This is a genomic window from Pseudomonas sp. SCA2728.1_7, assembly GCF_018138145.1.
Lineage (GTDB): Bacteria > Pseudomonadota > Gammaproteobacteria > Pseudomonadales > Pseudomonadaceae > Aquipseudomonas > Aquipseudomonas koreensis_A.
In genome coordinates this window covers 2,401,911-2,459,581 of the sequence record NZ_CP073104.1, presented here as the reverse complement: position 1 = coordinate 2,459,581, position 57,671 = coordinate 2,401,911, and the positions used below count along the sequence as shown (strand labels likewise).

General features: G+C 59.4%; 39 protein-coding genes (2 of these 39 cut by a window edge). 18 read left to right on the top strand and 21 right to left on the bottom strand.

Going from position 1 to position 57,671, the window contains the following annotated elements:
• From KBP52_RS10870 to KBP52_RS10860, 3 genes are all read right to left on the bottom strand, one after another.
• Positions 1-692: the 5' portion of an HlyD family type I secretion periplasmic adaptor subunit gene (locus KBP52_RS10870; RefSeq protein ID WP_137218687.1), read on the bottom strand. It extends 670 nt beyond the left edge of the window; only the first 692 of its 1,362 coding nucleotides appear in the window; the start codon lies at positions 690-692; its stop codon lies off the left edge, out of view.
• Between the two features lie 10 nt (positions 693-702).
• Positions 703-2,862, bottom strand: a complete 2,160-nt coding sequence (locus tag KBP52_RS10865) for a type I secretion system permease/ATPase (protein ID WP_212622730.1) — start codon at positions 2,860-2,862, stop codon at positions 703-705.
• Positions 2,863-3,035: 173 nt separating this feature from the next.
• Positions 3,036-4,394, bottom strand: coding sequence for a TolC family outer membrane protein (locus KBP52_RS10860; RefSeq protein WP_077571597.1), 1,359 nt, complete (start codon positions 4,392-4,394; stop codon positions 3,036-3,038).
• Positions 4,395-4,926: 532 nt separating this feature from the next.
• On the opposite strand from KBP52_RS10860, the gene KBP52_RS10855 reads away from it, so the two are divergent.
• The 4 genes from KBP52_RS10855 to KBP52_RS10840 all read left to right on the top strand — a co-directional run bounded on the left by KBP52_RS10855 (position 4,927) and on the right by KBP52_RS10840 (position 22,121).
• Positions 4,927-15,051: a retention module-containing protein gene (locus tag KBP52_RS10855; RefSeq protein WP_212622729.1), complete on the top strand. Its 10,125-nt coding sequence runs from the start codon at positions 4,927-4,929 to the stop codon at positions 15,049-15,051.
• A gap of 462 nt (positions 15,052-15,513) precedes the next feature.
• Entirely contained in the window at positions 15,514-17,550 is a 2,037-nt protein-coding gene (locus KBP52_RS10850) for a hypothetical protein (protein ID WP_249122269.1), read from the top strand.
• A gap of 130 nt (positions 17,551-17,680) precedes the next feature.
• Entirely contained in the window at positions 17,681-19,612 is a 1,932-nt protein-coding gene (locus tag KBP52_RS10845; protein ID WP_212622728.1) for a hypothetical protein, read from the top strand.
• Positions 19,613-19,835: 223 nt separating this feature from the next.
• A complete protein-coding gene (locus tag KBP52_RS10840; protein WP_212622727.1) occupies positions 19,836-22,121 on the top strand; it encodes an autotransporter outer membrane beta-barrel domain-containing protein in 2,286 nt (761 codons plus the stop codon).
• A 61-nt stretch (positions 22,122-22,182) separates the two neighbouring features.
• On the opposite strand, the gene KBP52_RS30515 is transcribed toward KBP52_RS10840, so the two are convergent.
• The 3 genes from KBP52_RS30515 to KBP52_RS10825 form a co-directional block, all read right to left on the bottom strand.
• Positions 22,183-26,706, bottom strand: coding sequence for an Ig-like domain repeat protein (locus tag KBP52_RS30515; RefSeq protein WP_249122268.1), 4,524 nt, complete (start codon positions 26,704-26,706; stop codon positions 22,183-22,185).
• A gap of 248 nt (positions 26,707-26,954) precedes the next feature.
• Complete coding sequence (locus KBP52_RS10830; RefSeq protein ID WP_212622726.1) at positions 26,955-27,350, bottom strand: YbaN family protein; 396 nt, start codon at positions 27,348-27,350, stop codon at positions 26,955-26,957.
• 10 nt (positions 27,351-27,360) lie between these two features.
• On the bottom strand, positions 27,361-27,948 hold the full coding sequence (locus KBP52_RS10825; protein WP_016984205.1) for a YecA family protein: 588 nt from the start codon (positions 27,946-27,948) through the stop codon (positions 27,361-27,363).
• A 396-nt stretch (positions 27,949-28,344) separates the two neighbouring features.
• Between KBP52_RS10825 and recQ the strand changes: the two genes are divergently transcribed.
• The 3 genes from recQ to KBP52_RS10810 all read left to right on the top strand — a co-directional run bounded on the left by recQ (position 28,345) and on the right by KBP52_RS10810 (position 33,521).
• A complete protein-coding gene (gene recQ, locus KBP52_RS10820) occupies positions 28,345-30,474 on the top strand; it encodes a DNA helicase RecQ (protein WP_160056690.1) in 2,130 nt (709 codons plus the stop codon).
• 706 nt (positions 30,475-31,180) lie between these two features.
• Positions 31,181-31,615: a MarR family transcriptional regulator gene (locus KBP52_RS10815; protein WP_212622725.1), complete on the top strand. Its 435-nt coding sequence runs from the start codon at positions 31,181-31,183 to the stop codon at positions 31,613-31,615.
• A gap of 127 nt (positions 31,616-31,742) precedes the next feature.
• The gene (locus KBP52_RS10810; protein ID WP_212622724.1) at positions 31,743-33,521 is read left to right on the top strand and encodes a FimV/HubP family polar landmark protein; all 1,779 of its coding nucleotides are present in this window, start codon (positions 31,743-31,745) and stop codon (positions 33,519-33,521) included.
• A 119-nt stretch (positions 33,522-33,640) separates the two neighbouring features.
• Here the strand turns inward: KBP52_RS10810 and KBP52_RS10805 are convergent, their stop codons facing one another.
• Complete coding sequence (locus KBP52_RS10805; protein WP_123594734.1) at positions 33,641-35,830, bottom strand: patatin-like phospholipase family protein; 2,190 nt, start codon at positions 35,828-35,830, stop codon at positions 33,641-33,643.
• 71 nt (positions 35,831-35,901) lie between these two features.
• Here KBP52_RS10805 and KBP52_RS10800 point away from each other — a divergent pair, with 71 nt between their 5' ends.
• Positions 35,902-36,189 carry a SelT/SelW/SelH family protein gene (locus tag KBP52_RS10800; protein ID WP_116028916.1) on the top strand — a complete coding sequence of 96 codons (288 nt, stop codon included), beginning with the start codon at positions 35,902-35,904 and terminating at the stop codon, positions 36,187-36,189.
• On the opposite strand, the gene KBP52_RS10795 is transcribed toward KBP52_RS10800, so the two are convergent.
• Both KBP52_RS10795 and KBP52_RS10790 read right to left on the bottom strand, forming a co-directional pair.
• Positions 36,183-37,076 carry a DMT family transporter gene (locus KBP52_RS10795; RefSeq protein WP_137218680.1) on the bottom strand — a complete coding sequence of 298 codons (894 nt, stop codon included), beginning with the start codon at positions 37,074-37,076 and terminating at the stop codon, positions 36,183-36,185. The genes KBP52_RS10800 and KBP52_RS10795 overlap by 7 nt on opposite strands.
• A 149-nt stretch (positions 37,077-37,225) precedes the next feature.
• The gene (locus tag KBP52_RS10790; protein ID WP_077571606.1) at positions 37,226-37,990 is read right to left on the bottom strand and encodes an AraC family transcriptional regulator; all 765 of its coding nucleotides are present in this window, start codon (positions 37,988-37,990) and stop codon (positions 37,226-37,228) included.
• A 136-nt stretch (positions 37,991-38,126) separates the two neighbouring features.
• Here KBP52_RS10790 and KBP52_RS10785 point away from each other — a divergent pair, with 136 nt between their 5' ends.
• Positions 38,127-38,942 (top strand): UDP-2,3-diacylglucosamine diphosphatase, encoded by an 816-nt coding sequence (locus KBP52_RS10785; protein WP_007919701.1) that lies wholly within the window; start codon positions 38,127-38,129, stop codon positions 38,940-38,942.
• A gap of 116 nt (positions 38,943-39,058) precedes the next feature.
• On the opposite strand, the gene KBP52_RS10780 is transcribed toward KBP52_RS10785, so the two are convergent.
• Both KBP52_RS10780 and KBP52_RS10775 read right to left on the bottom strand, forming a co-directional pair.
• Positions 39,059-39,649 carry an HD domain-containing protein gene (locus tag KBP52_RS10780; RefSeq protein ID WP_077571607.1) on the bottom strand — a complete coding sequence of 197 codons (591 nt, stop codon included), beginning with the start codon at positions 39,647-39,649 and terminating at the stop codon, positions 39,059-39,061.
• A gap of 14 nt (positions 39,650-39,663) precedes the next feature.
• A complete protein-coding gene (locus KBP52_RS10775) occupies positions 39,664-39,975 on the bottom strand; it encodes a DUF962 domain-containing protein (protein ID WP_077571608.1) in 312 nt (103 codons plus the stop codon).
• Positions 39,976-40,139: 164 nt separating this feature from the next.
• On the opposite strand from KBP52_RS10775, the gene KBP52_RS10770 reads away from it, so the two are divergent.
• Positions 40,140-41,201: an AraC family transcriptional regulator gene (locus KBP52_RS10770; protein ID WP_212622723.1), complete on the top strand. Its 1,062-nt coding sequence runs from the start codon at positions 40,140-40,142 to the stop codon at positions 41,199-41,201.
• Here KBP52_RS10770 and KBP52_RS10765 read toward each other — a convergent pair.
• Positions 41,158-42,612, bottom strand: coding sequence for a TrkH family potassium uptake protein (locus tag KBP52_RS10765; RefSeq protein ID WP_016984216.1), 1,455 nt, complete (start codon positions 42,610-42,612; stop codon positions 41,158-41,160). The two genes, KBP52_RS10770 and KBP52_RS10765, sit on opposite strands and share 44 nt — an antisense overlap.
• 121 nt (positions 42,613-42,733) lie before the next feature.
• On the opposite strand from KBP52_RS10765, the gene KBP52_RS10760 reads away from it, so the two are divergent.
• Positions 42,734-43,300, top strand: a complete 567-nt coding sequence (locus KBP52_RS10760; protein ID WP_212622722.1) for a nitroreductase family protein — start codon at positions 42,734-42,736, stop codon at positions 43,298-43,300.
• A 312-nt stretch (positions 43,301-43,612) separates the two neighbouring features.
• On the opposite strand, the gene KBP52_RS10755 is transcribed toward KBP52_RS10760, so the two are convergent.
• The 6 genes from KBP52_RS10755 to KBP52_RS10730 form a co-directional block, all read right to left on the bottom strand.
• Positions 43,613-44,953, bottom strand: a complete 1,341-nt coding sequence (locus KBP52_RS10755) for a HAMP domain-containing sensor histidine kinase (RefSeq protein ID WP_212622721.1) — start codon at positions 44,951-44,953, stop codon at positions 43,613-43,615.
• 174 nt (positions 44,954-45,127) lie between these two features.
• On the bottom strand, positions 45,128-45,577 hold the full coding sequence (locus tag KBP52_RS10750; RefSeq protein WP_016987938.1) for an LTXXQ domain-containing protein: 450 nt from the start codon (positions 45,575-45,577) through the stop codon (positions 45,128-45,130).
• 229 nt (positions 45,578-45,806) lie between these two features.
• Positions 45,807-46,484, bottom strand: coding sequence for a response regulator transcription factor (locus tag KBP52_RS10745; RefSeq protein ID WP_016987937.1), 678 nt, complete (start codon positions 46,482-46,484; stop codon positions 45,807-45,809).
• Between the two features lie 7 nt (positions 46,485-46,491).
• Complete coding sequence (locus KBP52_RS10740) at positions 46,492-46,902, bottom strand: translation initiation factor 2 (RefSeq protein ID WP_038363742.1); 411 nt, start codon at positions 46,900-46,902, stop codon at positions 46,492-46,494.
• 110 nt (positions 46,903-47,012) lie between these two features.
• The gene (locus KBP52_RS10735; RefSeq protein ID WP_008021382.1) at positions 47,013-47,312 is read right to left on the bottom strand and encodes a YciI family protein; all 300 of its coding nucleotides are present in this window, start codon (positions 47,310-47,312) and stop codon (positions 47,013-47,015) included.
• Position 47,313: 1 nt separating this feature from the next.
• Entirely contained in the window at positions 47,314-47,913 is a 600-nt protein-coding gene (locus KBP52_RS10730; RefSeq protein WP_007919675.1) for a septation protein A, read from the bottom strand.
• An 87-nt stretch (positions 47,914-48,000) separates the two neighbouring features.
• On the opposite strand from KBP52_RS10730, the gene KBP52_RS10725 reads away from it, so the two are divergent.
• From KBP52_RS10725 to rluB, 6 genes are all read left to right on the top strand, one after another.
• Complete coding sequence (locus KBP52_RS10725) at positions 48,001-48,864, top strand: PHP domain-containing protein (protein ID WP_116028922.1); 864 nt, start codon at positions 48,001-48,003, stop codon at positions 48,862-48,864.
• 13 nt (positions 48,865-48,877) lie between these two features.
• A complete protein-coding gene (locus tag KBP52_RS10720; RefSeq protein WP_034153313.1) occupies positions 48,878-49,507 on the top strand; it encodes an L-threonylcarbamoyladenylate synthase in 630 nt (209 codons plus the stop codon).
• A gap of 123 nt (positions 49,508-49,630) precedes the next feature.
• The gene (locus tag KBP52_RS10715; RefSeq protein ID WP_172828192.1) at positions 49,631-50,329 is read left to right on the top strand and encodes a ScpA family protein; all 699 of its coding nucleotides are present in this window, start codon (positions 49,631-49,633) and stop codon (positions 50,327-50,329) included.
• Positions 50,330-50,340: 11 nt separating this feature from the next.
• Positions 50,341-51,333 (top strand): SMC-Scp complex subunit ScpB, encoded by a 993-nt coding sequence (gene scpB / locus KBP52_RS10710; RefSeq protein WP_212622720.1) that lies wholly within the window; start codon positions 50,341-50,343, stop codon positions 51,331-51,333.
• Positions 51,334-51,476: 143 nt separating this feature from the next.
• Positions 51,477-51,668: a DUF1289 domain-containing protein gene (locus KBP52_RS10705; RefSeq protein WP_212622719.1), complete on the top strand. Its 192-nt coding sequence runs from the start codon at positions 51,477-51,479 to the stop codon at positions 51,666-51,668.
• A gap of 154 nt (positions 51,669-51,822) precedes the next feature.
• Positions 51,823-53,043 (top strand): 23S rRNA pseudouridine(2605) synthase RluB, encoded by a 1,221-nt coding sequence (gene rluB / locus KBP52_RS10700; RefSeq protein WP_038363752.1) that lies wholly within the window; start codon positions 51,823-51,825, stop codon positions 53,041-53,043.
• A gap of 207 nt (positions 53,044-53,250) precedes the next feature.
• On the opposite strand, the gene KBP52_RS10695 is transcribed toward rluB, so the two are convergent.
• Both KBP52_RS10695 and KBP52_RS10690 read right to left on the bottom strand, forming a co-directional pair.
• Positions 53,251-54,216 carry a leucyl aminopeptidase gene (locus KBP52_RS10695; RefSeq protein WP_212622718.1) on the bottom strand — a complete coding sequence of 322 codons (966 nt, stop codon included), beginning with the start codon at positions 54,214-54,216 and terminating at the stop codon, positions 53,251-53,253.
• A gap of 71 nt (positions 54,217-54,287) precedes the next feature.
• Positions 54,288-54,425 (bottom strand): hypothetical protein, encoded by a 138-nt coding sequence (locus KBP52_RS10690; RefSeq protein WP_003222780.1) that lies wholly within the window; start codon positions 54,423-54,425, stop codon positions 54,288-54,290.
• An 893-nt stretch (positions 54,426-55,318) separates the two neighbouring features.
• Between KBP52_RS10690 and KBP52_RS10685 the strand changes: the two genes are divergently transcribed.
• Positions 55,319-56,737, top strand: coding sequence for an amino acid permease (locus KBP52_RS10685; protein ID WP_212622717.1), 1,419 nt, complete (start codon positions 55,319-55,321; stop codon positions 56,735-56,737).
• A gap of 68 nt (positions 56,738-56,805) precedes the next feature.
• Here the strand turns inward: KBP52_RS10685 and KBP52_RS10680 are convergent, their stop codons facing one another.
• Positions 56,806-57,671, bottom strand: the 3' portion of a protein-coding gene (locus KBP52_RS10680) for a serine hydroxymethyltransferase (protein ID WP_212622716.1). 484 nt of this gene lie beyond the right edge of the window; only the last 866 of its 1,350 coding nucleotides appear in the window; the start codon falls outside the window, past its right edge; the stop codon is at positions 56,806-56,808.

Genomic DNA, 57,671 nt, shown 5'->3' with positions numbered 1-57,671 from the left:
CGAAGGATTTCCACCGGGGATACCGCACCGGTTTTCACCAGCGGTTCGGACATGTTCATTTCTTGCTGCAGCAGCGCCAGACTGGAACTGAACTGGCCTTGCTTGGAGCGAAACTCGGCGAGTTCCTGAGTCTTCTGCCGCAGTTGTTCGCTGAGCGTGCGCTGCTCGCTGGCCAGCCGGCGCTGACGTTGCTCGTATAGCGAACGTTCGTCTTCGGCGACTTGCGGCGCTTTGGCGATGACTTCATCGGAGAGCTTGAACGGCCGGCCCTCGGCCTCCGCCGACAGCCGTTCGACCTGCGCCGTCAACGCATAGCGATCCGCCTCGCTCTCGCCCTTGTTCGAGCGAAAGCGTGTGTCATCCAGACGCAGCAGGGTATCGCCCTTGTTCACCATCTGCCCTTCACGAAAGAAAATCTCGGTGACGATGCCGCCCTCAAGGTTCTGGATCACCTGAATCTTGCTCGAAGGAATCGCCTTGCCTTCGCCCATGGTCACTTCTTCGAGCACGGCGAACTTGGCCCAGACCACCGCGCTGATCAGCAGCGCCGCCGCCAGCCATACGGTGATCCGCGACCAGCGCGGCGAATCCTGCAAGGAAGCGCCGGCGGTTTCCGGCATGAATTCGGCTTCGGCGCTTTTGCCGAAACTGTCGAAGTAGCCGCGATCTTTGCTATCGGAGGAAGCAGACATGGGGCAACTCCTAGACCGCCGCCGAGCCGACACGGCCCTTGCGCAGTGCATCGATGACCGCTTCTTTCGGGCCGTCAGCGACGACCCGGCCGTTATCCAGCACCAGCAACCGGTCCACCAGGCTCAGCATCGAGGTGCGGTGGGTGACCAGCAGCAGCGTCTTGCCTTGCACCCAGCCGTGCAGCTTCTGCCGCAGCAAGTCCTCGCTGCTGTTGTCCATGGCGCTGGTGGGTTCGTCGAGCAGCATGATCGGCGGGTCGAGCAATAACGAGCGCGCCAGCAACACCGCCTGACGTTGGCCGCCGGAAAGCAATTGTCCGCGTTCGCCCACGGGCCGGTCGAAACCTTGCGGATGCTGACGAGCGAGTTCGGTAACGCCGGTCAGCTCCGCCACTTCGAGCATGCGTGAGTCGCTGATGTAGCGTGCGCCAAGGGTCAGGTTGTCGCGCAAACTGCCGGCCAGCAGCGGCAAGTCGTGGGCGACATAACCGATCTGCTGGCGCAGGTCGGCGACATCGAGTTGGCGCAGGTCGAGGCCGTCGAGCAACAGCTGGCCTTCCTCGGGTTCATAAAAGCCCATGACCAATCGCGCCAAGGTGCTTTTGCCCGAACCGCTACGACCGATGATGCCGACCCGCTCACCGGGTTTCAGGCTGAAGCTGACATTGCTCAGCGCCGGCGCATTCTGGCCGTTGTAATGAAAGGTCACGCCGCTGACGTCCAGCGCACCTTGCAGTTGAGTGCGCTCCAGCGGCCGCTGTTTGCCGTCACGCTCTTGTGGCAGGGCCATTAGTGCATCGGTGCTTTTCATGGTCAGTTGCGCTTGCTGATAGCGGGTGATCAGCCCTGCAATCTGCCCCAGCGGCGCGAGCACGCGGCTGCCGAGCATGTAACTGGCGACCAGCGCACCGACGCTGAGGTTGCCGGCGATGATGCTGTAAACCCCGGCGACAATCGTCGCCATCCCCGAGAATTGTTGAATGAACAACGTGCCGTTGGTGGCCAGTGCCGACAGGTTGCGTGCGTGGCTGTCGAGGCGGGTGAGGGCGCCGTGGGTGCTTTCCCATTTGTGCTGGCGCTCGCTTTCGGCGCTGCAAGCCTTGAGAGTTTCCAGGCCACCGAGGGTTTCAATCAGCACCGCTTGGCGTTCGGCGCCGAGGCTCAGGCTCTTTTGCACGGTGTCCCGCAGGCGCACCTGAATGATCATCGCGAAGACGATGGTGATCGGAAACGCCAGCAGTGGAATCACCACCAGCCAGCCGCCGAGCAGGCCGATCACCACCAGCATCAGCACCACGAAGGGCAGGTCGATCAGGCTGGTCAGCGTCACTGCCGTGAGAAATTCACGCAAGCCCTGAAAGTCATGAATGCTCTGGGCGAAACCGCCGATGGTCGCTGGCCGCGCCTTCATCGACATGCCGGTGATGCGTTCGAACAAAGTCGCGGAAAGGATCACATCGGTTTTCTTGCCGGCGGTGTCGAGCAGGTGCGCACGCACCACCCGCAAGACCAGTTCGAAACCGGTGCCGATCAACAGTCCGATCGACAGCACCCACAGGGTCGACGTCGCCTGATTCGGCACCACGCGGTCGTAGGTCTGCATGACGAACAACGGCACCATCAGGCCTAAAAGGTTGATCAGGAAACTGGCGAGAATCGCATCGCTATACAACCATTTCGACAGCTTCAGGGTGTCGCGAAACCACGCATGCACCCGTGGCACCAGTGGTGATCGCAGGTCTTCGAGTTCATGGCGCGGACGGGCGAACAAGGCCTGGCCGCTGTAGTGTTCAGTGAGTTCGTCGCGGCTGATCCATTGCTCACCGCCATCGGCTTCGCTGGGCAGGATCAGCGCTTTGCCGTCGTCACCGAAGCGCCGTAAAACAGCAGTGCGACCGTCGTTGAGCAGCAGCAGAATCGGCAGGTTCAGCGGTGAGATGTCTTTCAGCTCACGGCGCAGAACCCGCGCCTGTAACCCGGCGCGGGCAGCGGCGCGCGGCAGCAAGTCGAGGCTCAGGCGTTGTTTGTTCAGCGGCAGCCCGGCACTCAGGCTGGCGCGACTGACCGTTGCGCTATGCAGTTTGCAAAGGATCAACAGACCGTCGAGTAACGGATCATCGAAGCTCAGCCGCGGATCGATCCCGGTGTGGCCGGGTTCCATGCTGGTCATATTGATCGCTCCCGTGAAACGGTGGCACTGGCTACATAAAACTGAACGGAACGCTTGATCGTCTATCACCCCAATCACGTGTAGGAGCTGCCGCAGGCTGCGATCTTTTGATCTTGATCGTAAAAAACAACGTCAAAAGATCGCAGCCTGCGGCAGCTCCTACAGGGAGTTGGTTATTTCAGCTCGGGCAAGCGCGCTTCGTTTTTGACCTCAGTCGCAGCGATCGCATCGGCTGGCAGCACCACCCGTTGTTTGCTCAACAACTGGCCCATGTTCGCCAGCACGCGGTACATCGAATACTCCTCGGTGTAGCGGATTTCGGTGTAGCGACGGTTGGCGTTGTACAGCTCGTTTTCACTGTCGAGCAAGTCGAGCAGGGTCCGTTGGCCGAGGCCGAACTGATCCTGATACGCGGCACGCACGCGTTTGGTGGTTTCGGCGTATTCACGGGCGGTCGGGGTCTGCTTCTTCGCGTTGACCATAGCGTTCCAGGCCAGACGGATGTTCTCGTTGAGCTGGCGCAGGGCGTTGTTGCGGATGTCCATTGCCTGGTTGATCTGGTGCGCATCGGAGGCCAGGCGCGCCTTGTCGCTGCCGCCGCGGAACAGGTTGTAGTTCATCACCACCCCCACACGCCATTCGTTGTCGTGGCCTTCATCGCCCTGCACATTGTTGTTCGCACCGACGGCCGCTTCCGCGTCGAAGCGTGGATAGAACGGCGACTTGGCGACTTCGTACTGGCTCTCGGCCGATTGCACGTCAGCCTGGGCGGACTTCAGATACGGGTTGTTGTCGACCATGCTCTGTTGGGCTTCACGCAATTCGGTCGGCAGTTCGCCGCGGGTCGAGGCCGGGGTTTCCAGCTCATCGGGCATGCGCCCGACCACGCTGTAGAAGTTGGCTTCGGCGTCGGCCAGATCGACTTCGGCGGTGTCGAGGTTGTTTTGCGCCAAGGCCTTACGGGCTACCGATTGGTCGGAGTCAGCGGTGCTGCCGACGCCACGCTCGGTGCGCAGGCCGATCTGGTCGTTGACGCGCAAGTGCGCCTGCAGGTTGTTCTTGGCCAGAGTCACCAGCTCGCGACGTTTGAGCACTTCGAGGTAGACCTCGATGGTGCGCAGGGCCAGATCCTGAGCGGTGCCTTGCGCGTAGTATGCGCGTGAATTGGACACGCCTTTGGTGCGCTCGACTTCGTTGGCGGTGTTGAAGCCGTCGAACAGCATTTGTCGCAGGCGCAGCTCCGACTGGGTGTAATTGAGGATTTCGGTGTGGTGATTACCGAAGGCCCGGGTGTTGGTGTTATCGCTGTAGCCACGGCCATACGCGGCGTTCAAATCGACGGACGGATAGAAGCCGCCCTTGGCCACTTTGACTTGTTCATCAGCGGACAGGCGCGCGTCCACGCGCGAGGCCAGTTCCGGGTGAGTGGCGATGGTGCTTTGAATGGCCTCGGTGAGGTTCATGGCCTGGGCTTGGGAAGTGCAAGCCATGGCCAGCAAAACCGCGCTGCAGAGGGGGGTTAGAACGCGCATGGGTGCATCTCCCTGAGTCCTGATGGTGTGTTACTGTCGCCAAATATTTGACGATATTTTTAGGTGCAAGCGTTTCACTCTTGTAACAACAGAGCTAAGAACATCCTGAAGCGTAGCTAAGAAAAAATTTTCATAAGGCTTATGCCGAAAAAAACTTATGCGCTTTGCAAAAACCGGCACATTGTTCAGCATGAAAGCCTTTGTTTTATGCGCTTTAGGGAGCGCAAAAAGGCTTGAGGAAAGTTCCACTCACTTTGCGACATACGGCGAAGTACTGCTGAAGGGGAGGGACGCGTAGCGGCTGACGAGCGACAGTTTTTTGTCACTCGAGTGATTCACCACCGTTACGTAGCGTTAGTGGGCGTATTGCTTTGATCAGGATGCGGAAGTGCTTGATAGCACTGATGTTTCCGAAAGAAGCTACCTGCGAAACGAACTGTTGAAGGTGCGAGCGTCGCCTCCAACAACCCGATTGAGCCATGGGCTGCTTCGCTTACCAGTGCCGACGGTGGTCGGCAGCGGAGGATTTCACATGGCAACGCTCATCGGTACAGTCACTAAAGTCATTGGCCAGGTTTTCGCTCAGTCAGCCGACGGTACTAAACGCGCACTGGTTGAAGGTGATCGCCTGTATGCCGGCGACCAACTGATCACCGGCGCAGAAGGCGCCGTCGCCGTTCATCTGCAAAACGGCCAGGAACTGACCCTCGGACGCGGCAGCAGCATGACCATGACCGGTGAACTACTGGCGGGTCAGGCGGCGCATGTAAATGCCGCTGAGGCAGTGACTCCGAGCGACGCGCAACTGACCGACGTCGAGCAGATCCAGAAAGCCATCGCCGCCGGTGACGACCCGAGCAAAACCGCTGAAGCCACCGCGGCCGGTCCGAATGCCCCGGGCGGCGCACCGGGAGAGGCGGGCGGCGGCCACAGTTTTGTCCTGCTGACGGAAGTTGGCGGCCGGGTTGATCCGATCATCGGTTTCCCTACTGCCGGATTCGGCGGTATTCCCGAATTCCCTGAAGAACGCCACAACGCGGTGATCGACAACGGCGATGACACCCCGGCTGTCGTGGTGCCGCCACCGGTGAACAATCCGGTGACCCTCACCGGTCTGAATGTGGCGGGCGGTGAACTCAACGTCAATGAAGCCAATCTGCCTGACGGTTCGTCGGCCAACCCCGGTGCACTGACGCAAAGCGGCAGTTTCACCGTGTCGGCACCGGACGGTCTGACCAGCCTGAGCATCGGCGGCATCAACGTTATCGTTGGCGGTGTGCCGATCGGCTTCCCGCAATCGATCACCTCGCAACTGGGCAACACCCTGACCATCACCGGTTACAACCCGGCGACTGGCGTTGTCAGCTACAGCTACACCCTCAACGGCAACGAAAGCCACGCGGCCGGTGACGGCGCCAACAATCTCAGCGAACAGTTCACGGTGATTGCCGGCGACAGCAATGGCGACTCCGCGACCGGCACGCTCGACGTCAACATCACCGACGACGTGCCCAAAGCGTTTGATGACAGCAATGGCACCGCATCGGAAACCCTGCTGACGCTGACCGGCAACGTCCTGACCAATGACGTGCAAGGTGCGGATCGCGTGCCAACCGGTCCGGTAACCCCGGGCACTTTCACTGGTACCTACGGCACCTTGGTGCTGAATGCCGACGGCACGTACACCTACACGCTGAACACCAGCGACGCGGACTTCAAAAACCTCCATGGAGGCGGCAACGGTACCGAGACCTTCGCCTACACGATCACTGATTCGGACGGTGATACCAGCACTGCCAACCTCGTCCTGCAGATCCACAACAACGATGATCCGGTGGTCATCAATGGCCTGAACGTCGAAGGCGGCGAGCTGACGGTTTACGAGAAAAACCTCAGTGACGGCAGTGCGTCGGACTCCACTGCGTTGACCCAAAACGGCACGTTCACCATTACCGCTCTGGACGGCGTCACCACCCTGACCGTCGGCGGCATCGCCGTGGTCACCAATGGTGTAGCCGCAGGCTTTCCGCAATCGGTCACCACGCCATTGGGCAGCACACTGACCATCACCGGTTTCAACGCCACCACCGGCGTGGTCAGCTACAGCTACACCCTGGTCGACAACGAAGCGCACCCCACCGCCAACGGCGCGAACAATCTGCCTGAGCAATTCGCCGTCACCGTGGTCGATGACAACGGCACCACTGCCAACGGCACGCTCGACGTGAACATTACCGACGACGTGCCCAAAGCCGTTGAGGACAGCAATGGCACGGCGTCTGAAACGCAACTGACACTGACCGGCAACGTGCTGACCAACGACGTGCAGGGCGCCGACCGCGTGGTGACCAATGAAAGTGCCGGGCCGATCACCGCCGGCACATTCACCGGGACTTACGGCACCTTGGTGCTGAACGCCAACGGCACCTACACCTACACGCTGAACACCAACGACGCGGACTTCAAAAACCTGCACGGCGGTGGCAACGGCACGGAAACTTTCGCCTACACCATCACCGATTCGGACGGTGATACCAGCACGGCGAATCTGATTCTGCAGATCCATAACAACGACGATCCGGTGATCATCAACGGCCTTGACGTGAATGGCGGCGAACTCACCGTCTACGAGAAAAATCTCACTGACGGCAGCGCACCGGACTCCACCGCACTGACGCAAAGCGGCACGTTCACCATCACTGCGCTGGACGGCGTGACAACCCTGACTGTCGGTGGCATCGCCGTCGTCACTAATGGCGTAGCGGCAGGCTTCCCGCAATCCGTGACCACTCCACTCGGCAGCACACTGACCATCACCGGTTTCAACGCCACCACCGGTGTCGTCAGCTACAGCTACACCCTGGTCGACAACGAAGCGCATCCAACCGCCAACGGCGCGAACAATCTGCCTGAGCAGTTTGCCGTCACCGTGGTCGATGATAACGGCACCACCGCTAACGGCACCCTTGATGTGAACATCGTCGACGACTTGCCCAAAGCCGTGGATGACAGCAATGGCACGGCGTCTGAAACGCAACTGACACTGACCGGCAACGTGCTGACCAACGATGTGCAGGGCGCCGACCGCGTGGTGACCAATGAAAGTGCCGGGCCGATCACCGCCGGCACATTCACCGGGACTTACGGCACTTTAGTGCTCAACGCCAACGGCACTTACACCTACACGCTGAACACCAGCGATGCCGACTTCAAAAACCTCCACGGCGGTGGCAACGGCACGGAAACTTTCGCCTACACCATCACCGATTCCGACGGTGATACCAGCACGGCGAATCTGGTGCTGCAGATCCACAACAACGACGATCCGGTGATCATCAATGGCCTGAACGTCGAAGGCGGCGAGTTGACGGTTTACGAGAAAAACCTCACTGACGGCAGCGCACCGGACGCCACCGCGTTGACCCAAAGCGGCACGTTCACCATCACTGCACTCGATGGCGTCACCACGCTGACTGTCGGTGGCATCGCCGTGGTCACCAACGGCGTGGCAGCAGGTTTCCCGCAATCGGTCACCACGCCGTTGGGCAGTACGCTGACCATCACCGGTTTCAACGCCACCACCGGTGTCGTCAGCTACAGCTACACCCTGGTCGACAACGAAGCGCATCCAACCGCCAACGGCGCGAACAATCTGCCTGAGCAGTTTGCCGTCACCGTGGTCGATGATAACGGCACCACCGCTAACGGCACCCTTGATGTGAACATCGTCGACGACTTGCCCAAAGCCGTGGATGACAGCAATGGCACGGCGTCTGAAACGCAACTGACACTGACCGGCAACGTGCTGACCAACGATGTGCAGGGCGCCGACCGCGTGGTGACCAATGAAAGTGCCGGGCCGATCACCGCCGGCACATTCACCGGGACTTACGGCACTTTAGTGCTCAACGCCAACGGCACTTACACCTACACACTGAACACCAACGACGCCGACTTCAAGAACCTGCACGGCGGCGGCAATGGCACGGAAACCTTCGCCTACACCATCACCGATTCCGACGGTGATACCAGCACGGCGAATCTGGTGCTGCAGATTCACAACAACGACGATCCGGTGATCATCAACGGCCTCGACGTGAATGGCGGCGAACTCACCGTTTACGAAAAAAACCTCAGCGACGGCAGCGCAGCGGATTCCACCGCGCTGACTCAGAGCGGCACGTTTACCATCACCGCACTCGATGGCGTGACGACCCTGACCGTCGGCGGCATCGCCGTCGTCACTAATGGCGTAGCAGCAGGTTTTCCACAATCGGTCACCACTCCATTGGGCAGCACACTGACCATCACCGGTTTCAACGCCACCACGGGCGTGGTCAGCTACAGCTACACCCTGGTCGACAACGAAGCGCATCCAACCGCCAACGGCGCGAACAATCTGCCTGAGCAGTTCGCCGTCACCGTAGTCGATGACAACGGCACCACCGCTAACGGCACCCTCGATGTGAACATCGTCGACGACTTGCCCAAAGCCGTGGATGACAGCAATGGCACGGCGTCTGAAACGCAACTGACACTGACCGGCAACGTGCTGACCAACGACGTGCAGGGCGCCGACCGCGTGGTGACCAATGAAAGTGCCGGGCCGATCACCGCCGGCACATTCACCGGGACTTACGGCACCTTGGTGCTCAACGCCAACGGCACTTACACCTACACGCTGAACACCAACGACGCCGACTTCAAAAACCTGCACGGCGGCGGCAATGGCACGGAAACCTTCGCCTACACCATCACCGATTCCGACGGTGATACCAGCACGGCGAATCTGGTGCTGCAGATTCACAACAACGACGATCCGGTGATCATCAACGGCCTCGACGTGAATGGCGGCGAACTCACCGTTTACGAAAAAAACCTCAGCGACGGCAGCGCAGCGGATTCCACCGCGCTGACTCAGAGCGGCACGTTTACCATCACCGCACTCGATGGCGTGACGACCCTGACCGTCGGCGGCATCGCCGTCGTCACTAATGGCGTAGCAGCAGGTTTTCCACAATCGGTCACCACTCCATTGGGCAGCACACTGACCATCACCGGTTTCAACGCCACCACGGGCGTGGTCAGCTACAGCTACACCCTGGTCGACAACGAAGCGCATCCAACCGCCAACGGCGCGAACAATCTGCCTGAGCAGTTCGCCGTCACCGTAGTCGATGACAACGGCACCACCGCTAACGGCACCCTCGATGTGAACATCGTCGACGACTTGCCCAAAGCCGTGGATGACAGCAATGGCACGGCGTCTGAAACGCAACTGACACTGACCGGCAACGTGCTGACCAACGACGTGCAGGGCGCCGACCGCGTGGTGACCAATGAAAGTGCCGGGCCGATCACCGCCGGCACATTCACCGGGACTTACGGCACCTTGGTGCTCAACGCCAACGGCACTTACACCTACACGCTGAACACCAACGACGCCGACTTCAAAAACCTGCACGGCGGCGGCAATGGCACGGAAACCTTCGCCTACACCATCACCGATTCGGATGGTGATACCAGCACGGCGAATCTGGTTCTGCAGATCCATAACAACGACGATCAGGTCTATCTCAACGGCCTCGACGTCAATGGCGGCGAACTGACGGTCTACGAGAAAAACCTCAGTGACGGCACCAGCCCCGACACCCCGGCGCTGACCCAGAGCGGCACCTTCACCGTCACCGCGCTCGATGGCTTGCAAACCCTGACCGTGGGCGGTATCAGCGTGGTGACTGGTGGCGTGGCCGCAGGCTTCCCGCAATCGATCGTCACGCCACTCGGCAGCACGTTGACCATCACCGGTTACAACCCGGCGACCGGCGTGGTCAGTTACAGCTACACGTTGGTCGACAACGAAACCCATCCAAACGCCGACGGCGCCAACAGCATCACCGAGAACTTCAACGTCGTCGCCACCGACACCGATGGCAGCACCGCCAGCGGCCAGATCAACGTCAACATCGTCGATGATTTGCCGAGCGCCCACCCTGACGCCGCATCGGTGGCGGAGGGCGGCACGGTCAGTGGCAATGTCCTGAACAACGACATCGGTGGCGCTGATGGTCCGGCCGTAACCGGCGCGGTGGTCGGCGTGCGCGCCGGCTCCGATACCTCGACCTCGGCCATCGGCGGCCTCAACAGCAACATCAACGGCACCTACGGCTACCTGACCCTGGACGCCAACGGCAACGCCGTCTACCACAGCAATCCCAACGTCGTGAACGGCCCGGGTGCAGTGGATGTGTTCACCTACACCGTGCGCGATGCCGACGGTGATGAAAGCACCACCACCATCACCATCGATGTCGCCAACAGCAAGCTGTGCGCGACCAGCGACACCGACGTCACCGTCTTCGAGAAAGCCCTCGACCTGACCAAGGACGGCGCGGATCTGGCTCCCGGTACAGTCACTGGCAGCGACCCGACCAACACCGGCGAAACCGCGTCCGGCACGCTGGTCGGCTCGGTCACCGGCGCGGTCGGCGCGATCAGCTATGCACTGGTCGGCAGCGCCACCGGCAACTACGGGCAGATTGTCCTCAACCCCAACGGCACGTACACCTACACGCTGACCTCGCCGGCGAGCACCACGCCGCATGCCGACGACGGCGCCAACACTCTGACCGAAACCTTTACCTATCAGGCCACTGATTCACTGGGCAACATCGTCACCAGCAGCATCGTCGTCAGCATCGTCGATGACGTGCCAAAAGCCGTGAACGACAGCAACGCCAACAGCGGCTCGGAAACCCAGCTGACCCTGACCGGCAACGTGCTGACCAACGATGTGCAAGGCGCTGATGTGGTCGCGACCGGACCGAATGCCGGGCCGATCACCGCCGGCACCTTCACCGGTACTTACGGCACGCTGGTGCTCAACGCCAACGGCACGTACACCTACACGCTGAACCCCAACGATGCCGACTTCAAAAACCTGCACGGCGGCGGTAACGGCACCGAGACGTTCACCTACACCCTGACCGATGCCGACGGCGACACCAGCACCGCCAACCTGGTGCTGAACATCCACAACAACGACGATCCGGTGCTGCTCAACGGTCTCGACGTCAATGGCGGCGAACTCACCGTTTACGAGAAAAACCTCAGCGACGGCACCAGCCCCAACAACCCGGCGCTGACCCAAAGCGGCACCTTCACCGTCACTGCGCTCGATGGTCTGCAAACCCTCACCGTCGGTGGCATTGCCGTGGTCACTAATGGCGTCGCCGCAGGCTTCCCGCAATCGGTGGTTTCGCCGCTGGGCAGCACCTTCACCATCACCGGTTACAACCCGGCAACCGGCGTCGTCAGCTACAGCTACACCCTGGTCGACAACGAAACTCACCCGAACGCCAACGGTGCCAACAGCCTCACCGAGAACTTCAACGTCGTGGCCACGGACACCGATGGCAGCACTGCCAACGGTCAGATCAACGTCAACATCATCGATGACTTGCCGACTGCCAAACCCGACACCGGCTCGGTGGCCGAGGGCGGTACGGTCAACGTCAGCGTCCTGGGCAATGACATCAGCGGTGCCGATGGCGCGGCCACAGTGATCGGCGTGCGCGCCGGCAGCAACACCGGCACTTCAGCCATCGGCGGCCTCAACAGCAACATCAATGGCAACTTCGGTTACCTGACCCTCGACGCGGCGGGCAACGCCGTCTATCACAGCAACCCGAACTCGGTGAGCCCACCGGGCGCCACCGACACTTTCACCTATACGATTCGCGACAGCGACGGTGATGAAAGCACCACGACCATCACCATCAACGTCGCCGACAGCAAACTGCTGGCCTCGGTCGATCAAGACGTCACGGTCTATGAAAAAGCCCTCGACCTGAGCAAGGACGGCGCGGATCTGGCCCCCGGTACGGTCACCGGCAGCGACCCGAGCAACACCGGCGAAACCGCCACCGGCACGCTGGTCGGCGCGGTCACTGGCGGCACAGGCGCGATCACCTACACCCTGGTCGGCAGCGCCACCGGCACCTACGGGCAGATCCAGCTCAACGCCGACGGCACCTACACCTACACGCTGACCTCGGCGCCGAAAACCTCGCCGAGCGCCAACGACGGGGCGAACACTCTGAGCGAAAGCTTCACTTACCAAGCCACTGACGCGCTGGGCAACAGCACTACCAGCACCCTCGTGGTCAACATCGTCGACGACGTGCCAAAAGCGGTGGCGTCGGATCGTTCGGTGGCGGCGGTGGAGATCGATTCCAACATCCTTATCGTCCTCGATATTTCCGGCAGTATGGCCGACGCCTCCGGCGTGCCGGGTCTGTCGCGACTGGCGCTGGCCAAGCAGGCCATCAGCGCCTTGCTCGACAAGTACGATGACCTCGGCGATGTCAAAGTGCAGCTCGTCACCTTCAGCAGCAACGCCACCGACCGGACGACGGTGTGGGTCGATGTGGCCACGGCCAAGACCCTGCTGGCCGGCCTCACCGCAGGCGGTGGCACCAATTACGACGCTGCCGTGGCGACCATGTACAACGCGTTCAACACCTCGGGCAAACTCACCGGGGCGCAGAACGTCGGCTACTTCTTCTCCGACGGCAAACCCAACGAGGGCGATATCGGCACCGCCGATGAAGCAACGTTAAAAGCCTTCCTTGATGCCAACAACATCAAGAATTACGCGATTGGCCTGGGCAGCGGCGTGAGCAACGCCAACCTCGACCCGCTGGCGTATGACGGCATCAGCCACACCAACACCAACGCGGTGGTGGTCACCGATCTCAACCAGCTCAACTCGGTGCTGTCGGGCACCGTGCAGGGCGCGCCGGTCACCGGTTCGTTGCTGGGCGAGGGCGGCACCTTTGGCGCCGATGGCGGTTTCATCAAGTCCATCGTGGTCGACGGCACCACCTACACCTACGATCCAAAAGCCCTCAGCGGCCAAGGCTCGTTGACCCCAAGCGGCGGCGCCAATCACGGCACCTTCAACACCGCCAACAACACCTTGAGCATCGCCACCAATAATGGCGGCACATTGCTGATCAACCTCGACAGCGGCGACTACACCTACACCTCGCAGAAAACCACCGCCGTGGTCATCACCGAGAACATCGGCTTCACCGTCAGCGACAACGACGGCGACCTCGCCAGTTCGACGCTGACCGTGAAAGTGATCCCCAACGCGCCACCCGTGGCAGTCGACGATCACGTCATCACCAACGTGCTGTCGGGCAATATCGTGGTGCCGGGCGAACTGCTGCTGGCCAACGACACCGATCCGAATGGCGATACGCTCAACGCCACACCGACCACCTTCAATACTGGTTGGATAGCGAAGGGCGCGGACTTCACCGGCACCGGCGCGATCACGTTCAACGGCAACAACAACACCGCCGCCAACCAGACCCTGGCCGATGTGCGCAATGCGTTCGCCGCCAACACCGCAGCGATGACCGCCGTGCTGGTGATCAGCGGCTACCTCGGCGCGGTGACCAACGCCAATGCCAATGATGAAGACCTGATCACGGTCAAACTGAAACAGGGCGAAACGCTGAACCTGGATCACAACCTGGCAGCCGGGCACATCACTCTGGAGTACTCGCTCAACGGTGGCGCGTTCGTCGCGATTGCCGATGGCGGCACGATCACTGCCAGCGCCGATGGCACCTACCAGATCCACGTCACCAACATCAGCAACCCCAACGGCGGCGGTAACCCCAACGCGGCAGAAAACTACCAACTGACCATGACGGTCAACTACGCCGGGGCCCACGATGTCACCCCGGATTTCCACGGCACTTACACCGCCAACGACAACCATGGCGGCAGCGACACCGCCAACGTGTCCATCAGCTATCAGGACGGCCACACCCTTACCGGCACCTCGGGGGATGACGTGCTGGTGGCCGGCACTGGCGACAACATCATCAACGCCGGCGACGGCAACGATGTGCTCAGCGCAGGCTCTGGCAATAACGAGCTGCACGGCGGCGCCGGTAACGACTTGCTTTACAGCGGCCCGGGCAATGACCTGCTCGACGGCGGTACTGGCAGCGACACCGCCAGCTACGCCCATGCGACCGCCGGGGTCACGGTCAACCTCGGTCTGCTCGGTGCGCAAAACACGATCGGCGCGGGGACGGACACCCTGACCGGCATCGAAAACCTCGTCGGCTCGAACTTCAACGACACCCTGACCGGCGACAACAATAACAACGTGATCAACGGCGGTCTCGGTAACGACATCCTCAACGGTGGCGGCGGTGATGACCTGCTGATTGGCGGTATGGGCAACAACACTCTGACCGGTGGTTCAGGGGCCGACACCTTCCAGTGGCTCAAGGGCAACAGCGGCCACGACCTGATCACCGACTTCACCCCCGGCACTGACAAACTCGACCTGTCGCAACTGCTGCAGGGCGAGAACGGCACCACGGCGTCGCTGGATGACTACCTGCACTTCACTGTCAGCGGCAGTGGCGCTTCGGTGCTCACCAGCATCGACGTCAGCGCCATGGCCGGCGCAACGCCGAACCAGACGATTGATCTGGCCGGCGTCAATCTGGCCAGCCATTACGGCGTGACGCCGGGGGCGGGCGGGGTGGTGGCTGGCGGGCATGACACGGCGACGATCATCAGCGGCATGTTGAATGATCATTCGTTGAAGGTGGATACGGTGTAAGCGACGCCTGAAACGACAAAACCCGCCGTCCCGTTCAACCGGGGCGGCGGGTTTTGTCTGCCTGAAGGCAGGGCGTTGTTCTTCCGGCGCTTTCGCGAGCAGGCTCACTCCCACATTGGAGCGCGGTTAACCGTGGGAGCGAGCCTGCTCGCGAAGCGCCGGATCTGACTCCGAATAACTCAGCGGTTGATCACACCTGTATCAACCCGGCGGATTCTGGCGTAGCTGTAGGCGATGACGCGAGATCGTGTAGCTCGATTTTTTGCCTGCACGTTTTTGATAAACGCACATGATTAAGCCCCCTGCGTACGAGCATTGATTCCGACGAACGGTAGCAAAACCTGTAATTTCTGACAGTAGGCAGCGCCCGCCTTTGCGCATTAAATCGAACCCATGCAGCGGCGGTATCACCCTGTTGATACCGCACACCAACGTTTGGTTAATTGTCGCGGAGCGTCCTCCATGCAGCCCTCGGAACACACACAAGGCCCGCACAGTGCAAATCCGCAACCATCAGGAGTCACCGCTTTGCCGGTTCCGCAAGTGCCGGTCATTCTCAAGGACGAACACGGTGCAGAAAGTCCCGACGGGCTGTTGCCGCGTACGGAGTTGAACCGTGATCTGCAGTTGATTGTTCCAGCGTGGAGCTTCACAACCGATCCTGTTCTCGGGCCGGATATTGTCAAAGTGGGATTTCGCCCGCTTGGGGATGCCTTTCGCGAAGTCAATGAATTTAAGTTCCCTTTTCCCATCGAACCTGGGGACAAGTATGTATCAGTCCCCAGGAACTATCTGGACAATGGCATCTACGACCTGTCTTACATCCTGATCCAGGGGGGCAACCCTGCTGAGTCCGCTAAAAAACGTATTACCGTGGACAGGGTGGCCCCGGATGATGGTCAGGAACCCGCCTTGCTGGAAATGCTCGATGTCGTCGGCGCTATCACCGACGACTACTTGAAGGAACATGGGCAGGTTCGTTTTCAAGTGCGCAGTTATGTGGGGATAAAAGCCCGGGACAGAGCCATTTATTTCTGGACCGATACGGATAAACCTTCCGATTCGGAAACCGAGATTGATGAACAGGAATTCAGTCAGATAGACATTGACCGTAATGAACTGTTTATCACCATGCGCGAACAGGACATTCGTGATCGGGGTGAAGGGTCCCGCTATATCTATTACCGTCTACGAGACTGGGCGGGCAATAAAGGCCCCAGATCAGAACTGTTGGAATTGTTCGTCGATCTGCTCCCGGCGCCCGGAAATCTCAAACCGCCTCGCGTGCCGTTGTCGGACCGAGGGTTGATTGACCGCCAGCATGCCCGTGAAGGTGCGGTGGCTCAGGGAGCCGTGACGGTAGAAATCGATCGTTATGACAATCCAGGTAGTGACAACGAAATTCTGCTCGACTGGAATGGCACACCGCTAGCGCCGGTGCCGGTTGATCCTTCCCGCTTTCCCGTGGTCGTGCGAGTGCTTTGGTCAGCCCTGACAGCTAAGGGGCTGGGGCCTTTGACGGCGTCGGTGACTTACAAAGTGCGACGTCCTTCAGGCACCACACAACCTTCTCTGGGAACCCGGGTCCCCGTGGATCTGACCCTCGCAGGGCAGGACCACGCCAATGCCCCGGCATTACTCAACCCTGATCTGGCAAAAGTAGAAATATACGGCGTCAATTCGAAACGCCTCAACACGCTGACGTCGGATGATTTTGGCGAGCCTGCCGAAGGGATTCTCGAGCTGTTTGATGGGCCACTTGCCGGGCAGACCATCAGCCTGCTCTGGGGAGCAAACGCCACCCCTGCAGCACAATATATCGTCCAGCCCGGTGATGTAGCCGGTAAGCGCGTGCCGTTCACCATTCCTTGGCCGATCATTGACCAGGACCGGGAGAACCCTGCATTACCGGTCTATTACACGACCAGCAACAACGTCAATCTGCAACAGGCTCTGACAACATCAGTCAATGTATCGATTGTGGTGATCGAAAACCTGAAGGAGCCATCCTTTCCGCATGCGAACAAAAATGGTGTTCTTGACTGTTGTGCATGTCCGCGACTGTGGAAAGGGGTCTGGGTGAAAATCGAGGGGAATGCCGCCTTCGACAAAGATGATGAAGTGACTCTGAATTGGCAAGGATGTAAAGGACTGAATGGTTCTGAACCTATTCCCGGAGTGACAGACAAGTTCCCCACGATATTGAGTGACGCGCAAGCGCGTGATGGTTTTGAAGTGCATGTCGCGGACTTTGAACGTTTGATTGCCCCTATGGTGGATGACGGCTCTGCACTGTGTCATTACACACTTAAGAAAGCCAAGGGCGGCGTGGGCAGTTCAAAAGAGGAATTCGTCATTATTAATAGAACCCTGCCCAGCGGTATTGTCTGCTCCGATAAAGAGGGCGAGGATTACTGCGGTTCGCCCTGCGAGAATTCCGGATGGGGTAAAAAGTTTGCAGAACACTTGTCTGCGAAGTTGCCAGGCTTGTTGAAATAAGCAGTTCCTGAATTTCACGTTTCTCGTGTCTGACTCAAGTAATGCCTTTCAGTGACAAGAAGTTTAACCAGTGCCAAACGTATGCCTGCGTGGTTGCGTATGCGTGGGCGTCCTCTCCAGGAGCGATAAAATGACCGTTTATAAAAAACTCACCTCTGCACAGCAAAGTCGACTGGATTACAAGAGAATCCGCCATGCAGCCCCGCAGATGGATGCAGAGCCCCTTCAAATACACCCTGATAATCCCTTGCTGCCGAATCAAGTCGGTGATGGCAAGAATCAGGTTCCGCTTTCATTACAGGGCTTGGTATTGAAAGTGAATGTGCCTCGGCCTAAACAAGCAGGTGATACGCCCTCCGTGTCGGGGCTTATTGATCTGATGTTCGATGGCAAGAGGTTGCCAGAAACGCGATATAGCTACAGCACGCCTCTTGACCCTGGCATTCTCTTGATCCCTATGACGCTGCCGGCCAACCTGACCGACAAACCGGGTGAACATGAATTGAGCTACTACCTCAATCAAGGCGGGAACATCGCTGTCGTAACACCCGTTGAGATTAATGTTGACAGAACTGCGCCGCTGCCGATAACAGAGGTCATTGTTCCACCCGAAGTAGAGCGTGACGGTATCACTAAAAAATATCTCGACGATAATGGTCATGTGCTGATAACTATTGAGGAATATGCCGGCCACATGCTCGATGATTTTCTTGAATGTTTTATTGGCACTTCCGTGCCTTTGCCGACGCGGATTGGATCCATTACGCGTACGGATCTGGCTACGCCTCTGGAATTTCAACTGACCGCGGCAATGCTGGACGATGAAGAGGGAGAAAGGGCTATTTATTGGCAGGTGACGGATCGCAAGGGCAATAAAAGCCTTCATTCACCTTATAAACGCTTGAAGGTCACGCTGACAGATCCACCAGCAGATTTGCAGCCGCTGGATATTCCCCTGAATATCGACAACCTGATTGATCTGGCGGATGCTCAGGAGCCGATTGGCGTCGGGATTAAAGCTGAATACACCAACTTCATTCAGGGCGATAAGTTGCAAGTCACTTGGGATGGCCGGTTACAGCCGGCTACCACGATTGCCGGGTTTCCTTTTTATGTCGATGTGCCCTTCCGCGATGTCCTCAACGGCAATGCCGGCCTGAAGACTGTTAAAGCCAGTTATCAGATACTGCGCAAGGATGTCGCTCATCCTCTTGTTCCGGTCGAGCTGGACAACATTAGCGTGGATTTGCGCAAGCCAGGCGCGCCAATAGATCCCGACAAGCCAGGCAACCCTAACCCCGATCTGCCAACAGTGTCAGTACAAGGCGACGCTGGCGGGGCTGCCAATCAGTTGAGGGAGGCTGATAACAGCGGCCCGGTAATTGTAACGGCAACGATCTATACCGGGGCCAAGGAGAATGACGAAGTACAACTTTACTGGAAAGGTGAGCCGGTAAGCGAGGCAGACGGCGGGATTGTAAAAATCGGTGCTACGCCTCCAGCCGAATTGGAATGGACTGTTCTATGGAGGGTTTTCGAGGATGCAGGTAACGGTAATCCGATCAAGGCCCATTATGTAATCAGCCACGATGTAAACGATAACGTGGATGTTTCGACGGCGACCGATGTTGACGTACTTATTCGTCCAGATGTCATCCCGGAGGTGAAGTTCCAACACCTCGATGACGACTTCGGCTTGCTGAATTGCTTGTCTTTGCGAAGGGATAGCGTCGCTGGCGTTGTAGTCGAAGTGTTGGTCGCGGGGGGCGAGCCTCAATTGGCAGATCAGGAATTGACGTTCACTTATCAAGGCTACAGTGACAACGGAAGCACAACTAAACCCGGTACCGAAGCCAAAGTTCCCTACACCCCCTCCAGTCAGGAAGCAACCGCCGGGTTCATTGTAAAGATTCCCTATGATCCGGCGATCCTGACCACGGAAAACGCGTGGGGAGGCATACGCTACTCGGCTGTTATTAATGGGCGCGACACATCATCTGCAGAACATGTGGTAAGGGTTTATATGGTTGATCCGGCGGGTGGTTCATGCCCCCTGCCTTAAGAAGGTGCTGAAGTCGCAAGGGAAGGTACTGCATGTACCTTCCTTTTTAAATATGTAACGAGTAGCCAGTGGAAATGGTTACTATTTTTTTAAGGACTTTTACCCTGTGAACTTCAGAAAAATCCTACGTTGGTTCGGTTGTGGCAATCGGTATCGTTCGACGCTGAATTGTCTGGCGGGTAAACAAATTTGCCGGAGTTAATTAATCGAAGGATAGTCAATCATGAAACCTGAAGTCTTTTCATTCTGCAGAATCGCTTCCAGCGGAAGCTTTCGAATGCTGGTAGCGATACCGGCATTTTTTATGTTGGGGTCACCTGCGTTCGCGGTCATCGTCGATAACAGTACGCTGGATGTGGACTCGACAGTGCCGCCCACTGATTACCTGGTGCGCAATAACGGAGTACTGAATCTTGCCCAGGCCATGACTCATACCCTGAATGTGATTTCCGGATCGACGCTGAACATCAATGGCGCCACGGTGAATGCTGAAAGTGGCATTGAGGGGATTTCCATCACGGCCAGTCGAGGCAATCTTGTGCAGGCCGATGTCACCAGCGACTCGATAGCAATGATGGTCAATCGGTCTTTCTCTTCGACGCAAGGGTCGACTGTCACCGCGACTGACAGTCAATTCAGGGGGGGCGAAGCCGGGATACAGATAACCGCGTTAAGCAACCTGACACTGATCGACAGTGAAGTGACGGGACAGGCCGCGGGCAGTGTCGGCCTGAATATGATCGGCGGTGAAGTGCACGCTACAGACGGTACTCGTATCAGCGGCGACCGGGCGGGTGTGCGGATGGTCAATGACTCGTCCGTTTCAGGCAGCAATACGCTGGTACTGGACGGTGCCAGTGTAGAGGGGCGCAATGGGCCGGCGATAGAGGTTGCCGGTGGTGCAAACGTCATCATCGAGGTGCTGAACAACTCCACTTTGCAAGGTAGCGCTAATCAATTGCTGGCGGTTCAAGAGGCTTCGACCGCCGCTGTAAAGGTTGGCAATAGTACGTTGATTGGCAACTTTTCAGTGACGGGTGCCAGCACGGCTGATTTCATTTTCGACCGAGGCCATATGACCGGAGACATGCTGGTTGAGGACGGCTCGACGGCCAACGTCACCCTGCAGAACCAGTCGCAATTCACCGGTCGCCTGGACAAGGTCGCCAGCGTCAACATCAATGACAATTCAAACTGGACCCTGACTGGCGATGACTTCGTTGGCGCAATGCGCCTGGAGGGCGGTCGGGTTATTTTCGGCGCAGCGCAGGCACCCGCGACGTACTTTGAACTGACGGTCGGCTCACTCGCCGGTACCGGTACGTTTGAGATGAAAGGTGATTTTGCCAGCGGGCAGAGGGATTTCCTCAATGTCCTTGGTCAATCAGAGGGGCAGTTCGATCTCGCTGTGCAGGCTTCGGGGCTGGATGCGGCGTCGCCTCAGCAATTGACGCTGGTGCGTACTGGCACAACCGATGGAGCGAATTTTGCGCTGGCCGGCGATCAGAGAGTGGATGTCGGCACATGGTCCTACGGCCTGGCCAGTCGGGAAATCGAGGGAGGCGCGAAGGAGTGGTTTCTCGACCCGACCACCGAAGTCATCAGCCCCGGCGCGCGCTCGGTACTGGCCTTGTTCAACACCGCCCCGACCGTGTGGTACGGCGAGTTGAGTTCGTTGCGCAGCCGCATGGGCGAATTGCGTTTCAACGGTGGCCAGGCCGGCGGCTGGATCCGCACCTACGGTAACAAGTACAACGTTGCCGATGGCTCGGGCGTGGGTTATCAGCAGACGCAACAGGGTTTGTCCCTTGGCGCCGATGCCCGGGTGGGCGAAAGCCAGGTGCTGGTCGGGGTGCTCGCCGGCACGAGCGAGTCCGATCTGGACCTCAATCGCGGTACGTCGGGAACGGTGAAAAGTTACTACGTCGGGCCTTATGTCACCTGGCTCGACAGTGATACCGGTTATTACTTTGACGGCGTGCTCAAGTTCAACCGCTTTCGCAACGAGTCCAAGGTCAACCTGAGCGACGGCAGCCGCACCAAAGGTGATTACGACAACTGGGGTGTAGGCGGTTCCGCCGAGTTCGGTCGGCATATCAAACTGGCGAACGGCTACTTCGTCGAACCGTCCGCGCAACTGTCGGCCGTGCAGATCCAGGGCAAACACTACACGCTGGACAACGACATGGACGCCGACGGTGATCGTATGCGCTCACTGCTCGGCAAGGCCGGTGCGACGTTCGGACGTAACTTCGCTCTCGCCAACGGCGCTGTCGCCCAGCCTTATGTGCGTGCGGCGGTTGCGCATGAGTTCGCGTCGAACAACGAAGTGAAGGTCAACAACAACGTGTTCAATAATGACCTGTCAGGTTCCCGGGCCGAGTTTGGTGCGGGGGTGGCGGTGGCGATGTCCCAGCGGTGGCAGATGCATTTCGACCTGGATTATGCCAAGGGGAAGCATATTGAACAGCCTTACGGGGTGAATCTGGGGTTGCGGTACTTTTGGTAAAAAAGCCATCAGGGTGCTCCCTGATGAATGCGCCTCACGATTTGTGAGGCGCTTTTCATTTCTAAGGGTCAATGCCAACTCCCAGGCCAGATCCGTAGTACTGGACGTGCCCTTCTGCACCATTGACCAGATTTTTTAACCAGTACCGAGCTGGCCAACCACCTGCGGAGTCAGCGGCCCAGTACAAATAGTTCTCCATCGGCCAACGGCCAATCCAGGCGTTATGGATTTCCCGCAACTCACCCATTGACGGCAATCGCTTTCCTCGGGCTGCTGCCCTGTCTCTGATCGTGTTCCAGTTTCCACCGTCCAGTCCCACAAGGAATTTCACCCCTGTGACATGAACGTTGTAGCCCTTGGACTGGCTTGCGTTGTCAGTGACAGTGATCGTTGCGACCCCATTACCTCTGACAGTCACCAACCCTGAACTGACTTCTACTGCAGCGACATTGTTGTTACTCGACGAGTAACGATAGGGGGGGACGCCGCCGTTTGCCGTGTGCTGTACATATGTGCCTGGACCAAAATTTGGATATGCAGCCCAGCTGGTAATGAGGTAACACCTGCCACTCAATGTCACGCTGGCCGTATTGAAATTCAACGGCGGAATCGGCGAGATCACAGTGAAGGTCCGCGTATTTGAATCCTGCCCGGTACTCAACGCTTTTACTCTCAGCGAATGCCCGCCCAAACCCACCGACAAGGTAGTGTTCCAGGCGCTGCCCACGGCAGTCACCGTGTGCCTTGGGCTGTTGTTGTCGTAAATCTGGACCTGACGATTCGGGGTGACCATACCGCGCAGGGTTACCGAAGTGCTTTTGGTTTGCCCGCCATTGCCGATTTCACTGATGCCGTCATGCACAGACGTCAACGTCGGCGCGATGTGCGCGGCGACTTTGAAGTCTCGCGCCGGGCTTTCCACCGGAACCGCGGCATACAAGGCCCGGGCCTTGAGGCTTTGGTCGCCGATCGTCAAACCAGTGACAGACGCCGTCCATTGTTTATCGGCATTGACGTTGACCGGTGAACCGACGGCAGTGCCTTTGTTGTACATCTGGATCTGCTCGCGCGGGGTGGCTTCGCCTTTGACGGTGACCGCGTTGTCATAAGTCGTTTCATTCGGCCCCACCGCGCCGACCGAGTCTGTGACCGTGGTAATCGTCGGTGAAACAAAGGCTGCAACAGAAAAGACTCTGGGCGGGCTGGACTCTGGATTGCTGCCATAGTCGCCCAGCGCGGTGAGGCGGTAAGTGGTCGACAGGCCCAGGTTATTGAAAACGTATTGCCAATCGCCGCTGTCGGTGACATCTATCGTATCGATGGCCGTGTCCGCGTTGCGCAGAATAATCTTTTCATTCGGACTGGCCTTGCCCGTCAGGGTGACGGTTCGGTAGTAAGTGGTGCCATTGGGGGCGATTTCACCGCGGATATCACTGACCCTGGAAATCGTCGGCGTAACCGCTTGTGCCACGTTGAATGTTCGCGGCGGGCTCAGCGCGGGATCGATATCGTATAAAGCCTTGGCAACGATGCTGTAGGGCTGCACTTTGAGGTTGTTGAAGCGGTGGTTCCAGTTGCCCTTGTCATCGACATCAAGGGTTGGGCCTGGCTGATTATTCTCCTGTAACTGAATCTGCAGGTTTGGCGTCGCGCTGCCAGCCACCAGGACGCTGTTGTCATAGGTGGTCGCCCCTTCAGCGACGGTTCCTCGCGAGTCAGTAACCGAGAGAATTTCCGGCGTCTGGGCGAATTTGACGGTGAACGTTCTGGGCTGGCTGGACACCGGGTCGGCGTCATACAGGGCCTTGGCGGTGATGCTGTAGGGTTTCTCGGTCAATGGACCGATCTCGCGGCGCCAGATACTGTCGGCTCCCACCAGCGCGGTGCCCATTGATTTCGTCACATTATCGAACAGCTCGACCGATTCGCCCCGGGTGGCCGTGCCGGTGACGGTGACCTTTTCATCGCGGGTTTTGCCGTCCTCTGCCACCTCGCCCCGTGAATCCGTCACACCGGTGATGACCGGTTGCACGTAGTCGTAGCGGGTTCTGATGGTCAAGGGCAGCTGTGGGAATACGCAGGCAGTGTTCTCCTTTTCACTGCCATCGAATGCCACTTTGCAAATCACATTGGCGGGCGTGGAGTGGCCCAGTTTCATCAGTTCGCTTCTGAGCAAGCTTTCGTTGAGTCCGCTGCTGACTTGGGGCGGGGTTATTTCCTCACCGCTGATCAGCGGGATCGTATGGGACGCGCCTGAACTTGTTTGTCCTATAAGGTAGAACCAAAGGCGCTGTTTCAGTGCAATGTAGGGCCAAATAGCGAGGACAGCTTTTGCATCGCCGCTGAAGGTCATCAGATCCAGGACTTTGTTCTGTGCCTGAGGTACTTGCGGGTGGGGCAGTTCGTTTTCGGGGTCCTGGAAGCCTGAAACATACAGGCCGAGCATTTTTGAGGGCGTTGTGAGGGTATAGCGGGTTACGTCGTATTCAACCGACACCGTTTTCGCAATATTGGCGCCAACCACCGAAGGTGGTAAATGGAATTGAACGGTGCCAGTGTGACTGCCCGGCAACTCCAGATCATCAGAGGTGCCTGCGCCGGGCGTTCCTAACCACTTTAAACGGATCGTGTCCCGGTCCGGGTTCATGCTGGAGTAACTGGCGTTGATGTCTACGCCATTCAACCCATCCATTGGGTTGAGCGTCTTGTCGGGTGCCTGTACCACCTCGGGCGGCGGCAACTCGCCGACGAGTTCGCCTATGAGCAAATTGAGCGTGTCCGAGTACTCGTACTGTTTGTTCGAGGCACGCAATAACACGTAGCGCACTTTCACGTATTGACCGATATTGTTCGCCACAAACTCTGCATCCACCCGAAAACTTACCGGTTGACCAGCAGTTACTGTGGTGATGGGCAGCCAGTCGCTGGTACTGGCAAAAGGATTGAGACTGCGCCAGTAATAAGTCAGTACATCATCCTTGAGGGTCTTCGCTGCGGCGATCAGTACATGGACAATATCGAACACCTTCGACGGGTCCAGTACATCCCCCGGCGGATCGGCCTCCTCGACGACAGGTTTGGGCAGCGTCGCCCGGATCTTCTCGACCTTGGCCAGCAGCCGTTCGGATTCCCGGATGTCGAGGAGGCCGGGTGCATCGTTCGCGACCACGTAGGAAACGTCGAGCCTGCCTTTATCAAGCACAATGATGTGCTCGGCATCGATGTAGAACGTGACCAGGCCTTCCTTGGCTTCGTTGGCGCTGACGATATGCGGAACTTCATGCAGATAGTCATCGCCATTGGACTTGATGCCGGTCCATTTCAGACAGATCAAGTCGCCATTTTTCATGCCGTAGCGCACTTCGACAGTGGCGTAAAGCTCGTCCGGTTCGAGGGTATCGCCTATCAATTCTCGAATGCTCGGCTCGGGGAGGATGTTGACGTCGCCGTCTACATCCGCAAAGGCGCGCTTGGAAGACAGCGGGTCGCCACCGGCCTTTCTGTAGAGGATATACGACGCATCGGCGCGACCTCTGGCGATGGCCCTGATCAACGCATAGGGCACTTCGATTTCCAACACTGAGGGGACGTTTTCAATGTCGCGGGATTCGCTGCAGATGATTGGCTCACCGTTATCCGGCGGCGTGCCGATGAAGATCATTTTCACCCTGTCGCCCACGCCGAAGTACTGGCTGTTGACATGGATCTGGATCTTCACCGGCAGTTTGTTCAAATTCCTGATGGTAATGACGCCGTTGACGGCTTCCTTGATGATGGGGGCCTCCAAGCGCCAGCCGCCCGCATCCACGTCGATGTAGGTGCGTTTGGAGTGGCGGTCGGCCCAGTTCCAGACCTCGTCATTGGCGAAGAATTTGATTTCCCGTTTGAGACCGTCTCCGGCGCCGAGAATGGCGTCCTGATCAATGAGGATTTCGATCGGTTGCTGGCCGTCGGCTTGCGCTTGCGTGATGCGGTGCGCAGCAAGCCAGTAGTCGCCCAGCTGCAAACGCACCTGATCGTTGCGCGTGCAAAACACATAATGAGGGATTGTGGCCAGCACACCTTTTTTGGCCCATTCGGCGTCTATCACGCCCTGTTCGACCAGTTCGGGCGGCAGTTGCACGATGTTCAGCTCTGAGTGGCCATCGGGCAAATGCGGTTCTTTGTCACGATTTCCCGGCTTGTCAAGCTTGACCCATATCCGCAAGGCCGCCGAGGGCGGGTCGGGTACAGTTGTGCCCACGCGGGTCAGCACATAGTGGCAGTTTTCAATCCAGCCAGACTTGACAGGCGTCGGTAGGTAAAAGAACACCCGTTGGTTGACCTCGTCGGCCGTCACCCATCGTTCGAGCACAATTTCGGTATCGTAATAAATCTCGAGTTTGTCACCCTCGCTCATGGGGTGCCCATAAGGATTGATGACACACTGCAAGCCTTTAGGGTCGCTGGTGGCGGTCTGGATATTGATACCGCCATCGCCATCCTGCACCGGCTCGTGCATTCCTGGAATCAGCAGGGGACGCAGTGCCAGTGTTGCGTTGCTTTCCGTGAGGGCAGGGAAGCGGAAATTCTTGTGAGAAGGCATCAGGCAAGTCCTCTTGAAGGGAATTCAGGCGTCGCGTGGCGACGACCGCTGAAGTCAGGCTCAGTGAGGATCAGAGCGCTTTCAGGCTCGGGGGCGTTGGCGAACATGGAAATGCACTCCAGTCGGTTGATGGAGTGATTGAACCTGTGTAGATCGATTTGCGCACCTGTCAGATCTGACAGGTGCGCATGGGAATCAGACGAGTGGTATCAACCAGGCGCCGTTTTCCGCTCGCCATTCAGCGGCGTTCAAGGCTTGCGAAGTGTCTTCTGCCGCACGATATAGACCGTCACTAACACCGCACTGGTCAGCATGAACCCCCGCGCCCACGGCAGTGGCACCAGGTAACACGAGAACAGAATGCTCGCCCACATCAGCCCGATCGCGTAGACCTTGCCCTTGAGCGGTATGCCATTGCCATCGAGGTAATCGCGGATCCATGGCCCGAGCCGTGGATGCTCGACCAGCCATTGATAGAAACGCGGAGAGCTGCGCGCGAAGCAGGCTGCGGCGAGCAGAAGGAAAGGGGTGGTGGGCAGGACGGGCAGGAAAATCCCGATCACCCCCAATGCCACGCTGAGCCAGCCGACGGCCAGCAGCAAGTAGCGCAACATCAGGGGGCGGTTGCCTATGGGGTTGTCCATAGGCCGGATCTTAGTGGTGACGAGGCTTGAGGATCGCCGGTTTTTCGTCGGGCGCCTGGCACAGCAGGTACAGCGCGGTGAGGGCTTCCGGGATCTGCACGATCATGTCGTCCATCAGGTTGGCGTCCTTGGCGATGTCTTCGAACTCAGGCTGTTCGTCGAACAGGCCCGAACCGACCATGATCGGCAGCAACATTTCGCTGACTTCTTCTTCAGCGGTTTCGAACCAGGCGGCTTCACGCAGGAACACGCCTTCCATGAAACCGATGCACCAGCCGCGCAGTTCGGAATCGTCCGGCTCGTCGCCCAGGTCCAGTTCGCATGGCAGCTCGAACTCTTCATCCGAGGCCAGTTGACGGGCGATGTGGGCCTTGAGGCCGATCAGGGTGGCTTCGATCTCTTCGCGCTGGGCGTCGCTGCTGTAATGCGGCTCTTCGGCGAACAGGGCGTCGATCCACTCACGCTCCGGTACGTCTTCAGCGCAGATCGACAGCGCGGTGAGGTAGCCGTGAGCGGCCACGTAATCCAGCGCCTCGTCATGCAGCTCGTCGGCGTCGAGGAAAACTTGCAGGCGGGTCAGTTGCTCAGCGAAGGACATTACGGGGCTACCTTGGGGAATAAACAATGCGGGAATTCTAGGCCTTCTTGCGCGCTCAAGCCAGCCGCATGGCAGATTTGCCGCAATTGCCGGGCTGCATACAAATCCTGTGGGAGCGAGCCTGCTCGCGAAAGCGGCGTATCAGGCAGCTTTGTCTTGACTGACCCAGCGTATTCGCGAGCAGGCTCGCTCCCACAGGGTTTTGTGTGTGGCAGGTTTATCAGTGTCTTATCAGCGGCACCCTGCGCAGGGGAGGCCTCGGGTATACTGCCGCGTTTTGCGATCCCTGCCCGCATTGCGCGTGTCACGTAATGCGTTCTTACGTTTTGTTTAAGCAGCCCCGGCTGTTCTGAACCAGCCTGCGCAGGGATGTATCGGTAGATTTTTGGAGTTTTTATGCTCGAACAGGCTCAACGCGTCCTCAAGGACATCTTCGGCTACGACAGTTTCCGTGGCCGTCAGGGTGCGATCATTGAGCGCGTGGCCAGCGGCGGTGATGCGCTGGTGCTGATGCCTACCGGTGGCGGCAAGTCCCTGTGCTTTCAGGTGCCGGCGCTGCTGCGCGATGGCCTCGCAGTGGTGGTCTCGCCGCTGATCGCACTGATGGACGATCAGGTCGCTACCCTCGAAGAGCTGGGTGTGGCCGCTGCCGCGCTGAACTCCACCCTGAGCGCCGAACAACAGCGCGACCTCGCCGCACGGATCAAGCGTGGCGAAGTGAAGATGTTGTATCTGGCGCCCGAGCGCCTGGTGCAGCCGCGCATGCTGTCGTTCCTGCAAGGCTTGAACATTGCGTTGTTCGCCATTGATGAAGCGCACTGCGTGTCGCAATGGGGTCACGATTTCCGTCCGGAATACCTGCAACTGGGCCAGTTGGCCGAGATGTTTCCTGACGTGCCGCGCATCGCCCTGACCGCCACCGCTGACAAGCGTACCCGCGAAGAAATCGTCACCCGCCTGCATCTGCAGAATGCCGAGCGCTTCCTGTCGAGCTTCGACCGTCCGAACATCTTTTACCGCATCGTGCCCAAAGAGCAGCCGCGCAAGCAGTTGCTGGCGTTTTTGGCCGAGCGGCGCAGCGATGCCGGCATCGTCTATTGCCTGTCGCGCAAGAAAGTCGAAGAAGTCGCAACGTTTCTGAGCGAGCAGGGCTTCCCGGCGCTGCCGTATCACGCCGGTTTGCCCAATGAACTACGCGCCTTCAACCAGAAGCGCTTTCTCAACGAGGAAGGTCTGATCATGGTCGCCACGGTTGCCTTCGGCATGGGCATCGACAAGCCCAACGTACGTTTTGTCGCGCACCTCGATCTGCCGAAATCCCTTGAGGCGTATTACCAGGAAACCGGGCGCGGCGGCCGTGACGGCCTGCCGGCGGATGCGTGGATGGCCTACGGTCTGCAAGACGTGGTGATGCTCAAGCAGATGCTGCAAAACTCCGAAGGCGACGAGCGGCATAAACGTCTGGAACAACACAAGCTCGACGCCATGTTGTCGCTGTGTGAAGAAACCCGTTGCCGTCGTCAGACCCTGCTGGCGTACTTCGATGAAGACATGCCTGAGCCGTGCGGCCATTGCGACAACTGCGTCGACGGCGTGCAGACCTGGGACGCTACCGAACCTGCACGTCAGGCATTGTCGGCGATTTTCCGTACCGGTCAGCGTTATGGCGTCGGCCATTTGGTCGATGTGCTGCTGGGCAAGGAAAACGAAAAAGTCCGCAGTTTCGGCCATCAACACCTGTCGGTGTACGGCGTCGGCAAAGCATTGAGCGAAAGCGAATGGCGCTCGCTGTTCCGTCAATTGGTCGCGCGCGGTCTGGCGGATGTTGACCACGAAGGCTATGGCGGTTTGCGTCTGAATGACAGTTGCCGGCCATTGCTCAAGGGCGAGGTCACGCTGGAACTGCGCCGCGATCTCAAACCGCAGGTCACCGCCAAAACCGCCAGCAAGAGCCCGGCCAGCCAACTGGTGCGTGGCGAAGAGCGCGAACAGTGGGAAGCCCTGCGCGCGCTGCGCCGCAAACTGGCCGAAGAGCATGGTGTGCCACCGTACGTCATCTTCCCTGACTCGACGTTGCTGGAAATGCTCCGCAGCCAACCGACTTCGCTGGCGGAAATGGCCCGTGTCAGCGGCGTTGGCGCACGCAAGCTGGAGCGCTATGGCGATGCCTTCCTCGAAGTGCTCGGCGGCGAGGTCGAGGCGCCGAAAGCGGTGGCCGACGTGCGCCACGAGTTGATCACTTTGGCCCGTGCGGGCATGACGCCGCTGCAGATCGCCGGTCAGTTGCAGTGCTCGGAAAAGAACGTCTACACCATGCTCGCCGAGGCGATCGGCAAGCAGCAGTTGTCGCTTGAGCAGGCGCTGGATTTGCCGGAAGAGTTGATGGGTGAAGTGCAGGACGCGTTCCTTGATGGCGAAGGCGAGTTGCCTTCGGTCGCCGAAGTGGCCGAGCTGTTTGCCGGGCGGGTGCCGGAGGGCGTGCTGTATTGCGTGCGGGCTGCATTGCAGTCGGAATTCGAGATGTAATTGGCGGCCTACCCTCACCCCAGCCCTCTCCCAGAGGGAGAGGGGGCCGACCGAGGTGTCTTGCGCTATACATCGACCTGAGAACCCGAGTCGATTATGGATTCACCAAAGCACGTTCAAGTCGCTGAATATTCCGAGCATCCCCCCATCCAGTCCCCTCTCCCTCTGGGAGAGGGCTAGGGTGAGGGCCTGCCAATTCTGGATTCAGCAAAGCACTCCCAAGTCGCTGAATATCTAACGCATCCCCCATTCAGTCCCCTCTCCCTCTGGGAGAGGGCTAGGGTGAGGGCCTGCCAATTCTGGATTCAGCAAAGCACTTCCAGGTCGCCGAATATCTAAAGCATCCCCCATTCAGTCCCCTCTCCCTCTGGGAGAGGGCTAGGGTGAGGGCCGTCCAATTCTGGATTCAGCAAAGCACTCCCAAGTCGCCGAATATCTAAAGCATCCCACATTCAGTCCCCTCTCCCTCTGGGAGAGGGCTAGGGTGAGGGCCTGCCAATTCTGGATTCAGCAAAGCACTCCCAAGTCGCCGAATATCTAAAGCATCCCACATTCAGTCCCCTCTCCCTCTGGGAGAGGGTTAGGGTGAGGGGGGCCTCGAGATGTAACGATTCAGTACAGACCGCCACTTGCCTATAACTGCAGCTCATGCTTAGCTGGCTAATAATTAGATTTTCTTTATTTTCAGTCTAACCGTGAGTGTTTTATGCCGTTAACCGATCAACACCGCTTTGGCATGCAACTGGCCCAGATGTCCCGTGGCTGGCGTGCCGAACTGGATCGCCGACTGGCCGGGCTGGGGCTGTCCCAGGCGCGCTGGCTGGTGCTGCTGCATCTGGCGCGCTTTGAAGAAGCGCCGACCCAACGTGAGCTGGCGCAGAGCGTCGGCGTCGAAGGACCGACCCTTGCACGTTTGCTCGATAGTCTGGAAAGCCAGGGTCTGGTGCAACGCCAGTCCGTGATGGAAGACCGTCGGGCGAAAAAAATCGTCCTTTGCCCACCGGCCCTGCCGCTGATCGAGCAAATCGAAACCATTGCCACACAACTGCGTCACGAGTTGTTCGAAGGTGTCGACGAGGCGGATTTGAAGGTGTGCATGCGGGTTCACGGGCACATTCTGGCCAACCTGGAAAAATCTTGAGGCACATCCACGTGCCGTATCTTTGAGAGATCGCGCTGAGCCGACTATAAGAACTACTGGGCAATATCGTGTTCGTACCGGATGTGCGAACGCATAGAAGTCGGTTTTGCTTATTTAAGGGATGCTCATGCTCGCAAGTCGGCACGTGGTACTGCGCGGTGGCGCCAAATGGCTGCTGGTCGCCGGTGTTTTCAGCTATTCGGCCTGGTCGATGGCCTTGGGGCTGGGTGACATCACTGTTCATTCCGGCCTCAATCAGCCACTCAAGGCTGACATCGCTTTGGTCGATGTCGGCGGGCTGACGCAAAACGATCTGGCGGTGCGTCTGGCCACGGTGGATGAATTCGCCGAGGCCGGCGTCGAGCGGGTGTTCTTCCTCAACGACCTCAAATTCGTCCCGATCCTGCATGGCAATCGCCAGATGATCCGGGTGACCTCCAGCAAACCGGTCAACGAACCCTTTCTGAATTTTCTCGTGCAGCTCGATCAGCCCAACGGCCGGTTGCTGCGTGAGTACACGGTGTTGATCGATCCGCCCGGTTCGCCGGGTATTGTGCCGGCCACCGATGAGCCGGATCCGCGTGCGCAATCCTCCGCGTTTCCCACTGTCGAGCCTGTCGTGGCGGCACCACAGGTGCCTCAAGCCAAGCGCGATACCGTGCCAGCGCCGACGCCGGCAACTTCGCCCGCCAACGATGCACTGGCCGAACAATTGGCGGCCAGTGTTCTGGTCAATCAGCAACAGCAGAAGACCATCGATGAACTGAACGCAAAACTGCAGACACAGGATGTGCAGATTGCCGACGGCAAAAAGCAGATCAGTGACCTGCAAACACGCTTGGTCGAGCTGCAGAAAACGCCGCCACCGACCGTGGCGACCCCGGCACCGGTACCGACTCCTGCGCCGGCTGTGGCGTCAGCCGAATCCAGCGATGACGGTTTGAACTGGCCATTGCTCGGCGGCCTGTTGCTGTTGTCGGGGGCGTTGGTCGGGTTGTTGCTACACCGTCGACGGCAGCAACAGCAGCAAGTGGCCGAGCCGCTGCCCCAGTTGCCGCAAGGCAATGAGGTGGACGTCGCTGAGGCAGAGAACGCCGACCCCGTCAGATCCCACGCTTCAGCCGAACACCGGGAAGAGCCGGCGGCTGGCGATGTGCTGGAGGCGGTGGGGATCTATCTGGCCTATGGTCGACTGGGCGAAGCGGCGGGTTTGCTGCGCGATGCCTTGCACAAGCAGCCGGAGCGCAGCGATATCGGATTGCAGTTGCTTGAAGTGCTGGGACGCCAAGGTGACAGCGCCGCGTTTGAGCAACAGGAAAGCCATTTGCGTGAGCAGGGCGTGGATGCCCAGGCGTTGCAGGATGTTCGCGCGCGGCACCCGAAACTGGCGGTTGCGGCACCGTTGGTCGCGGTGCCGCCGATTATTGCAGCAGCCCCGCTGGTCGCTGCCCAACCGGCACCTGAAGATGATTTCGAGCTGAATCTGGGCGAGCTGTCGATGGATTCCAATTGGGATCTGGAAGACAGTCGCCCGACTTCCGATGAGCCACAGACAGACACCTCGGCGCTCGGCTCCGGGCTGCAAGTCCTGCCTCAGGATTTCGAATTGCCCGAGTCCAGCGAAGTCGCCGAACTCGAGTGGATCCCTGAATCGGACGCCGAGCCGCTGGATGAGGATTTTCTCAATGAGTTTGCTGATCCCGAGCCGTCACTGGCGCTGCAACCACTGGATTTGCAGACACCAGAGCCAGTCCACGACGAAAATTCCGGCAAGCTCGAACAGGCGCAGACGTGCATTGATGACGGCGATATCGACAGTGCGATTGCGTTGCTCAATGAATTGCTCAAGGAAGGGGATGAGCCGTTGAAGCAAACGGCGCGGACGTTGCTGGCGGGGATTCGCTGAACCCGATGGTTTTGCGGTGTATTTTATGCCGCTATCGCGAGCAGGCTCACTCCTACAGGGGAACGCATTCCAATGTAGGAGTGAGCCTGCTCGCGATAGCGGATTGTCAGGCGCCGTGATCAGAAGGTCTGCCCCAGATTCAGATAAACCGCCTGCTCATTCGCATCATTCAACCCATAACTGAAATTCAACGGCCCCAGTGGCGTGTCAAAACCGATAAACACGCTCGCCGCGTTGATGTAGCCACTGTCGAACTCATTGTCGTTGTTCCACGCCCGTCCACGCTCCAGCGAGGCGCCGGCGTACAGCGGAAAATCCAGCGGCAGATACGAACGCGGCGTCAACCGGCGGTAGTACACCGCGCGCATCAGGCTGATGTTCTGTCCGGAAATCGCGTCCTCACGGAAACCCGACAGCTGCCGCGCACCGCCGAGCAGGAAACTCGATGTCACCACATTGGCGTCGTTCAGCGTGCGCCCGTAGCGGCCACCGAGAATCAGCGTATCCGGGCCATGGCTCATGGCTTTATCGATTTTCAGATCCCACTGTCGATAACGCGTGTCCGACCCCAGGCCCGGTTCGAATTGCATCAGCGTCAGGCTGACGTCCTTGCCTTCGTGAGGGAAATACACGTTATCCAGCGAGTCGTACGAATACTTCAGCGCGTAGAAGCCTTCGTTGAAGTTTTCACTCGGCAGGTCCTGATCGCCAATCCGCACATCGGCCTTGCCCCAGGCCTCGCCGACACCGAAACGCACCTCGCCGTTGTTGCCGATCTGGCGGCCGAAGTTGAGGCCGAAACCGTAGCGCTCGACGCGATACTGCGCGATCGGGTCGTTGTCGAGCACCGCTTCAACGTTCTGCGCTTCGAACGAGGCGTATGGCGCGACGAAGTAACGCGAACCGACGTCCAGCGGTTGATAGAACTCGGTGTACAGCTCTTGTTTGTCGCCAATCTGCGCACGGGTCAGCCATTCCGCGCCGAGGCGGTTGATACCGTTGATGCGATAGCTGGCGCCGAGGTTGAAGGCGCTGTCGCCGCGCATGTCGTCCGACAGGTTGAGGCCGACCCGCAAGTAATCGGTGCCGCTGCGCTTGCCCCGAGCACTGATCACCAGTGTGTGATCCTGGCCCTTGTGCACCACGCGGTATTGCACTTGCTCGAAGTAGTCGAGGCCATACAAGGTGCCCATGTCCGAGTGCAAACGCCCCAGATCCAGCGGCTCGCCGATGTGCTGGCGGATGTAATAGCGAATGATATCGTCGTCGACCTTCGAGTCGTTCTCGACGCGGATCGCGGTGATGACCGGCGTACGCTGTCCCGGTGAGCGCGCGGCGTTCAGCTCGGCGTCCTGAGACTCGACGGGTTTGAGCTGCGCGAGGCGCGCGTCGAGGATGCGGGTGGCGCGGTAACCGGCGTCGATCATCTCCTGAGCCTTGCCGAAATCGGTGACACCGAAAGCCGCCAGCGCCGGCTGAATCAGCACGTCGGAGGATTTCAGCGCGGCCAGTTGTTCTTCGGAGTTACTGCGGGTCATCAGGGTGATCGACTGGTTCAGCACGTCGACCACGGTAGTCAGTTGCTTGCGATTGCGCAGCGGTGTGCCGATATCGACGACGATGGCCACATCGACGCCCATTTCCCGCGCGACATCGAGAGGAATGTTGTCGGTCATGCCGCCGTCCACCAGCAGCCGGCCATCAAGTTCGACCGGGGCGAACACCGCCGGGATCGACATGCTGGCGCGGATCACCTGAGGCAAGTGGCCTTTGCGGAACACCACTTTTTCGCCATTGGAAATGTCGGTGGCGACGGCGCGGAACGGGATCGGCAGTTTGTCGAAGTCGCGAGTGTCGCTGGTGTGGGCCAGCAGGCTTTCCAGCAGCAGCGCGAGGTTCTGCCCCTGAATCACGCCCAGTGGCAGGCCGAGACTGCCGTCGTCGCGAAAACTGAGTTTCTGTTTCACCAAAAAGTCGCGGTCATCCTGTTTGCGCCGAAACGGCACGTCTTCACGCGGCGGGGCGTCGGACAGCGCAGCTTGCCAGTCGATGTTCAGCGCGAGTTTTTCCAGCTCATCGATCTTGTAACCCGAGGCGTACAGGCCACCGACCACCGCGCCCATGCTGGTGCCAGCGATCGCATCGATCTTGATGCCTTGCTCTTCCAGTGCCTTGAGCACGCCAATATGCGCCAGTCCGCGCGCGGCACCGCCGGACAGCACCAGGCCGACTTTCGGTCGTGACGCCTCACTGGCATGGACAAGCAGAGGAAGGAAACCAAGCAGCAGGCAGAACAGCAGACGGCGCATTGTGAGTCTCGGGGCAAGCGATAAAGCCGGCTATTATAGCGGCGCCCTCTGTCTCAGGAGTTTCAGCGAACATGACTGTCGCAAAAGCAGAAGTTGTCATCACCTATTGCAGCCAATGCCAGTGGCTGTTGCGCGCCGCGTGGCTGGCGCAGGAGCTGCTCAGTACCTTCGGCGATGACCTCGGCAAAGTCTCGTTGGTGCCAGGCACCGGCGGGGTATTTCACATCACCTGCGCCGGCGTGCAGATCTGGGAACGCAAGGCCGACGGCGGTTTTCCCGAGGCCAAGGTGTTGAAGCAGCGGGTTCGCGATCAGATCGATCCTGACCGCGATCTCGGTCACAACGACCGCACTCAGTGAGACGTGGCCTCGGCTGCGACGGTTTTCTTGTCGGCATGGCCGGACATCCGCGCTGACACAACGATGGCGACAATGATCAACGCACCGCCGATCAACATCTTCGGCGTCGGGTTTTCATTGAACAACAGCCAGGCGACGGTGATGCCGTAGACCGGCTCCAGCGCAAACACTACCGCCGCCGTACGCGCCTTGATCACCGCCAGACTGGCCACAAACAGGCTGTGCGCGACGCCGGTACAGAACACCCCGAGCAGCGCAATCCACAGCCAGTCGAGTGCGCGCACTTCGCTCAGTTGCGGTGCTGCAACTGGGAGTAGACACAGCGCCACCACGACGTTTTGGCACAGCGCCGCTTGCACCGCCGGAATACGCCCGGAGCTGGCGCGGTTGGTCAGTGACAACAGCGAGAACAGCAGTCCCGACAGCACCGACCAAAGCAAACCGATGGTCGCGCCGCTGCCCAGGTCGAAGGCCGGGGTCACCAGAATCAGGCCGATGCTGACCAACACCACCAGCACAATTTCATTGGCACGGATGCGTTCGCGGAAAATCAGCCCTTCGAGAATCACCGTGAAGGCCGGGAAACTGGCGAAGCCCAATGTTGCAATGGCGACACCGGCGATCTTCACCGACAGGAAGAAACTCACCCAGTGCCCGGCCAGCAACACGCCGCTGAGGGCGAGGCGCCGCCAATCCACGGCCTGAAGTTTCTGCCAGCCGTGCTGACTGGCAAAACGGGCGAAAAATGCCAAGGCGAGCACGGCGAAAGCAGCGCGACCGAAGACGATCACGGCGGGGGACGCAGCAGCGAGTTTGCCGAACACACCGGTCAGGCCAAACATCAAAGCACCGATATGCAGAGCGCCGAGGGCGGTACGCGGAGTCATTGCAATCCTTCTATCGCAAACACAATCTCACTGGAGCTGCCGAAGGCTGCGATCTTTTGATCTTGCTTTCAAAAAACAACATCAAAAGATCGCAACCTTCGGCAGCTCCTACATTTAAGCGTGTAGAGGTCAGCAAGTCTGTCGGCGGACTATCGTCTTTTGTCGCAGGAGTCGCGACGAAGCTGGCCGGGTGATGCGCCGAACTCGCGCAGCACGGCGGCCGAGAAGGCACTCTGCGAGCTGTAACCGACGCGACTGGCAATTTCACCCATCGGCAACAGCGTGTCGCGGAGCATTTGCACGGCCAGATGCAAGCGCCGGCTGCGGATGTAATCCATCGGCGTCTGCCCGCATTCGGCCATGAAGCGTGCATGCAGGCGCGCGCTTGAGAGCCCGGCAACCCGCGCCAGATCGGCAACCTGCAGCGGATAAGCGGCGTGTTGTTCGATGTGCGCATCCAGCGCCGCATAGGGCAGGCGTCGGGCCGCCAGCTCGGCCGGCCGCGCCTGATTGAGGCTGGCCAGGAGCAACACTGAACCTTGCTGGGCGATCAACGGATCGCTGACCGGGCTGTTCGCCAGCCAACTGACCAACTGACTCTGCCCGGAATCCAGCGACAGGCGCGCGGGCTGATCAAGCAAGCGGCGGCTGGCGTCGGCATGATCGCCCAACGAGTCGACCAGCCATTGCCCGTCAGGAATATCCATCACCAGACAGCGGCTGCCATCGGGACTTCCGCAAGCGTGATGCGCACCCGAAGGGATCACCACAAAACTCTGCTGACGTATCTGGCTGCCACAACCCTCGACCTCGAAATCCAACGCACCGGACAGCCCGAACACCAGTTGCGCGTGGTCGTGGCTGTGCTCGATCAGATCGTGGGTGTACTGACGCAGGGTGAGGATCGGTCGCATGGCAGTGTCGTCTCCGAAGTGATCGCCAGTCTACACCGACCCGCATCGGGTGCGTTGTCACACGACTGACTCACGCTTGTCATGGTCGATTAACCGGACAAGCGCAGAGTGGCGAAAACATCGCAGAGGGTTGCCCATGACCAGCGCCGAGCTCGCCAGACCCAGTCGCAAACAACGGGTGCGAACCCTGTGGATCTCCGACGTGCACCTGGGCACACGGGATTGCCAGGCCGAGCATTTGTCGCAATTTCTCAAGGGCTACCATGCCGACAAGATTTACCTGGTCGGCGACATCATTGACGGCTGGAAACTGCGCGGCGGCATGTACTGGCCGCAGGCGCATACCAATGTGATCCGCCGCTTGCTGACCATGAGCAAGCGCGGCACCGAAGTGATCTACGTCACCGGCAACCATGACGAATTCCTGCGGCGTTATTCGAAGCTGATTCTGGGCAATATCCAACTGGTCGACGAGGCGGTGCATGTCACCGCAGACGGGCGGCATCTGCTGGTGATTCACGGCGATCAGTTCGATGTCATCACCCGCTATCACCGCTGGCTGGCCTTCCTCGGCGACTCCGCCTACGAATTCACCCTGACCCTCAATCGCTGGCTCAACCACTGGCGTGCGCGCTATGGTTACGGCTATTGGTCGCTGTCGGCGTACCTGAAACACAAGGTGAAAACCGCGGTGAGTTTCATCAGCGACTTTGAAGAAGCCATCGCCCATGAATGCGTGAAGCGCGAGTTGCATGGCGTGGTCTGCGGGCACATTCACCATGCCGAGATCCGCAAGGTGGGGGAGGTGGATTACCTCAATTGCGGTGATTGGGTGGAGTCGTGCACGGCGCTGATCGAGCATTGGGACGGCACGATCGAGTTGTATCGGCTGGCGGATGCGCAGGCGCGCGAGGCGGAGCTCAAGGCTGCCAAAGTCGCTGAACTCGCATAATGCTCTGGTGATTGAGAGGGCCTCATCGCGAGCAGGCTCACTCCTACAGGGGTACGCATTTCAACTGTAGGAGTGAGCCTGCTCGCGATGAACCGCGCAGCGGTTCCCGAGGATGATTACGCTGGCGAGTGTTCCTCCATTGCAGCTTTGTAAATCGAGTTCTTCGGCTGCGCAAACAACCGTTCCATCATCGGCTCAAAGAAACTCAAGGGCAGTGTGTCATAGCCCGGATCAAACGCCGCCGCATCGTATTTGGCACAGAACTCGGCGGTCGCTTGATACTGCGGATGACCGGCGAACTGCTCGCGCAGATGCCGATCCATGCCCAGGTGATGAAAGAAGTAGTAGCCCTGAAACACCCCGTGCTTCTCGACCATCCACAGATTCTCGGCACTGACGAACGGCTTGAGAATCGCCGCAGCAATGTCCGGATGGTTATACGAACCGAGCGTGTCACCAATGTCATGCAGCAACGCGCAAACCACATATTCCTCGTCGCGTCCGTCGCGAAAGGCGCGGGTCGCGGTTTGCAGCGAGTGGGTCAGGCGATCCACCGGGAAACCACCGAAGTCGCCTTTAAGCAGTTTCAGGTGAGTCATGATCCGCGAGGGCAACTGTTTGGCGTAGGCACTGAAGTCGGCGGCGATGATCGCCCAGTCTTCCTGCGTACCGTCCTTCATGTGAGTGAAGCGGGCATTGGCATTCATTGGCTGACCCTCATTCAGAACGCCACGCGACCCAGAATCATGTCGCGGTACATGACGAAGTCGCCGAGCAGGCTGTACAGCGGATGCTGGAAAGTCGCCGGGCGGTTCTTTTCAAAGAAGAAGTGCCCGATCCAGGCGAAGCTGTAACCGGCCAGCGGCACCGCCAATAACAGCAGCCAGGCGCCCTTGGCGATGGCCATCGCCAGTATGAAAATCACCAGTGTCGTGCCGATGAAATGCAGGCGCCGGCAGGTGCTGTTGCTGTGTTCGCTGAGGTAATACGGATAGAACTCAGCGAAGCTGCTGAAATGCTTGATGTTTTCCACGACCGCGTTCTCTGTGGTTATTGTTCTGGCGACGAGTTGTTCTGCGGGTAGCTTATTTGAGTCTAGAGTGATCATTGGCGTGGGCCAGTGACAATCGGCGCCACTTTAGTATCCTTCGCAAATCAGGCCGTAACATGCGGCCCCTCATGTAAAAGAAAAACGCCATGAGCGAACGAACGACTTCTGCAAGCTGGGCGATGGGGATTGTCAAAGCATTGGAGATGGACGGCCTGGATTGCCGGGTTCTGTTCAAGCAACTGGGGCTCGATTACACGGCTCTGGATGATCCGGATGCGCGCTTCCCGCAAGATTCCATGACCCGTCTCTGGCAACGGGCGGTCGAACTGTCCGGCAACCCGGCGATTGGCCTGAACATGGGCAAGGTGGTGCGACCGGCGTCGTTTCATGTCGCCGGCTATGCACTGATGTCGAGCAATACCCTGGCCGAAGGCTTCCAGCGGCTGGTGCGTTATCAGCGCATCATCGCCGAGAGCGCCGACCTGAGTTTCCGCTTGCTCGATGAGGGTTATGCGCTGATTCTGACCGTGCACGGCGATCATCTGCCGCCGACCCGGCAAAGTGCCGAAGCCTCGTTGGCCTGTGCATTGGGCCTGTGTGGCTGGTTGAGCGGGCGCACCCTGCATCCGGTCAAAGTCTTGGTGCAGGGCGCTGAGCCGGATGACCTGGAACCCTATAAACAAGCTTTTCACGCACCGCTGATGTTCAACGCACCGTACGATGCGCTGATCTTCGAACGCGCCGACATGGAAGCGCCGCTGCCCACCGCCAACGAAGCCATGGCGCTGTTGCATGACCGCTTTGCCGGAGAATATCTGGCACGGTTTTCCGAAAGCCGCGTGACCCACAAGGCGCGACAGGTGCTGTGCCGGTTGCTGCCGCAAGGTGAGCCGAAGCGCGATACCGTGGCGCAGACCCTGCATTTGTCGCAGCGCACCTTGCAGCGTCGCTTGCAGGAGGAGGGCACGAGTTTTCAGCAGTTGCTCGACGACACCCGCCGCGAACTGGCCGAGCAGTATCTGGCGCAACCGAGCATGACCTTGCTGGAAATCGCTTATCTGTTGGGTTTTGCCGACCCGAGCAACTTCTTTCGCGCGTTCCGCCGCTGGTTCGACACCACACCCGGTGACTACCGGACGCGGTTGTTGCAGACGCCGGGTGCGGTCAGTGACGCCAAAAGGCCGGAATACACAGTACAAACACCGTAATGATCTCCAGTCGGCCGAGCAGCATGCCGAACGACAGGATCCACTTGGCCGCGTCCGGCAGGGTGGCGAAGTTACCCGCCGGGCCGATGGTTTCGCCCAGGCCCGGGCCGACGCCGGACACAGTGCTGGCGGCACCGGTCAGTGCGGTCATCCAGTCGACGCCGAGCAGCGACAGCAGCAGCGCGATCACGCAGATGGTAATGGCGAAGAAGAACGAGAACGTCAGAATCGAGCGTACGATTTCTTCGTCGAGGCGGTGGCCGTTGTACTTCTGCTTGATCACCGCGCGCGGGTGAATCAGCTGATTAAGGTTGGCCTTGAGCAGGATATAGGCGACCTGGAAACGGAAGATCTTGATCCCGCCCGCCGTCGAACCGGAACAGCCACCGACAAAACCCAGATAGAAAAACAGCATCAGCGAGAAGTTACCCCACAGGCTGTAGTCGCCGAGGGCAAAACCGGTGGTGGTGACCACCGAGGTCACGTTCAGTGCGACGTGGCGCAGGGCGTCCAGCCAATGCAGGTTGGTCGTCCACCAGTACCAGGTGCCGAGCACCAGCCAGGTCACCAGCAGCATGCCGAGCAAACCCTGCACCTGCTGATCCTTGATCAGCGCCTTGCGGTTGCCGCGCAACGTCGCCACGTACAGGGTGAACGGCAGGCTGCCGAGAATCATGATCACCACCGCCACCCAGTGCACCGCCGGTTGCGTCCACTTGGCCAGCGACTGATCGGAGGTCGAGAACCCGCCGGTGGAAATCGCTGACATCGCGTGGTTGATCGCATCGAACGGGCTCATCCCGGCCCACCAGAACGCCAGGCTGCCAAGAATGGTGATGCCGACATAAGCCGCGACGATCAGCCGCGCCACCATGTGCGAGCGCGGCATGACCTTTTCCGAACGGTCCGAGGATTCGGTCTGGAACAGGCGCATGCCACCGATGCGCAGCAGCGGCAGAATCGCTACCGCCATACCGATAAAGCCGATGCCGCCGATCCAGTGTAGCAACGAGCGCCACATCAGGATGCCCGGAGACATGTCGTCGAGATGATTGAGCACGGTCGAGCCGGTGGCGGTAATGCCCGACATGCTTTCGAAGAACGAGTCGGTATAGCTGATGTGCTGAGTCAGCAGGAACGGCAACGCGGCGAAAATGCACACCACCAGCCAACTGCTGACCGTCAGCAGGTACATGTCGCGCGGGCGCAGATGAATGTGTTCGGGCCTGCCGGGAATCACCAGCGCGAGGCCGGCGACGAAGGTGATCATGCTCGCCCAGAGGAACGACGGCAGGTCGCTGGTGCGTTCGAAAATCACCAGGGTGGCCATGGGCACGACCATGGCCACGGCCAGGGTGATCAGGAAGATGCCGATGATGAAACCAATGATCCGTAAGGTCGGCAACGCCATGAAGTCCGCTCGGGCTGATGTGAGAAGGGCGCCATTCTACCCGTGAGGCAGGGCATGTAAACCGGCATCCTGTTGGCAGATACCGCTAGAATAGCCGCACATATTTTTCAGGAGGTGGCCGATGCAGGCTCTCGACGCGTTGCTCAACCGTGTTTCCGTTCCACGACTGGTCGAACCGGCCCCCACTGCCGAGCAGCGCGAAGCTCTGTTTGGCGCCGCATTGCGCGCGCCGGATCACGGGCATTTGCAGCCGTATCGTTTTCTGACCGTCGAAGGCTCCGCGCGCGCGCAGATGGGCGAGTTGCTGGCCGAGGCTGCACAGATGCAGGAAGGCGAAGTCACCGAAGCGATGATCGACAAGGCGCGCAACGGCCCGCTACGGGCGCCGCTGGTGGTTGTGGTGATCGCTAAATTGCAGGAGCACGTCAAGTATCCGAAGGCCGAGCAGTTGCTCGCGGCCGGGTGTGCGGCGCACGGGATTTTGTTGGCGGCGTATGCGCAGGGGATTGGTGCGGTTTGGCGTACGGGGGATTTGGCTTATTCGCAGCACGTAGCCAAAGGTTTGGGGCTGGGGGAGGGTGAAGAGGTGATTGCGTTTCTTTACCTCGGCACGCCGCAGAAAGAACCGCGTGTGGCGGAGAAGCTTGATCTGGCTGAGTTCGTCAGCGCTTGGCCTGGTAAGGCGTAAAGCGAAGAGCCCCTCACCCTAGCCCTCTCCCAGAGGGAGAGGGGACTGATTGGGGGATGCTGTAGAGGTACGCCGACCTGAAAGTGCTCAGCTGAATCCAGAGTGGATAACGGCTCCAGTGCATTTCGAGCTCGGAGTCGATAACGGTTCCGATGCATTTCGAACCCAGAGTCGGCGACGATTCACGTGCCTTCCGGGCGCATAATCAACTCGGTTCTTCAGGTCGATGTATGACGCAAGACACCGCGGTCGGCCCCCTCTCCCTCCGGGAGAGGGCTGGGGTGAGGGGCTTTTCTGGGGTGAGGGTGGCTTTTAGGGTTGGACGACGGCGCCAGGTACAAGCGGCAATTCCAGACTCGCAACAAACCCGCCCTGCGGATGATTGGCCAACGTCAAACTCCCGCCATGCCGTTCCGCCGCCCGCCGTGCAATCGCCAGCCCCAAGCCATGTCCCGCCGCCGTCTGCCCCGGTGCCCGGTAAAACGGCTCGCCCAACTGACTCAAATGTTCAGCCTGCACCCCCGGCCCATGGTCGCGCACGCTGACGATGATTTTTTCACCCTGACGCGAAGCCTGCATCTCAATCGCCTGACCCTCCGGGTTGAACCGCTGAGCATTACGCAGCAGATTATCGACGGCACGCTCGATCATGGTCGGCCAGCCCTTCAGGTTCAGCTGCGGTTCGGCATCAAGTCGGACAATCTGCTCGGGCGATCCAAGCTTCGCATCCTTCTGCAACGTGCCGAGCAACGCATTCAAATCCACGTCTTCAGCGCTGGCGTTGTCGGCATCGACGCGCGCCAGCACCAGAATTTCACTGATCAACGCTTCCAGCCGATCACACTCGCGGGTCAGCCGTGGCCAGAGTTTCTCGCGTTCCTCAGGGTTGGCCCGTTCCGCCAACGCCAGTGCAATGCGCAACCGCGCCAGTGGTGAACGCAACTCGTGGGAGACATCGCGCAGCAACTGGCGCTGACTGCCAATCAGACTCTGCAAACGCGCGCCCATGCGATTGAAGTCATTGGCCAGTACGCCGAACTCATCGCGACGGTTGGCCAGTTTCGCCAGGCTGTTTTGCTGATAGGTAGTCTGCCCCAGATCATGCACCGCGCCGCGCAAACGGCTGAGCGGGCGGGTGATGGAGAAGGTCACCAGCAGACTGAAGAGGGTCAGCACCACCAGCGCGATGCCCAGCGCACTCAACGGCCAAAGCAGACTTTCGCGGTGCCAGGCGTCGAGTTCCGGGTGTGGGATGCGGTAGATGAACAGGTAGGTGTCACCGGTTTTTTCACTGGTGAATTCGTCGGTCAGACGCCGCCATGGCAGACGTCGGTCATCATTGTTCTGCCGCGCTTCGAAGGCGGCGGCGCGACGCGGGAAGGTCCCGCGCACCACCGGGTCGCCGGATTCGTTGAGCACCTGAACGTCGATGTGATATTGGCGTTTGCGCTGTTCGAGGATGTCCTGGGCGGCTTCTTCGCCCTGCGCTTCATAGGTTTGTGTCCATTCGCCGGCGAGGCTGTTGAGGCCCGGATGGCGGCTGAGGATCCACGCGTCCTGGTTAAGCATGTGCCCGAGCAGAATGGACAACCCGGCCACCAGCGCGATGGCCAGCCAGAAGCTTGCGAGAATACGCCAGAACAATGAACGCACAGAAAATCCTCAATCAAACACAAATCCCTGTAGGAGTGAGCCTGCTCGCGATAGCGGTGAGTCAGACAAGTATCCGTTGACTGACACACCGCTATCGCGAGCAGGCTCACTCCTACATTGGATCGGTGGAAAAAGACCCGGCGGTGTTTAGCCGTCGGGTCCGGGGTCAGAACATTATTGCGCTTTTTGCGCCTGTTGCGCTTTCCACGCCTTGAACTCGGCCCATTCGGCGCGACGCTCGGCCTGTTTCTTCTGGATCTCGTCGAATTTCTTCTGTTGATCCGGTTTCAACACGGCGCGCACATCGGTTTCGGCTTTCTTGTGGTTGGCCGCCATCTCGTCTTTCATGGCTTTCTGGTCAGCCGGCGAGAGTTTTTCCAGGTACTTGTCGACCACTTGCTTACGCTCGTGCATCTGCTCGCCCATGATCTTGCGGATCTGCTCGCGCTGTTCGCGGGACAGGTCGAGTTGGCTGTACGGGCCTTTGCCGTGCATGCCGTGCATCTGACCGCCGTGGCGTGGGCCGTCGAGCGGACCACCCATCGGGCCGCCGTCTTGCGGCATGGCCATGGCGACGGTTGGCAGAGCGGCAGCGAACATCAGAGCGATAAGAGTCTTGCGCATGGTGTATCTCCTTGTCTCGTTCCCGGTACGTTCCGGATGAGTTCAGATTACGGAGATCAAGGTCAGCGGCGGTCAGCACTGCGTAAAGCTTCGGTAAAGACACTCGAGCGCTGACCTGACAAACACACCTTGTAGGAGTGAGCCTGCTCGCGATAGCGGTGTATCTGGCAAGAACATCTCGACTGACACACTGCTATCGCGAGCAGGCTCACTCCTACAGGTTGGAGGTTCAGAGGCTATAGAAGTAACCGCGGCTACGCAGGGCAACGATGCGTGGACGGCCGTCCGGGTGCGGGCCGATCTTTTTGCGCAGATTACTGACGTGCATGTCGAGGCTGCGGTCGTACAGGGTCAGCTTGCGACCGAGGGCGAGCTGCGCCAGTTCCTGCTTGTCCAGCGGCTCGCCGGGCTGCTTGAGCAGGGCTTCGAGCAGGCGGCTTTCGGAAACGGTGAGGGTCAGTTCTTTCTCATCGATGCTGACCACGCCGCGCACCGGACTGAAACTGAGGTCGCCCAGTTCTAGCTGCGTCGAGACGGCCGCCGGATGGCTGCGGCGCAATACGGCGCGCAGGCGGGCGGTCAATTCGCGCGGGTCGCACGGTTTGGCCAGGTAATCGTCGGCACCCAGTTCCAGGCCGAGGATGCGATCCAGCGGCTCGCCACGGGCCGAGAGCATCAGCACCGGCAGGTCGGCGTGGTCGTTGCGCAATTGCTTGAGCAGTTCCAGACCACTGCCATCGGGCAGCATCACGTCCAGCACCACCGCCGCCGGGGCGGTTTCGGCCAGCGCTTTACGCGCGCTCTGGCCATCGTGGCAGGCGCGCACATGGAAGCCTTCCTGGCTCAGCCAACTACTCAGGAGTTCGCACAACTCCTGGTCATCATCAATCAGTAACAGCTCGCTCATGACTCACTCAATTTAGCCATTGCCGACGTTTTCGGCTTGCTCCACTGGCAAAGATACCGCAGAGCAGCGCCAATAGCGCTACTCCGGCGCCCGTGACGAACCACTGCTGCTGATCAGTCAACAGACGCGGCAGCGGGCTGGCCTGGGCTTCCTTGAGTTGCAGCTTGAGACGCTGGTTCTCCTGGCGCAACCGGGCAAGCTGGGCGCTTTCGCGGGTATTGTCGGCATTTTGCAGTTGTTTGCTCAGTTCTTCCCGTTGCTGCTCGCTGGCCTTGAGGCGCTGCTGCAACTCGGTGATCTGGCTGCCGGCGCTTAACGACAATGGCGTGGAGCTGCCGCCTTCGGTGGTTTCCTCACCATGGGCGGGCGCCATGATCGACAACGTGACCAACATCAGACACAACGGACCCTTGCGCATCGCGACACCTGTTTCCAAATGGATATTGGGCAGGTTGTCGGCAGGCAAACGAGAATAATGAGCGATTGAGAACGCGATGAACCGAGAAGGTTCATCGCGTGGGGATAGCGTTACGGCAGGACTTGCTTGAACGGCTTGACGAGCACATTGGCGTAGACGCCAGCGGCAATGTACGGATCGGCATCGGCCCATGCTTGCGCAGCACTCAGCGAATCGAATTCGGCAACGATCAGGCTGCCGGTGAAACCCGCTGCGCCCGGATCATTGCTGTCGACGGCCGGGTGCGGACCGGCCAATACGATGCGGCCTTCGCCCTTGAGCGCTTGCAGGCGTTCCAGATGCGCAGGGCGCGCGGCCAGGCGTGCTTCCAGCGAGTTGGCGACGTCGGTGGCAATGATGGCGTAGAGCATGTCAGTCCTCGGTTTTTGGTGTTGTTGTGGTATCGGCATCGTGCAGATGGCGCGACAGGTAAATGCCCTGTGCGACCAGGAACACCAGAGTCATGCCCAGGCTGCCGAACACCTTGAAGTCCACCCAGTAGCTCTGGAAGGTGAAGGCGACGAACAGGTTGGCAGCGCCGCAGAACAGGAAAAAGGCGATCCAGGCGATGTTCAGGCGGGTCCAGACCGGATCCGGCAGGGTCAGCGCGTGGCCCATGATGCGTTTGATCAGCAGACGGTCACCGATGAAGTGACTGCCGATGAAGGCGACGGCGAACAGCCAGTTGACCACCGGCGCTTTCCATTTGAGGAAGGTCTCGCTGTGGAAGGCCAGCGTCAGGCTGCCGAACACCAGGCAGGCGATCAGGGTCAGCCATTGGCTCTTTTCCAGCTTGCGCTGTTTGATGAACAACGCGCCGTACACCACCAGGGAACTGATGATCAGCATCGCCGTGGCGCTGTAAATACCGCCTACAGTCACTTCATGGCCAGCGATGTCGACGACCCGTGGATCAAGTTTGTAAACGATGAAGAACAGCAGAAGCGGGATGAAATCGATGAATTGTTTCACAGTGAGAGCCAGAAGCTGGATGTGGCGGCATAATAACAAACATATGGGCGCGCGATAGCGCCAGCTGATTTGAGGTTACAACTCCCCGTGAATGTTGATTTGCACTGCCATAGCACGGCCTCCGATGGCGCCCTGGCGCCTGCGGTTCTGGTTGCGCGTGCGTTCGAGAACGGCGTGCGAGTCCTGGCGTTGACCGACCACGACACCCTCGAAGGCCTCGCCGAAGCGCGCGCGGCCGCGACCGAGTTGGGCATGCAACTGGTCAACGGCGTCGAATTGTCCTGTACCTGGGGCGGCGCGACCATTCATGTGTTGGGCTACGGTTTCGACGTCAATGCGGCACCGTTGGTCGAGGCGATTGCCAAATTGCACGATGGCCGCTGGCTGCGGTCGGAAGAAATAAGCCGCAAGCTCGCCCTTAAAGGCATGCCCGGCGCCCTCGACGGCGCGCGGAAAATCCAGCAGGAACTGGGCGACAGCGGCAACGCCCCGGCCCGTCCGCATTTCGCCGACTGGATGGTGCGTGAAGGGTTTGTAAAGGATCGCGCCGAGGCATTCCGCAAATGGCTCGGCGCCGGCAAGCTGGGTGACGTTAAGTTGCACTGGCCGACGCTGGAAGACACCGTCGGCACGCTGCGCGCCGCCAATGCCTGGGTCAGCCTGGCGCATCCCTGGCACTACGATTTCACCCGCAGCAAGCGCCGAAAGCTGATTGCCGACTATATTCAAGCAGGCGGGCATGCAATCGAGGTGGTCAATGGCCATCAGCCTGCGGAACAGGTCGGCAGCCTGGCAATCCTTGCCCGTGAGTTCGGTCTGCTGGTCAGCGCCGGCAGTGACTTCCATGGCCCTGGCGGCTGGTCCGAGATCGGCCAGTACCGGCCGGTTCCCGAGGACCTTCCACCCCTGTGGTGTCGGTTCAAACATGACACAGATATTGCCGCCGTCTGAACAGGTAGAGAATGTGAGTCAATTTTTCCAGATACATCCGGAAAACCCGCAAGCGCGCCTGATAAAACAGGCGGTCGAGATCATCCGCAAGGGCGGGGTGGTGATTTATCCCACGGACTCTTCCTACGCGATCGGTTGCCAAATCGGCGATAAAACCGCGATCGAGCGCGTGCGTCGCCTGCGTCAGCTCGATGAAAAGCACAACTTCGCGCTGATCTGCAGCGACCTGTCGCAACTGGGCAATTACGCCAAGATCGACACCGGCACCTTCCGCATTCTCAAGGCGCATCTGCCGGGGCCGTACACCTTCATTCTCAACGCCACCCGCGAAGTGCCGCGTCTTTTGCTGCATCCGAAGAAGCGCACCATCGGCCTGCGTGTGCCGAGCCATCCGATTGCGCTGGCGCTGTTGGCCGAACTCGGCGAGCCGCTGATGAGCGTGACCCTGATCATGCCTGGCGATGAAGACCCGCTAAGCGATCCGTACGAAATGCGCCAGTTGCTCGAGCACCAAGTGGACTTGATCGTCGACGGCGGCTTCGGCGGCATCAAGGCCTCCACGGTGATCGACTTGACTGGCGACGACCCGGAAGTGGTCCGCGTCGGTTGCGGCGATCCGACGCCGTTCATGGTCGAGGCCTGAATGTCCGCAGTGGAAACCGTTGTCGACCCCCAGGCCGGCGCTCAGCAAGAGCTGCCGTTTGCCATGGTCTATGGCCAGGCGGTCATGGAAATGCCGCTGGACCTGTACATCCCGCCGGATGCGCTGGAAGTCTTTCTTGAAGCGTTTGAAGGCCCGCTCGACCTGTTGCTGTACCTGATCCGTAAACAGAACATCAACATCCTCGACATCCCGGTGGCGGAAATCACCCGCCAGTACATGGGTTATGTCGAGTTGATGCAGTCTGTGCGCCTGGAGCTGGCCGCCGAATATCTGGTGATGGCCGCGATGCTCGCCGAGATCAAGTCGCGCATGCTCCTGCCACGCGCCGAAACCGTCGAAGACGAAGAAGACGATCCGCGCGCCGAACTGATCCGTCGCTTGCAGGAATACGAGCGCTTCAAGGCTGCCGCCGAAGGCATCGACGGCTTGAGCCGCGTCGGCCGCGATGTCATCGTGCCCAAGCTCGACGCCCCGGAAGCGCGGGCGCGCAAGCTGTTGCCGGATGTCGCGCTGGAAGAGATTTTGATGTGCATGGCCGAAGTACTGCGCCGTGGCGATATGTTTGAAAGCCACCAGGTCAGCCGTGAGGCGCTGTCCACCCGCGAGCGCATGAGCGATGTGCTGGAACGGCTCAAGGGCGGGGGTTTCGTGCCGTTTGTCGAGCTGTTCACCGCCGAAGAGGGCAGGTTGGGTGTGGTGGTGACCTTTATGGCGATCCTTGAACTGGTCAAGGAATCCTTGGTCGAGCTGGTGCAGAATGAGCCGTTCGCCGCGATCCACGTGCGAGCCCGAGCCGAATAACGAGTCGAAACATGAACCTGACTGAACCCCGCGAGCTGGCCCCCCTGCTTGAAGCCTTTCTGTTGGCCTCGGGAAAGCCGCAATCCCTTGAGCGCCTGTTTGAACTGTTCGAAGAAGGCGAGCGGCCAGAACCGGCAGTCTTCAAGAAAGCCCTGACCCTGCTGGGCAAATCCTGCGAGGGCCGCGCGTTCGAGCTCAAGGAAGTCTCGTCGGGCTATCGCTTGCAGATTCGCGAGAAGTTTTCGCCATGGGTTGGCCGACTCTGGGAAGAACGCCCGCAGCGTTACTCCCGTGCTTTGCTGGAAACCATCGCGCTGATCGCCTATCGCCAGCCGATCACCCGTGGCGAAATCGAAGACGTGCGTGGCGTGGCGGTAAACAGCAACATCGTCAAAACCTTGCTGGAGCGTGAGTGGATTCGTGTCGTCGGTTACCGCGATGTGCCGGGCAAACCGGCGATGTTTGCCACCACCAAGATGTTTCTCGATCACTTCAATCTGAAGAACCTCGAAGACCTGCCGCCGCTGGCCGAACTGCGCGAAATGGAAACTGACCCGGTGCTCGATTTCGACGACGCGCCGGTGCCGCAAGGCTTGCAGGAACTGGCCGATGCCAGCGCCGAGCCGGAGGAGGAGAAGGAAGAAACCAGCTTCCATACGTTGTTGCTGGAGCTGGACAGCATGGAGGAGGGGATCAAGACTGACTTCGACGATTTGTTGCGGGATGCGGTGGATGGTGAAGCGGCCGACAGTGACGCGCCGACGACCGAGCCTGAAACCGAAGTCGCCGAACCCACGATCGAAGTTGAACTTGAAGCAGAGCCAGAAGCCGAACCGGAAGAAGACATTCTTGGTGTCGCTGAGGCCCGCGAAAAGCTGTTGGCCGCCGTCGCCGCCCTCGAACAACCGGCGCCAGAACCCGAGCCGGAGCTGAGCGAAGAAGAAGCCGAAGCCCGCGCGCTGGCCGAAGCCATCGAAGCCGAACGCCGCGAATTCGAAGACTGACCCGCCCTCAAAACCACCGCGATCCCCTGTAGGAGTGAGCCTGCTCGCGATAGCGGTGTATCTGCCAAGAAGATGTTGACTGACACACCGCTATCGCGAGCAGGCTCACTCCTACAGGGATTTGTGTGTTTCTGGAGACTGCGATGAGTTCCACCAAAGACCCGTGCATCAGCCTCTGCAAATTCAGCGACGACATCTGCCTCGGCTGCGGCCGCAGCAAGCGCGAAATCAAAGCCTGGAAGAAACTCGACAAGGACGACAAGCGCACGGTGCTTGCCGAAGCCGCACTGCGCCTGATCAAACTCGGCGGCGCCGGTCGGCGGAAAAACAAATAACTGTCGATCGATCAGCTAGTCTCTGATGCGCGACGGCGCACATCCGCGTATGATTCGCGACCCTTCGCCGATCCCTTCGGCCTAGAACCCAGATTTCAATGCTTCAGGCGTCCAATTCAGAGCGCTTGAACAGACCACACCGGGAGGTGCCCAGATGAGCGACATCATTCAGAAAGACGACCAGGAAATCGGCCCAGCAGGCGAAAAGCTGCAGAAAGTCCTCGCCCGTATCGGCGTCGGCTCGCGCCGTGACGTGGAATCCTGGATCAGCCAGGGCCGGATCAAGGTCAATGGCAAAGACGCCACCCTCGGGCTACGCGTCGACATGCACGACGCCATCACCATTGATGGCAAGGTGATCAAGCGCGAAGAGGCGGCCGAATCGGTACGCCGCGTGATCATGTACAACAAGCCCGATGGCGAGATCTGCACCCGTGACGACCCGGAAGGCCGTCCGACCGTGTTCGACAAGCTGCCGCGTCCGAAAGAAGGCCGCTGGATCAACATCGGTCGTCTCGACATCAACACCACCGGTTTGCTGATGTTCACCACCGACGGTGAGCTGGCCAACCGCCTGATGCACCCGTCCTACGAGATGGACCGTGAGTACGCCGTGCGTGTACGCGGTGAAGTCGACGACGAAATGATCGAACGTCTGAAGGCTGGCGTGGTGCTGGAAGACGGCCCGGCCAAGTTCACCGACATCAAGCAGGCGCCGGGTGGCGAAGGCTTCAACCACTGGTATCACTGCGTGGTGATGGAAGGCCGTAACCGTGAGGTTCGTCGTCTGTGGGAATCGCAAGGTCTGGTGGTCAGCCGTCTGAAGCGCGTGCGTTTCGGTCCGGTGTTCCTCAACTCCGACCTGCCGATGGGTCGCTGGCGCGAAATGAGCCAGTACGAAGTCGACATCCTCAGTGCTGAAGTCGGCCTGACGCCGGTTGCCATGCCGCAGCTGAACGCCAAGAGCAAAGACAAGCTTGAGCGTATGCAGCGTAAATCGTCGCGTCCGATGGGCAAGACCGAGCGCGTACGCACGCTGCGTCCAGCCGCTGGCGCGCCGACCGGCCCACGCCCAAGCCGTGAGCCGCAGATCGAAGGCGAGCGTCCAGGTCGCAAACCGGTTGCCCGTGACGGTGAGCGTGCTCCGCGTCCGGCCAACGGTCGTACTGAACGTGGTGAGCGTGGTGCACCTGCCGGTCGTGGCACGCCAGTGGCGGATCGTCCAGCGGACACCACCAACAAGCGCCCGGCCAAGCCTGCGCCGAAGCGTCCGGGGATCAAACTGGTTGACGGTGACAAGCCGTCGGGCAAGCGCCGTGGCGCGCCGGCCGGTTCCGGTCAGCGTCCGGGTTTCGGTCGCAAGAAACCGGAATAAGGCAGCTGTGAGCTTCTAGCGGCAAGCTTCAAGCCAAAGCAGAAACGCCAACCTCAGGGTTGGCGTTTTTTTTTCGTCTGGCGAAAGAGTTGTGGTGGTTGAGAGATTGCTATCGCGAGCAGGCTCACTCCTACATTTGAAATGCGTTCCCCTGTAGGAGTGAGCCTGCTCGCGATGACGTCGGTGGCATCAACACAAAGCTTAAAGTCAGAACACAAACCGGCCATCAAACACCGGCTTGTCATCCAGCGCCAACACCCCGCCAGAAAAGATCAGATCCAGGTGATGACTGCCCTTGGCGCCACCGCCCAAGCCAAGGTGCAACCCACAATGCCGCTCCTCAAACCCGGCATTGCGCGCATACAGATCCTTCACGCCTTCATTGGTGCCAATCCCCAACTCCTCAATCCGCCGGTTCGACGGATTCGCATCCAGGTACTTGTTGAAATCATGCTCCAGCCCCGGCACGTCCGTGGCGATGCGGCTGATCGTGGAATTCTCGATCCACAGCTCCAGCGGCGACTCCAGCACGCCGTACTTGCGCGCGAACGGAATGGTGCTGAGGAACGTGCCCTTGAATTTCACATGGCCATTGATGGCTTCGCTGTGCGTGGCGATTTCGCCGGGCGCGAGGTCGAAGTTGCCGACACCGTTGATGTCGGTCCACTTCTTGATGCTGCTCAGCGGCGTTTCAAACCATGAGCCGTCATCGTCCTTGAAACTCAGCGTGGTCGCTTGGGACATGCGCTGAATCAGGTGACTGTTGAGCCCGGCAATGCGCTGCGGGGTGACGCTGAAGGTGTCGTAGAAATAATCGCCGTAATCCTTGAACAGCAGCGACTTCTTCCAGTTTTCCGCCATCACACTTTGCAGTGCGCGGACAAACTCCGGGCCGTCGGGGCGTGGATTGGGCAGGGTGGAAGAGTCGTAGAAGAAAATGTACAGATCGCTGTCGGTAATCGCCGAGGTCAGCGTTGCGGTGCTTTCCAGGTCCAGACGTCGGGCGCTGAACTGGAAACGAGGATGATCGCCGGCCTGTTCGGCGATGGCGCCGGTCAGCGCTTCATAATCAGCCGTGTGGCCGAGCAGTACCTTCGCCGAGTCGAGGCCGGCAAGGGCAGGGTGGTGTTCGAGGTAGTAAAGGAAATGCGAGATCGCGCGGGGCTTATCCATGAGTCCTCCCTGACTGACCGTGAAGAAAGCGGCAGGCACGACCGGCCGGATCGTGCCTGCCCGGTGATGTCTTACAGAGGCCACATCGCTGTGCCGAACGGAACTACCGCGTCGGCTTGCATCATTTCTACTGCTGCCTCGTGGGTCGGTGCTTCAAACCATTCGTCCAGTTGCAGTTCGGTATCCAAGTCTTTTTCCAGTGCTTGCATGGTCGATCTCCTAGATGACTTTCACGGTTGTGACTGGCCGGTCGAGGTGGCCGGCAAGACGTGAAGAACCTAGTTCACGGATTTTTGTAATGCAAAAAATTATTCATTTAATTTTTAAATAGACTTTTTATTCTGTTTTTTCACTGGGTTTTTCTTATTTGAAAACAAAAAACTAAGTCGTGTTTTTCATTAGCAAGCTAGCGACCGTCAATTTGCAGACGTCTGACGGATATTTCTGAAATGGAAACTCTGCGTTACGCATCGTAAAGAAATATTTACGAAAAACCCGATAAAACCGAGTGAAACCAACCCGTCATGCCCGCTGTAAGGAAAAGCTGCCGCAGCCTGCTCCGCCGCGGGCCGGGCAGGGCTCTGGCACGCTTGTTTCAGCGCCGTTGGCAGGGTGAGATGCGCCCCATGCCTGTCGTGCAGGTGCATAACAAGAAGGAGGCGCAATGAACGCCGTGACTGATCTCCACCTCTCTCCGTGGGACGGTTTTTTCCTCGTCCACGCCGATGGCCTGCAAAGGCCTGACTCAATTTTTGCAGCCGCTCGGGTGTCTCGAGGCGGACACACGCAATCCCGGCAACCATCACGCTGATCCAGCGGGGTCTGGCAGCAGGGGGTTAGCGGTGTACAATGCGCCGCGTTTTAACTGTGACCCTCTGCGTAATCGCGCAAATCTCAAGGCTATCCGCCTTGCTCACTCCGTGGCGCCACAAGCGTTTCGGGTTCGATTTCGTCACAGATAAAAACAAACAGGTGACGCATGACCGTTGTAAACAAGCTGAACTCCTGGTGCCTGCGCTGGGGTTTGATCGGGGCTGCCTGAAATCGCAACCTTGCAGCAACGTCTACTGAACACCATCAAACCTTGCGTGAGACCTTTTTCATGAGTGGACAACCCTCGCAATCAGGCGAGCTGAAACGCGGCCTGAAAAATCGCCATATTCAACTGATCGCCCTTGGTGGCGCGATCGGTACCGGATTGTTCCTCGGCTCGGCCGGGGTACTGAAATCCGCCGGCCCGTCGATGATTCTCGGCTACGCCATCTGCGGCTTCATCGCCTTCATGATCATGCGCCAGCTCGGCGAGATGATCGTCGAAGAGCCGGTGGCCGGTTCCTTCAGCCATTTCGCGCACAAGTACTGGGGCGGCTTTGCCGGCTTCCTGTCGGGCTGGAACTGCTGGATTCTGTACATTCTGGTGGGCATGTCGGAGCTGACTGCGGTCGGCAAATACATCCACTACTGGGCCCCGGACATCCCGACCTGGGTCTCTGCGGCAGTCTTCTTCGTGCTGATCAACGCGATCAACCTGGCCAACGTCAAAGTCTTCGGTGAGGCCGAATTCTGGTTCGCGATCATCAAGGTCGTGGCGATCGTCGGCATGATTGCGCTCGGCAGCTACCTGCTGGTCAGCGGCAACGGCGGCCCGCAAGCGTCGGTCACTAACCTGTGGTCGCACGGCGGGTTCTTCCCGAACGGGGTGAACGGTCTGGTGATGGCCATGGCGATCATCATGTTCTCCTTCGGCGGTCTGGAAATGCTCGGTTTCACCGCCGCTGAAGCCGACAAGCCGAAAACCGTGATCCCGAAAGCGATCAATCAGGTGATTTACCGGATCCTGATTTTCTACATCGGTGCACTGGTGATCCTGCTGTCGCTGACGCCGTGGGACAGTCTGCTGGAAACCCTCAACGCGTCTGGCGATTCGTACAGCGGCAGCCCGTTCGTGCAAGTGTTCTCGATGCTCGGCAGCAACACCGCCGCGCACATCCTCAACTTTGTGGTCCTGACCGCAGCGTTGTCGGTGTACAACAGCGGCACCTACTGCAACAGCCGTATGCTGCTGGGCATGGCCGAGCAGGGTGATGCGCCGAAAGGTCTGGCGAAGATCGACAAGCGCGGCGTGCCGGTGCGGTCGATCCTGGCTTCGGCTGCAGTGACACTGGTTGCGGTGCTGCTCAACTACCTGATCCCGCAACACGCGCTGGAACTGCTGATGTCGCTGGTGGTTGCAACGCTGGTGATCAACTGGGCGATGATCAGCTTCTCGCACTTCAAGTTCCGTCAGCACATGAACAAGACCCGGCAGACGCCGCTGTTCAAGGCGCTGTGGTACCCGTACGGCAACTACATCTGCCTGGCGTTTGTTGCGTTCATCCTTGGTGTGATGCTGCTGATCCCGGGCATTCAGATCTCGGTGTACGCGATTCCGCTGTGGGTGGTGTTCATGTGGGTCTGCTACGTGATCAAGAACAAGCGCGGTGCGCAGCAGGCCGTGCACGCGGCAGGTGCTGCCAAGTAAGCGCTGACGCAGAAACACAAAACCCGGCCTGAGCGCCGGGTTTTTTTATGGATGCAAATGTTGGAACGCTATTGATAGTCGGCCAGAGGATAGTCCCTGCACAGGGTTTCGACCTCTGAGCGAAACTGCGCGAGTAGCAGCGGTTCCAGGGTGTAATCCTGTTCGCCGAGCGGCGCTACGGTATTCAGAATCCGCACGATCAAATCGACGATCTGGCGGCTGCCGTGGACATCGACCCGGCGTTGCGCCAGAGCAGCCGTGCCGATTCGCAGCCCGCTGGTGACAAGTGCCGAACGGGGATCGTCGGGTACGCGATATTTGCTGACGATGATCCCGCAGTGCCCCAGCGCCGCCTCCGCGATGGCGCCGGTAATGCCGCCACGCAAACGAACCAGCACCGTGTGGTTTTCACTGCAGCCGCCGACCACCTCATAATCCTTGGCCTGAAACGCTTTGGCCATTTCATCCGCGGTACTGCGGATCTGTGCCATGCAGGCATCGAATGCTGCGGACATTGCATAACCCAGCGCGGCAGCCTTCGCAGCGATCATGTTGACAGCAGGCGCGCCCTGCATTCGCGGGTAAACGGCTTGATCCAGCAGGCGACTGAAGGTGGTCCGCAAACCGGGAATCTTGGTGTTCGCATCAGCACCGCTGAGAATCACGCCACCGCGAGGCCCGGCGAGTTGCTTGTGCGTGCAGGTGACGGTGACATGGGCGGCGTCGATCGGACTTGGATGGCGCCCGGTGGCGACCAGCCCGGCGATATGCGAAATGTCGGCGAGCAGGATGGCCCCGGCTTCATCGGCAATTTCGCGAAACCGCTTGAAGTCCACTTCGCGCGAATAGGCGCTGGCGCCGCAGAGGATGACGCGTGGGCGATGGGCGAGTGCGAGCAGGCGTACCTTGTCGTAATCGATCAGGCCGTCTGCTG

Coding starts and splice junctions, on each gene's coding strand:
- KBP52_RS10685 (WP_212622717.1), top strand. CDS start 55,319: ATGAGTGGACAACCCTCGCAATCAGGCGAGCTGAAACGCGGCCTGAAA.
- KBP52_RS10790 (WP_077571606.1), bottom strand. CDS start 37,990: ATGCGACCGATCCTCACCCTGCGTCAGTACACCCACGATCTGATCGAG.
- KBP52_RS10795 (WP_137218680.1), bottom strand. CDS start 37,076: ATGACTCCGCGTACCGCCCTCGGCGCTCTGCATATCGGTGCTTTGATG.
- KBP52_RS10850 (WP_249122269.1), top strand. CDS start 15,514: ATGCAGCCCTCGGAACACACACAAGGCCCGCACAGTGCAAATCCGCAA.
- KBP52_RS10740 (WP_038363742.1), bottom strand. CDS start 46,902: ATGCGCAAGGGTCCGTTGTGTCTGATGTTGGTCACGTTGTCGATCATG.
- recQ (WP_160056690.1), top strand. CDS start 28,345: ATGCTCGAACAGGCTCAACGCGTCCTCAAGGACATCTTCGGCTACGAC.
- KBP52_RS10865 (WP_212622730.1), bottom strand. CDS start 2,862: ATGACCAGCATGGAACCCGGCCACACCGGGATCGATCCGCGGCTGAGC.
- KBP52_RS10805 (WP_123594734.1), bottom strand. CDS start 35,830: ATGCGCCGTCTGCTGTTCTGCCTGCTGCTTGGTTTCCTTCCTCTGCTT.
- KBP52_RS30515 (WP_249122268.1), bottom strand. CDS start 26,706: ATGCCTTCTCACAAGAATTTCCGCTTCCCTGCCCTCACGGAAAGCAAC.
- KBP52_RS10810 (WP_212622724.1), top strand. CDS start 31,743: ATGCTCGCAAGTCGGCACGTGGTACTGCGCGGTGGCGCCAAATGGCTG.
- KBP52_RS10845 (WP_212622728.1), top strand. CDS start 17,681: ATGACCGTTTATAAAAAACTCACCTCTGCACAGCAAAGTCGACTGGAT.
- KBP52_RS10695 (WP_212622718.1), bottom strand. CDS start 54,216: ATGGATAAGCCCCGCGCGATCTCGCATTTCCTTTACTACCTCGAACAC.
- KBP52_RS10765 (WP_016984216.1), bottom strand. CDS start 42,612: ATGGCGTTGCCGACCTTACGGATCATTGGTTTCATCATCGGCATCTTC.
- rluB (WP_038363752.1), top strand. CDS start 51,823: ATGAGCGACATCATTCAGAAAGACGACCAGGAAATCGGCCCAGCAGGC.
- KBP52_RS10750 (WP_016987938.1), bottom strand. CDS start 45,577: ATGCGCAAGACTCTTATCGCTCTGATGTTCGCTGCCGCTCTGCCAACC.
- KBP52_RS10800 (WP_116028916.1), top strand. CDS start 35,902: ATGACTGTCGCAAAAGCAGAAGTTGTCATCACCTATTGCAGCCAATGC.
- KBP52_RS10705 (WP_212622719.1), top strand. CDS start 51,477: ATGAGTTCCACCAAAGACCCGTGCATCAGCCTCTGCAAATTCAGCGAC.
- KBP52_RS10690 (WP_003222780.1), bottom strand. CDS start 54,425: ATGCAAGCACTGGAAAAAGACTTGGATACCGAACTGCAACTGGACGAA.
- KBP52_RS10830 (WP_212622726.1), bottom strand. CDS start 27,350: ATGGACAACCCCATAGGCAACCGCCCCCTGATGTTGCGCTACTTGCTG.
- KBP52_RS10825 (WP_016984205.1), bottom strand. CDS start 27,948: ATGTCCTTCGCTGAGCAACTGACCCGCCTGCAAGTTTTCCTCGACGCC.
- KBP52_RS10780 (WP_077571607.1), bottom strand. CDS start 39,649: ATGAATGCCAATGCCCGCTTCACTCACATGAAGGACGGTACGCAGGAA.
- KBP52_RS10840 (WP_212622727.1), top strand. CDS start 19,836: ATGAAACCTGAAGTCTTTTCATTCTGCAGAATCGCTTCCAGCGGAAGC.
- KBP52_RS10770 (WP_212622723.1), top strand. CDS start 40,140: ATGAGCGAACGAACGACTTCTGCAAGCTGGGCGATGGGGATTGTCAAA.
- KBP52_RS10815 (WP_212622725.1), top strand. CDS start 31,181: ATGCCGTTAACCGATCAACACCGCTTTGGCATGCAACTGGCCCAGATG.
- KBP52_RS10760 (WP_212622722.1), top strand. CDS start 42,734: ATGCAGGCTCTCGACGCGTTGCTCAACCGTGTTTCCGTTCCACGACTG.
- KBP52_RS10745 (WP_016987937.1), bottom strand. CDS start 46,484: ATGAGCGAGCTGTTACTGATTGATGATGACCAGGAGTTGTGCGAACTC.
- KBP52_RS10735 (WP_008021382.1), bottom strand. CDS start 47,312: ATGCTCTACGCCATCATTGCCACCGACGTCGCCAACTCGCTGGAAGCA.
- KBP52_RS10855 (WP_212622729.1), top strand. CDS start 4,927: ATGGCAACGCTCATCGGTACAGTCACTAAAGTCATTGGCCAGGTTTTC.
- KBP52_RS10785 (WP_007919701.1), top strand. CDS start 38,127: ATGACCAGCGCCGAGCTCGCCAGACCCAGTCGCAAACAACGGGTGCGA.
- scpB (WP_212622720.1), top strand. CDS start 50,341: ATGAACCTGACTGAACCCCGCGAGCTGGCCCCCCTGCTTGAAGCCTTT.
- KBP52_RS10860 (WP_077571597.1), bottom strand. CDS start 4,394: ATGCGCGTTCTAACCCCCCTCTGCAGCGCGGTTTTGCTGGCCATGGCT.